54 protein-coding genes, 1 tRNA gene and 1 riboswitch (2 of these 56 cut by a window edge) are annotated in these 56,600 nt (G+C 63.8%); of the genes, 43 read left to right on the forward strand and 12 right to left on the reverse strand.

What is annotated here, in order from left to right; all coding sequences use genetic code 11:
• Positions 1 to 49, reverse strand: partial view of an aminotransferase class I/II-fold pyridoxal phosphate-dependent enzyme gene (locus ACSVHC_RS19095; protein WP_437770684.1) — the 5' end (the start) only. The gene continues 1,181 nt to the left of window position 1, outside the view; 49 of the gene's 1,230 nt are visible here — the first part of the coding sequence; it begins with the start codon at positions 47 to 49; its stop codon lies off the left edge, out of view.
• 105 nt (positions 50 to 154) lie between these two features.
• Here ACSVHC_RS19095 and coaD point away from each other — a divergent pair, with 105 nt between their 5' ends.
• The 7 genes from coaD (at position 155) to ftsY (ending at position 8,239) form a co-directional block, all read left to right on the forward strand.
• On the forward strand, positions 155 to 640 hold the full coding sequence (gene coaD / locus ACSVHC_RS19100; protein ID WP_284984588.1) for a pantetheine-phosphate adenylyltransferase: 486 nt from the start codon (positions 155 to 157) through the stop codon (positions 638 to 640).
• A 146-nt stretch (positions 641 to 786) separates the two neighbouring features.
• Positions 787 to 1,314 (forward strand): YceD family protein, encoded by a 528-nt coding sequence (locus tag ACSVHC_RS19105; RefSeq protein WP_059387665.1) that lies wholly within the window; start codon positions 787 to 789, stop codon positions 1,312 to 1,314.
• A gap of 32 nt (positions 1,315 to 1,346) precedes the next feature.
• Positions 1,347 to 1,550, forward strand: coding sequence for a 50S ribosomal protein L32 (gene rpmF, locus ACSVHC_RS19110; protein ID WP_028264646.1), 204 nt, complete (start codon positions 1,347 to 1,349; stop codon positions 1,548 to 1,550).
• 23 nt (positions 1,551 to 1,573) lie between these two features.
• Entirely contained in the window at positions 1,574 to 2,305 is a 732-nt protein-coding gene (gene rnc / locus ACSVHC_RS19115) for a ribonuclease III (protein WP_437770683.1), read from the forward strand.
• Between the two features lie 6 nt (positions 2,306 to 2,311).
• Positions 2,312 to 3,304, forward strand: coding sequence for a bifunctional DNA-formamidopyrimidine glycosylase/DNA-(apurinic or apyrimidinic site) lyase (gene mutM, locus ACSVHC_RS19120; RefSeq protein ID WP_437770682.1), 993 nt, complete (start codon positions 2,312 to 2,314; stop codon positions 3,302 to 3,304).
• Between the two features lie 97 nt (positions 3,305 to 3,401).
• On the forward strand, positions 3,402 to 6,995 hold the full coding sequence (gene smc, locus ACSVHC_RS19125; RefSeq protein ID WP_439181214.1) for a chromosome segregation protein SMC: 3,594 nt from the start codon (positions 3,402 to 3,404) through the stop codon (positions 6,993 to 6,995).
• A gap of 20 nt (positions 6,996 to 7,015) precedes the next feature.
• Complete coding sequence (gene ftsY / locus ACSVHC_RS19130) at positions 7,016 to 8,239, forward strand: signal recognition particle-docking protein FtsY (RefSeq protein WP_437770680.1); 1,224 nt, start codon at positions 7,016 to 7,018, stop codon at positions 8,237 to 8,239.
• A gap of 76 nt (positions 8,240 to 8,315) precedes the next feature.
• On the opposite strand, the gene ACSVHC_RS19135 is transcribed toward ftsY, so the two are convergent.
• Positions 8,316 to 9,551: an MFS transporter gene (locus ACSVHC_RS19135; protein ID WP_437770679.1), complete on the reverse strand. Its 1,236-nt coding sequence runs from the start codon at positions 9,549 to 9,551 to the stop codon at positions 8,316 to 8,318.
• Positions 9,552 to 9,776: 225 nt separating this feature from the next.
• Between ACSVHC_RS19135 and ACSVHC_RS19140 the strand changes: the two genes are divergently transcribed.
• Both ACSVHC_RS19140 and ACSVHC_RS19145 read left to right on the forward strand, forming a co-directional pair.
• Positions 9,777 to 11,111 (forward strand): ammonium transporter, encoded by a 1,335-nt coding sequence (locus tag ACSVHC_RS19140; RefSeq protein ID WP_345449953.1) that lies wholly within the window; start codon positions 9,777 to 9,779, stop codon positions 11,109 to 11,111.
• On the forward strand, positions 11,108 to 11,446 hold the full coding sequence (locus ACSVHC_RS19145; RefSeq protein ID WP_028264639.1) for a P-II family nitrogen regulator: 339 nt from the start codon (positions 11,108 to 11,110) through the stop codon (positions 11,444 to 11,446). Before ACSVHC_RS19140 ends, ACSVHC_RS19145 begins: the two co-directional genes overlap by 4 nt.
• A gap of 87 nt (positions 11,447 to 11,533) precedes the next feature.
• Here ACSVHC_RS19145 and ACSVHC_RS19150 read toward each other — a convergent pair whose 3' ends face one another.
• Positions 11,534 to 12,934 (reverse strand): glucose-6-phosphate dehydrogenase, encoded by a 1,401-nt coding sequence (locus ACSVHC_RS19150; RefSeq protein WP_437770678.1) that lies wholly within the window; start codon positions 12,932 to 12,934, stop codon positions 11,534 to 11,536.
• 151 nt (positions 12,935 to 13,085) lie between these two features.
• Between ACSVHC_RS19150 and ffh the strand changes: the two genes are divergently transcribed.
• A complete protein-coding gene (gene ffh / locus ACSVHC_RS19155) occupies positions 13,086 to 14,651 on the forward strand; it encodes a signal recognition particle protein (RefSeq protein WP_437770677.1) in 1,566 nt (521 codons plus the stop codon).
• 103 nt (positions 14,652 to 14,754) lie between these two features.
• Positions 14,755 to 15,504 (forward strand): alpha/beta fold hydrolase, encoded by a 750-nt coding sequence (locus ACSVHC_RS19160; RefSeq protein ID WP_345449956.1) that lies wholly within the window; start codon positions 14,755 to 14,757, stop codon positions 15,502 to 15,504.
• A 24-nt stretch (positions 15,505 to 15,528) separates the two neighbouring features.
• Here the strand turns inward: ACSVHC_RS19160 and thiC are convergent, their stop codons facing one another.
• Entirely contained in the window at positions 15,529 to 17,334 is a 1,806-nt protein-coding gene (thiC, locus tag ACSVHC_RS19165; protein ID WP_437770676.1) for a phosphomethylpyrimidine synthase ThiC, read from the reverse strand.
• A riboswitch (TPP riboswitch) is annotated at positions 17,330 to 17,437 on the reverse strand. It overlaps the preceding gene by 5 nt.
• 92 nt (positions 17,438 to 17,529) lie before the next feature.
• On the opposite strand from thiC, the gene ACSVHC_RS19170 reads away from it, so the two are divergent.
• The 18 genes from ACSVHC_RS19170 (at position 17,530) to ACSVHC_RS19255 (ending at position 31,260) form a co-directional block, all read left to right on the forward strand.
• The gene (locus tag ACSVHC_RS19170) at positions 17,530 to 18,624 is read left to right on the forward strand and encodes an amidohydrolase family protein (protein WP_439181216.1); all 1,095 of its coding nucleotides are present in this window, start codon (positions 17,530 to 17,532) and stop codon (positions 18,622 to 18,624) included.
• Positions 18,625 to 18,702: 78 nt separating this feature from the next.
• Positions 18,703 to 19,581 carry a VOC family protein gene (locus tag ACSVHC_RS19175; RefSeq protein WP_437770674.1) on the forward strand — a complete coding sequence of 293 codons (879 nt, stop codon included), beginning with the start codon at positions 18,703 to 18,705 and terminating at the stop codon, positions 19,579 to 19,581.
• A gap of 70 nt (positions 19,582 to 19,651) precedes the next feature.
• Positions 19,652 to 20,095, forward strand: a complete 444-nt coding sequence (locus ACSVHC_RS19180) for a hypothetical protein (protein WP_437770673.1) — start codon at positions 19,652 to 19,654, stop codon at positions 20,093 to 20,095.
• 195 nt (positions 20,096 to 20,290) lie between these two features.
• Entirely contained in the window at positions 20,291 to 20,713 is a 423-nt protein-coding gene (rpsP, locus tag ACSVHC_RS19185) for a 30S ribosomal protein S16 (protein ID WP_059387673.1), read from the forward strand.
• Position 20,714: 1 nt separating this feature from the next.
• Positions 20,715 to 20,957, forward strand: coding sequence for an RNA-binding protein (locus tag ACSVHC_RS19190; RefSeq protein WP_028267532.1), 243 nt, complete (start codon positions 20,715 to 20,717; stop codon positions 20,955 to 20,957).
• A 129-nt stretch (positions 20,958 to 21,086) separates the two neighbouring features.
• The gene (rimM, locus tag ACSVHC_RS19195) at positions 21,087 to 21,650 is read left to right on the forward strand and encodes a ribosome maturation factor RimM (protein ID WP_437770672.1); all 564 of its coding nucleotides are present in this window, start codon (positions 21,087 to 21,089) and stop codon (positions 21,648 to 21,650) included.
• A gap of 1 nt (position 21,651) precedes the next feature.
• Positions 21,652 to 22,497 carry a tRNA (guanosine(37)-N1)-methyltransferase TrmD gene (gene trmD / locus ACSVHC_RS19200; protein WP_437770671.1) on the forward strand — a complete coding sequence of 282 codons (846 nt, stop codon included), beginning with the start codon at positions 21,652 to 21,654 and terminating at the stop codon, positions 22,495 to 22,497.
• A gap of 287 nt (positions 22,498 to 22,784) precedes the next feature.
• The gene (gene rplS, locus ACSVHC_RS19205; protein ID WP_234752061.1) at positions 22,785 to 23,144 is read left to right on the forward strand and encodes a 50S ribosomal protein L19; all 360 of its coding nucleotides are present in this window, start codon (positions 22,785 to 22,787) and stop codon (positions 23,142 to 23,144) included.
• Positions 23,145 to 23,222: 78 nt separating this feature from the next.
• Positions 23,223 to 23,900: a signal peptidase I gene (gene lepB / locus ACSVHC_RS19210; protein WP_437770670.1), complete on the forward strand. Its 678-nt coding sequence runs from the start codon at positions 23,223 to 23,225 to the stop codon at positions 23,898 to 23,900.
• Entirely contained in the window at positions 23,901 to 24,848 is a 948-nt protein-coding gene (lepB, locus tag ACSVHC_RS19215) for a signal peptidase I (protein ID WP_437770669.1), read from the forward strand.
• Positions 24,848 to 25,585, forward strand: a complete 738-nt coding sequence (locus ACSVHC_RS19220) for a ribonuclease HII (RefSeq protein ID WP_437770668.1) — start codon at positions 24,848 to 24,850, stop codon at positions 25,583 to 25,585. Before lepB (ACSVHC_RS19215) ends, ACSVHC_RS19220 begins: the two co-directional genes overlap by 1 nt.
• 78 nt (positions 25,586 to 25,663) lie before the next feature.
• Entirely contained in the window at positions 25,664 to 26,008 is a 345-nt protein-coding gene (locus tag ACSVHC_RS19225; protein ID WP_028267525.1) for a DUF2469 domain-containing protein, read from the forward strand.
• A gap of 113 nt (positions 26,009 to 26,121) precedes the next feature.
• On the forward strand, positions 26,122 to 26,478 hold the full coding sequence (locus tag ACSVHC_RS19230) for a YraN family protein (RefSeq protein WP_437770667.1): 357 nt from the start codon (positions 26,122 to 26,124) through the stop codon (positions 26,476 to 26,478).
• Complete coding sequence (locus ACSVHC_RS19235) at positions 26,479 to 28,020, forward strand: YifB family Mg chelatase-like AAA ATPase (RefSeq protein WP_439181217.1); 1,542 nt, start codon at positions 26,479 to 26,481, stop codon at positions 28,018 to 28,020.
• 11 nt (positions 28,021 to 28,031) lie between these two features.
• Positions 28,032 to 29,258 carry a DNA-processing protein DprA gene (gene dprA, locus ACSVHC_RS19240; protein ID WP_437770590.1) on the forward strand — a complete coding sequence of 409 codons (1,227 nt, stop codon included), beginning with the start codon at positions 28,032 to 28,034 and terminating at the stop codon, positions 29,256 to 29,258.
• Between the two features lie 63 nt (positions 29,259 to 29,321).
• Complete coding sequence (locus tag ACSVHC_RS19245) at positions 29,322 to 29,513, forward strand: hypothetical protein (protein ID WP_437770589.1); 192 nt, start codon at positions 29,322 to 29,324, stop codon at positions 29,511 to 29,513.
• 56 nt (positions 29,514 to 29,569) lie between these two features.
• Positions 29,570 to 30,496: a tyrosine recombinase XerC gene (locus ACSVHC_RS19250; RefSeq protein ID WP_437770588.1), complete on the forward strand. Its 927-nt coding sequence runs from the start codon at positions 29,570 to 29,572 to the stop codon at positions 30,494 to 30,496.
• Between the two features lie 260 nt (positions 30,497 to 30,756).
• Complete coding sequence (locus ACSVHC_RS19255) at positions 30,757 to 31,260, forward strand: DUF3145 domain-containing protein (protein WP_078108617.1); 504 nt, start codon at positions 30,757 to 30,759, stop codon at positions 31,258 to 31,260.
• A 110-nt stretch (positions 31,261 to 31,370) separates the two neighbouring features.
• Here the strand turns inward: ACSVHC_RS19255 and fabF are convergent, their stop codons facing one another.
• The 6 genes from fabF to aceE form a co-directional block, all read right to left on the reverse strand.
• A complete protein-coding gene (gene fabF, locus ACSVHC_RS19260) occupies positions 31,371 to 32,606 on the reverse strand; it encodes a beta-ketoacyl-ACP synthase II (protein ID WP_241710849.1) in 1,236 nt (411 codons plus the stop codon).
• 140 nt (positions 32,607 to 32,746) lie between these two features.
• Positions 32,747 to 32,992 (reverse strand): acyl carrier protein, encoded by a 246-nt coding sequence (locus tag ACSVHC_RS19265; RefSeq protein WP_028267518.1) that lies wholly within the window; start codon positions 32,990 to 32,992, stop codon positions 32,747 to 32,749.
• Between the two features lie 110 nt (positions 32,993 to 33,102).
• Positions 33,103 to 34,164 (reverse strand): beta-ketoacyl-ACP synthase III, encoded by a 1,062-nt coding sequence (locus ACSVHC_RS19270; protein WP_437770587.1) that lies wholly within the window; start codon positions 34,162 to 34,164, stop codon positions 33,103 to 33,105.
• The gene (locus ACSVHC_RS19275) at positions 34,161 to 35,090 is read right to left on the reverse strand and encodes an ACP S-malonyltransferase (RefSeq protein WP_437770586.1); all 930 of its coding nucleotides are present in this window, start codon (positions 35,088 to 35,090) and stop codon (positions 34,161 to 34,163) included. Before ACSVHC_RS19275 ends, ACSVHC_RS19270 begins: the two co-directional genes overlap by 4 nt.
• Positions 35,091 to 35,178: 88 nt before the next feature.
• Positions 35,179 to 36,423, reverse strand: coding sequence for a PucR family transcriptional regulator (locus tag ACSVHC_RS19280; RefSeq protein WP_345449981.1), 1,245 nt, complete (start codon positions 36,421 to 36,423; stop codon positions 35,179 to 35,181).
• A 204-nt stretch (positions 36,424 to 36,627) separates the two neighbouring features.
• Positions 36,628 to 39,396, reverse strand: a complete 2,769-nt coding sequence (aceE, locus tag ACSVHC_RS19285; RefSeq protein ID WP_439181219.1) for a pyruvate dehydrogenase (acetyl-transferring), homodimeric type — start codon at positions 39,394 to 39,396, stop codon at positions 36,628 to 36,630.
• A gap of 399 nt (positions 39,397 to 39,795) precedes the next feature.
• Here aceE and ACSVHC_RS19290 point away from each other — a divergent pair, with 399 nt between their 5' ends.
• The 9 genes from ACSVHC_RS19290 (at position 39,796) to ACSVHC_RS19330 (ending at position 49,448) form a co-directional block, all read left to right on the forward strand.
• Positions 39,796 to 40,218, forward strand: a complete 423-nt coding sequence (locus ACSVHC_RS19290) for a DUF3052 domain-containing protein (protein WP_059387755.1) — start codon at positions 39,796 to 39,798, stop codon at positions 40,216 to 40,218.
• Positions 40,215 to 40,718 (forward strand): peroxiredoxin, encoded by a 504-nt coding sequence (locus ACSVHC_RS19295; protein WP_437770585.1) that lies wholly within the window; start codon positions 40,215 to 40,217, stop codon positions 40,716 to 40,718. Before ACSVHC_RS19290 ends, ACSVHC_RS19295 begins: the two co-directional genes overlap by 4 nt.
• A gap of 5 nt (positions 40,719 to 40,723) precedes the next feature.
• Positions 40,724 to 41,680: an NAD-dependent protein deacetylase gene (locus ACSVHC_RS19300; RefSeq protein WP_437770584.1), complete on the forward strand. Its 957-nt coding sequence runs from the start codon at positions 40,724 to 40,726 to the stop codon at positions 41,678 to 41,680.
• A gap of 56 nt (positions 41,681 to 41,736) precedes the next feature.
• A tRNA-Val gene (locus tag ACSVHC_RS19305) sits at positions 41,737 to 41,812 on the forward strand.
• A 132-nt stretch (positions 41,813 to 41,944) separates the two neighbouring features.
• Complete coding sequence (locus ACSVHC_RS19310) at positions 41,945 to 43,006, forward strand: LacI family DNA-binding transcriptional regulator (RefSeq protein ID WP_437770583.1); 1,062 nt, start codon at positions 41,945 to 41,947, stop codon at positions 43,004 to 43,006.
• Between the two features lie 216 nt (positions 43,007 to 43,222).
• Positions 43,223 to 46,219, forward strand: a complete 2,997-nt coding sequence (locus ACSVHC_RS19315) for a GH92 family glycosyl hydrolase (RefSeq protein ID WP_439181222.1) — start codon at positions 43,223 to 43,225, stop codon at positions 46,217 to 46,219.
• Positions 46,220 to 46,328: 109 nt separating this feature from the next.
• Entirely contained in the window at positions 46,329 to 46,865 is a 537-nt protein-coding gene (locus ACSVHC_RS19320; protein ID WP_437770581.1) for a methyltransferase family protein, read from the forward strand.
• A 276-nt stretch (positions 46,866 to 47,141) separates the two neighbouring features.
• On the forward strand, positions 47,142 to 47,939 hold the full coding sequence (locus ACSVHC_RS19325; protein WP_437770580.1) for an IclR family transcriptional regulator: 798 nt from the start codon (positions 47,142 to 47,144) through the stop codon (positions 47,937 to 47,939).
• 153 nt (positions 47,940 to 48,092) lie between these two features.
• Entirely contained in the window at positions 48,093 to 49,448 is a 1,356-nt protein-coding gene (locus ACSVHC_RS19330; protein WP_437770579.1) for an MFS transporter, read from the forward strand.
• A gap of 169 nt (positions 49,449 to 49,617) precedes the next feature.
• Here the strand turns inward: ACSVHC_RS19330 and ACSVHC_RS19335 are convergent, their stop codons facing one another.
• On the reverse strand, positions 49,618 to 50,685 hold the full coding sequence (locus ACSVHC_RS19335) for a D-2-hydroxyacid dehydrogenase (RefSeq protein WP_437770578.1): 1,068 nt from the start codon (positions 50,683 to 50,685) through the stop codon (positions 49,618 to 49,620).
• A 71-nt stretch (positions 50,686 to 50,756) separates the two neighbouring features.
• Here ACSVHC_RS19335 and ACSVHC_RS19340 point away from each other — a divergent pair, with 71 nt between their 5' ends.
• Genes ACSVHC_RS19340 through ACSVHC_RS19350 form a run of 3 tightly spaced genes read left to right on the forward strand, consistent with a single transcriptional unit; the run spans position 50,757 to position 53,511 of the window.
• Positions 50,757 to 51,668, forward strand: coding sequence for an NAD(P)-dependent oxidoreductase (locus ACSVHC_RS19340; protein WP_437774046.1), 912 nt, complete (start codon positions 50,757 to 50,759; stop codon positions 51,666 to 51,668).
• 14 nt (positions 51,669 to 51,682) lie between these two features.
• Positions 51,683 to 52,453, forward strand: a complete 771-nt coding sequence (locus ACSVHC_RS19345) for an SDR family oxidoreductase (protein WP_437770577.1) — start codon at positions 51,683 to 51,685, stop codon at positions 52,451 to 52,453.
• Positions 52,453 to 53,511, forward strand: a complete 1,059-nt coding sequence (locus ACSVHC_RS19350; protein WP_437770576.1) for an L-idonate 5-dehydrogenase — start codon at positions 52,453 to 52,455, stop codon at positions 53,509 to 53,511. The genes ACSVHC_RS19345 and ACSVHC_RS19350 overlap by 1 nt, the downstream gene beginning before the upstream one ends.
• A 57-nt stretch (positions 53,512 to 53,568) precedes the next feature.
• Here ACSVHC_RS19350 and ACSVHC_RS19355 read toward each other — a convergent pair whose 3' ends face one another.
• Positions 53,569 to 54,297 carry a FadR/GntR family transcriptional regulator gene (locus tag ACSVHC_RS19355; protein WP_437770575.1) on the reverse strand — a complete coding sequence of 243 codons (729 nt, stop codon included), beginning with the start codon at positions 54,295 to 54,297 and terminating at the stop codon, positions 53,569 to 53,571.
• 234 nt (positions 54,298 to 54,531) lie between these two features.
• Between ACSVHC_RS19355 and gndA the strand changes: the two genes are divergently transcribed.
• Both gndA and ACSVHC_RS19365 read left to right on the forward strand, forming a co-directional pair.
• The gene (gndA, locus tag ACSVHC_RS19360; protein ID WP_437770574.1) at positions 54,532 to 55,968 is read left to right on the forward strand and encodes an NADP-dependent phosphogluconate dehydrogenase; all 1,437 of its coding nucleotides are present in this window, start codon (positions 54,532 to 54,534) and stop codon (positions 55,966 to 55,968) included.
• Positions 55,969 to 56,215: 247 nt separating this feature from the next.
• Positions 56,216 to 56,600, forward strand: the start of a protein-coding gene (locus ACSVHC_RS19365) for an oxidoreductase (protein WP_437770573.1). Its footprint extends 449 nt past the window's final position; only the first 385 of its 834 coding nucleotides appear in the window; it begins with the start codon at positions 56,216 to 56,218; the stop codon falls past the right edge of the window.

The following is a 56,600-nucleotide window of genomic DNA, read 5'->3' on the forward strand; positions in this document are numbered from 1 at the left end:
GCCAAGGTGCGGCGGACGTGTTCTGGCTGGGAGAGGCCGGGCTCGTCACTGTGGGGATGCCTTCCTGGGTGCTGGCTTCCGGCTCGTCCGGCCCGCCGTTTCAGCCATGGTATCGCCATAGTGCCTGCGGCCCCGGATGCGGTAGGTTCGAACCATGAGACGCGCTGTGTGCCCTGGCTCCTTCGACCCCATCCACAACGGACATCTGGAAGTCATTGCGAGGGCCGCCGGCCTGTTCGATGAAGTCGTCGTCGCCGTGTCCACCAACTATGCGAAGAAGTACCGCTTCAGCCTGGAAGAACGCATGGACATGGCTAGGCAGACACTTGCTTCCTTGCGGGGCATCATCGTGGAGCCCATGGGCGAGGGATTGCTGGCCGAATACTGCAGGCACCGGGGAATTTCAGCGATCGTCAAGGGCCTGCGCTCGTCCTCGGATTTCGACTACGAACTTCCCATGGCCACCATGAACCGCCAATTGTCCGGCGTCGAGACTGTCTTTCTGCCGGCTGAGGCCCACTACCTCCATTTATCCTCCACGCTCATCAAGGAAATCTCCCTCTTGGGCGGCGATGTGTCCGATTTCGTGCCTAAATCGGTGCTCAAGCGGCTCCTCGCTGGCGGGTCGGCAGCGGAGTAGCTCCGCAACGGGTAAGCTGGATCGGTACCTCGGGCAGAACGCGTTGTAATTGACCCGGTTTGAGTCCGCTCACGCGTTCAGGCTAAGATGGTACGTCGGTCATATGTTCTACAGGAGTTCTCATTAAGCGAGATGCAAGTTCGCCCTTGACGCTGGACGTCAAGGACCTCGGACGTAGTCCAGGAAGCATGCGGACGCTCACGGAACATGTACCCGCGCCAAGTGACCTTGGCGTGGCACTCATTGGCGTTCAGGAAGGCTCGGATATCGAGCTCGACCTGAGGCTTGAGGCCGTACACGAAGGAATTCTGGTATCTGGAACCGTATTCGCTGAAGTCAAGGGCGAATGCGGACGATGCCTGGATCCCCTTGCGTATGACCTTGAGGTCAATGTGCAAGAACTTTTCTTCTATGAGGGCGTCGAGCTTTCGGACGAAGAAGACGATGAAGAGCAACGTCGAGTCGAGCACGATCTAATCGATCTTGAACCGGTGTTGCGGGACGCGGTTGTAACCATGCTGCCGTTCCAGCCGGTGTGCCGGGAAGACTGCCAGGGCCTCTGCTCAATATGCGGAGTGCGTCTGGAAGACGAGCCGGGGCACCACCACGAGGACCTGGATCCTCGCTGGGCTGCCCTAGCTGAACTGGCTAAGACCGACCGGCAAACTGATTAGTAAGTGCTGACTAAAAGAGAAATGAGATAGCCGTGGCTGTTCCCAAGCGGAAAATGTCTCGCGCAAATACACGCGCCCGCCGTGCCCAGTGGAAGGCAACTGCCCCCAACTTGGTCAAGACCATCGAAAACGGCCAGGTTGTTTACAGCCTGCCGCACCAGGCAAAGGTCGTAACCGACTCTGCCGGGACCGCGCTGTTCCTTGAATACAAGGGCCGCAAGGTCGCTGACGTCTAAATCCGCCAAAAGGCTGACAAAGGATGTCTTCAACTGAAGAGCTTCTGAAGCGTCTCGGTGTCTCCATTGACGCCGAGACGCTTCGTCTTGCTCTGACACATCGTTCATACGCGTATGAAAATGGCGGGATTCCCACCAATGAGCGCCTCGAGTTCCTGGGCGACTCCATCCTGGGCTTCTCCGTGACCGATTCGCTGTACCGCGACAACCCGGCGCTGCCGGAAGGCGACCTAGCGAAGCGACGCTCCGCCGTCGTGAGCACCCGCGCGTTGGCGGGTATCGGCCGGGACCTTGGCATCGGCGAATTCATCTACCTCGGGCAGGGCGAAAGGCTCACCGACGGTAAGAACAAGTCTTCTATCCTTGCGGACACCATGGAAGCGCTCATCGGCGCAACCTATCTTTCCAACGACATTGAGACTGCCCGGCAGCTCGTCATGCGGCTCGTTGGGCCCTTGCTCAAGGACGCCGCAGCCCTCGGTGCCGGCACCGACTGGAAGACCAGCATGCAGGAGCTTGCCGCCAGCCGTCAGCTCGGGTCCATCTACTATGCAGTCGAAGGCTCCGGCCCGGACCACGCGCGCAGCTTTGAGGCAGTGCTCCAGATCGGCGGCACCGCCTACGGCAAAGGCACGGGACACTCCAAAAAGGAAGCCGAACAGGAAGCAGCCGCAGATGCGTGGCGCACCCTCAACAGCAAGGTCACGCTGAACAGCAAAGCCGACTCTCCGGCTGATCCTGCGCACAGCGACTGACTCCACATGCCGGAACTGCCCGAAGTCGAAGTGGTCCGCCGCGGCCTGGCACGTTGGGTGCGCGGCCGGACCATCACGGCCGTGGAGGTCCTGGATCCCCGTTCCATCCGCCGCCACGCTTTGGGCACGGAGGACTTTATCGGCAACCTTGAGAACACCACGGTTTTGGATGTCGTCCGCCGCGGTAAGTTCCTGTGGATGCCCCTGCGAACCGAGGAACCCCGCAGTGCGGGCAACGCCGCCGAACTGCCAGGCGGGGCCGCGTCCGTCGAAACAATGCCCGGCGTCGCGCTGATGGCGCACCTTGGTATGAGCGGGCAGCTCCTCATGCAGGACCCTGCGGTCCCCGATGAGAAGCACCTCAAAGTACGTCTCCGTCTTAGCAGCTCCGACGGCATGCCCGAGGAGTTGCGGTTTGTGGACCAGCGGATCTTCGGCGGACTGTTTATCACTTCCCTTGTACCGACGTCCGACGGCGGCCCCGGCGGCCAGGGTGAGACCCCCCTTCCTGAAATTGCCGAAGAAGCCTCGCACATCGCCCGCGATCCGCTGGACCCGCACTTTTCCTTTGACGCGTTCTACCGCAAGGTCAAAGCCCGCAAGACCGGTCTCAAGCGTGCCCTGTTGGATCAGGGTGTCATCTCCGGGATAGGCAACATCTACGCCGATGAAGCCCTCTGGCGGGCCAGGCTCCACTATGCCAAGCCGACAGACACCCTCAAGCGGGCCGATGCCGTGAGGCTCGTCGACGCGGCGAAGGAAGTCATGAGCGACGCCCTCGCCGCCGGTGGGACGAGCTTTGATTCGCTCTATGTCAATGTCAACGGAGCTTCGGGATACTTCGCGCGGTCCTTGGATGCCTACGGCCGGGAGGGCGAGCCGTGCAGGCGTTGTTCCGCCGTTGGACTTCCCGGTGTGATTAAACGGGAGCAATTCATGAACCGCTCCTCGTACACTTGCCCGATCTGCCAGCCGAAGCCGCGCAACGGCCGCTGGTAGCACGGATTCGCCGGTTTGCCCCGCAAATCCGGGCATTTCCGCCGTCGGGCAGTAGATTGAGAACGGGAATTCAGCCACTCAGGAGATCCGAAACACCTTGCATCTGAAAAGTTTGACTGTCCGGGGATTCAAGTCGTTCGCGTCGGCCACGACGTTCGACTTCGAGCCGGGCGTCACCGCCGTTGTCGGCCCCAACGGTTCGGGCAAGTCCAATGTGGTTGACGCGTTGGCCTGGGTCATGGGCGAACAAGGTGCCAAGACCCTGCGCGGCGGCAAAATGGAAGACGTCATCTTCGCCGGCACATCGGGGCGGCCGCCCCTGGGCCGAGCGCACGTTGCCCTGACGATCGACAATTCCGATGGCGCCCTGCCGATCGAATACAGCGAAGTCACCATTTCCCGCACATTGTTCCGGACGGGAGGATCCGAGTACGCCATCAACGGCTCGCCATGCCGTCTCCTGGACATCCAGGAGCTGCTCTCGGATTCAGGTCTTGGTCGGGAGATGCACGTGATCGTGGGGCAGGGGCAGTTGGACCGGGTCCTGCACGCCACCCCCGAGGACCGCAGGGGATTCATTGAAGAAGCCGCAGGCATCCTCAAGCACCGGCGTCGCAAGGAAAAGACCGTCCGCAAGCTGGAAGCCATGCAGGCGAACCTGCAACGCCTTGGTGACCTCACGGCGGAAATCCGCCGTCAACTTACGCCGCTCGGCAAACAGGCCGAAGTCGCCCGCCGTGCCCAAACCGTGCAGTTCGACGTCCGCGACGCCAAGTCCAGGCTCCTGGCCGATGATCTCGTCCAGCTCACCCGGACGTTGGAGAAGGACGTCGCCGACGAGGCCGCGTTGAAGGAGCGCCGTGAGGTAGTCGAAGCGGAGCTTGGGGCAGGCCGTCAACGCCAGATCCGCCTTGAGCAACTCGCGGCTGAGGCCACGCCCAGACTCAATGCGGCCAGGGACAACTGGTACCAGTTGTCGGCAACCAGGGACCGGCTCCGCGCCCTGGGATCGCTTGCAACCGAGCGCCGCCGCCTCCTCGGTGCCTCCGATGCTGCCCCGGATTCGGGCCGCGACCCGGACCACCTGGACCGCCAGGCCGCCCGGGTCCGGCAGGAACAGTCGGAGCTGGAGCACGACATCTTGGCGAAGCAAGCAGGCCTTCTCGAGGCCACGGCGGCCAAACAGGAAGCCGAGAACCTGGCCGCGGCCGAGGACAAACGCCTGACGGCCGTGTTGCGGGCAGCAGCTGATCGCCGTGAAGGCCTCGCGAAGCTCGTAGGCCAATTGGCTGCCGCACGCTCCCGGGCCGAGGCGGCCGAGGCTGAGCGGGGCAGGCTCAGGGACTCGCTGGCAGCCGGTGAGGAACGGCGTCGGCACGCGCAAAGCGAGTTCACGGCCCTCGAGTCGCAGGTGGCCGGTGTCGAAGACGGCGAAGAAAGCCTCGACGCCGAATACGAGGACGCCAGCGCCCTTCTTGACGAGATCAACGCCGAGATCGAAGCGTTGAAAACTGCCGAACGCGAAGAAGTCCGCGAACGCGATGCCCTCACCGCCCGCCGCGATGCTTTGCAGCTTGGACTCAACCGCAAGGATGGTTCTTCACGGCTTCTGTCCTCGGACCACCCTGGAGTCCTGGGTTCGCTTGCTTCCCTCCTGACGGTGGAGCCCGGGTATGAGACGGCCGTGGCCGCAGCACTTGGCACTGCTTCCGACGCCGTCGTGGTGGCAGACAGCGCGGGGGCCGTCGCCGCGCTGCAACTATTGAAGGACGCCGACGCCGGACGCGCCTCGCTTTTGGTGGCAGGCGCTGCACCCTCAGCGGATCCCGAGCCTGGCCTGCGGGAATTGCCGGTACTGCCTGACGGTGCGCGCTGGGCCGCCGGGTTGGTGGCGACTGACGCCCCCGAAGCGAGTGGCGCAAGGACCATTCTCGCGTCCACCGCCGTCGTCGACGACTTGCACGCGGCGGCAAGCCTCATTGCCGGCAACCCGGAGCTTACCGCGGTGACCCTCGAAGGCGACTTCTTCAGTGCCTTGACGGTGGACGGCGGCTCGGCGACGGCGCCGTCGCTTCTTGAGGTCCAAGCCGCAGTGGACGACGCCGACGCCCGGCTCCTGGAGCTCACCACGCGTCTCGAGCGGGGAAAGTTCGCCCTTGCTGGAGCCGAAGCGCGCCGGGCCGATGCCCGGGAACGTGCGAACGCCGCGCTGGACAATCTCCACGACTCGGATGCCCGCCTGGCCGCCGTCGCGGAACGGCTTGGCCACCTGAATTCCCAGTTGCGCAGCGCGGTCGCGGAACGCGATCGAATGGCGGAGTCCCTGGCCAAAGCCGAACTGAACATCGCCGTGGCAGAGGAATCCCTTGAGCTTGCGGCGGAACGGCTGGCCGCGGCAGAAGAAGCCCCCCAGGAGGAAGAGCCTTCCACGGAGCACCGCGATGCCTTGGCCAGGGCTGCCAGCGACGCCCGGTCCCGTGAGATGGAGGTCAGGCTGGGCTTGCGAAGTGCCGAGGAACAGCTCGCCGCGACCAGCAACCGGGCCGCTTCCCTGGAACGGGCCGCCGCGAGCGAACGGCGGGCACGTGAGGAAGCCGCGCGCCGGGCTTTGCGACGCAAAGCCCAAGCCGAGCGGGCCTCGGCCGTTGCTTCCGCCGTCGAACAGACTGTACGTTTCGTTGACGTATCAGTGGACCTCGCCGCCCGCGACCGCGATGTCGCCGAGGCAGTCCGGGAGCAGCGCGAAAAGGAACTCGCTGATGTCCGGAGCAGCAACGAGAAGTTGGCGCAGGAGCTGGCGGGACTGACGGATTCCGTGCACCGCGACGAACTCGCCCGGGCCCAGCAAAGGCTCAGGATCGAAGCGTTGGAAACCCGCGCCATCGAGGAGCTGGGCCTGTCGGCGGAGCAACTCGTGGCCGACTTCGGTCCGGAGCAGCTCGTTCCCGTGCCCGCCGCGACCGTGGACAAATGGGCCGAACTCCGCGCACCCGTGGACGAAGACGGAAACGCCATCGTCGAGGGTGTTCCCTTCGTCCGCGCCGAGCAGGAGAAACGGCTCCGCAAGGCTGAGCGGGACCTCGCCGCCCTTGGCAAAGTGAACCCCTTGGCGCTTGAGGAATTTGCCGCACTTGAGGAACGCCACCAATTCCTGAGCACGCAGTTGGAAGACCTCAAGTCCAGTCGCAAAGACCTTTTGGACATCATCAAGGAAGTGGACAACCGCGTCCAGCAGGTCTTTGCTGAAGCCTTCGCCGATACTTCCAAGCAGTTCGACCACGTCTTCGCGCGGCTCTTCCCGGGCGGGGAAGGCAAATTGGTGCTGACGGATCCCGATGACATGCTGACCACCGGCATCGAGGTGGAGGCAAGGCCTGCCGGCAAGAAGATCAAGCGGTTGTCCTTGCTTTCCGGTGGCGAACGATCGCTGACGGCTGTCGCGTTGCTCGTGGCGATTTTCAAGGCGCGGCCTTCGCCGTTCTATGTCATGGACGAAGTGGAAGCCGCGCTGGACGATACGAACCTTGGCAGGCTCATCACGATTTTCGAAGAGCTGCGCGAGTCCAGCCAGTTGATTGTCATTACGCACCAGAAGCGGACCATGGAAGTCGCGGACGCCCTCTACGGAGTGACAATGCGGGGCGATGGCGTGTCCACCGTCATCAGCCAGAGGCTCGGTGCCGAGGTCTAGCTTTGTGAGAAGCTAGGGGAGTGAACGATCTCCTCCCCATTATTTTGTCCATTGTCGCTGCCATCGTGGTGGTCGGAGGGCTGATTCCTGTCCTGCTCAAGGCGCGGAAGTCCTCCTCGACTTACGCTGGAACGCGCGACGCCAACGACCCCGCTGACAAGGCGCGGGCAGGCGGCGGAACGATCGTCGACGACGCCCCCGGGAACGCGCCGGATCGCACGGCGCCGGGACCCGTCGTCGAACCCGCCGACCTCGCTGTGCCGGAGACCGACGTTCCGGATGACGCCGCGGGCCTGGAACTCATCCAGGTGGAGACCCCTGCGCCTGTCGAGGGCCGCCTCAACCGGCTTCGGGCGCGACTGGTCAAATCCAACAGCATCCTCGGCAAGGGGCTCCTGGCCCTGCTTTCGAGCGACAAGATCGACGAAAACGTCTGGGACGAAGTCGAAGAAACGCTGCTCCTTGCCGACCTCGGCACCGAGCCCACCATGCAGCTGGTCGATGCCCTGCGTGCACGGGTAAAAGTGCAAGGCACCCGCAGTCCAGAGGACGTCAAGGCACTCCTGCGCGAGGAACTCATCAAGCTCGTGGACCCGACGATGGACCGCAGCCTGAACGTGGAACGCAAGGGAGCCCACCCGGCCATCATGATCGTCGTCGGCGTCAACGGGGTCGGTAAGACCACCACCGTCGGCAAGCTCGCGCGCGTTCTCGTCGCCGAAGACAAGGACGTCCTGCTGGGCGCGGCCGACACCTTCCGTGCGGCGGCTGCGGAGCAGCTCGCCACGTGGGGCCAGCGTGTCGGCGTCGCAACCGTCAGGTCGCACGTCGTCGGCGCGGACCCCGCCTCTGTCGCCTATGAAGCAGTCAAGGCCGGCATTGAGCAGGAAGTGGATGTCGTCATGATCGACACTGCCGGTCGCCTGCAAAACAAGGTGGGCCTCATGGACGAGCTCAGCAAGGTCAAGCGCGTGATCGAGAAGCTGGCCGAAGTGGACGAAGTCCTTCTGGTACTGGACGCGACCACAGGCCAAAACGGCCTGAACCAGGCAAAGGTCTTCTCCGAAGTAGTCAACATCACGGGAATCGTCCTCACGAAGCTGGACGGCACCGCGAAGGGCGGGATCGTCGTCGCCATCCAAAAGGCCCTTGGCGTGCCGGTCAAGCTCGTCGGCCTCGGCGAAGGACCCGACGACCTCGCGCCATTCGAGGCCGAAGCCTTCGTCGACGCCCTGCTCAACTAGCCGCGTCCAGCCCAACTAGCTCGCAGTTGTTGTCGTTATGAGCCTTCAAAACGACAACAACTGCGAGCTAGTTGGGCTAGTCGACGCTTTCGGGGACGCGCTGCATCGGCTCGCGTGCCGCGGACCAGCCGACGGCGGCGAGCAGGAGGATTCCGCCCGTTGCGCCGAAGGCCCAACCGTAGCCAAGCCCATCGGCCAGGAGGCCGACCAGGACCGGACCCACGATGGCTCCGGCATCGGAGGCCATCTGGAAGACCGCCAGCACCTTGCCGCCGGAGCGGCCACGACCGATGATGTCCCCGACGGCGGCCTGCTGGGCCGGGTTCAGCAAGCCGGAGCCGAAGCCGGCCGCGGCAGACGCCGCGAAAAACGCCGGTAGATTGCCGGTCAACCCGATGGTGGCGGTGGCCAGGCCAGTGACGACCAAGCCCAGCAGCATCATGGGCTTGCGGCCGAAACTGTCAGCCATGCGGCCGGAGAAGGTCAGCGCCAGCGCGTTTCCCCCTGCAAACACCGCCAGCGCCCACCCCGCCGAGGCCGATCCTCCGGCCAGCACGACCACCGCGAAAAGTGGCACAGTGGCCATGCGCACGCCGAAGGTCGCCCAGCCGTTGCTGAAACTGGAGAACAGGGCGGCCCGGTAGGCAGAATCGCCCAGGGCCTCCTTCATGCGCATCGCCGGCCCCGCCGCGCCGCCTTGCTTCGCTGCACCTGAACTGCCCGTCAGCTGCGTGCGTACCACCAGGGCCGCAAGGACCAGGGCCGCCGCGTAGGCGAGGAACGGGACGCGCAGGCCGAAGCCGGCCAGCAAACCGCCAACCACGGGCCCCAGGACGCTGCCGATCAGGAAGGCGGAGGCGTACGCGCCGGAGACCCGTCCACGGCTTTCCGGAGGGGCGAGCCTGATCAACAGGCCCATCGCCGCAACGGTGAACATCACGGACCCGGCTCCGCCAAGGCCCCGGAAGACCAGCAGCTGCCAATAGTTCTGGGCGAAGGCGCAGGCCGCCGTCGAAGCCGCCACAATCAGCAGCCCTGCAATGTACACCGGACGTTCGCCGAAGCGGCCCATCAGGGCACCCCCGGCCGGAGCAAACACCAAGCGCATGAAGGCAAAAATACTCACGATCACCGCGGCTGCCGTCGCCCCGACGTCGAAAGTCGTGGCGAACTGGGGGAGCACGGGCGCCACGAGGCCAAAACCCAGTGCGATCAGGAACGCTGCCGCCAACATCACCTTGATGTCCCGCGGCATTGCAGCCTTTGGGGCCCTCGCTCCTTGATTGGCGGGGGACTTCGGGCTTGCGGTCATGGTGTCGGAGTCCTCTGGGTAGTGGGAACGCGGGGGAAGTGGAACTGACGAAACATATCGGTAACACGAGTGATATGCACCATTTACGTTCGAGAAGTTCTTGTAACAGCCCCGCAATCTAAAACCTTCGCAGGTGAAACACGGCCCCGCAAAACTCTTACATAGAACGCAAATGCGTTGGGACAGGCGGCTCAGCCCGCATCTAAAAGCAGAGAGGACGCAGACATGGACTTCACCGCCGGTCTCGTTTGGCTCCTGGTCGCATCAGCCTTCGTGCTGTTCATGACCCCGGGCCTGGCATTCTTCTATGGCGGCATGACCCGTGCCAAGGCCGCCTTGAACATGATGATGATGAGCTTCATCGCCATCGGCACAGTGACCCTTGTATGGGTTCTATGGGGCGCCTCGATGTCCACGAGCAACACGGACAACTTCTTCGAGCTCTTTGCGAACCCGTTCAGCCACTTCGGCTTGCACAACTTCACGGATCCGGCAGACCTCCTCCACGTCGGATACGCCGCTACCTTCGCGATCATCACCGTCGCCCTCATCTCCGGTGCCATCGCGGACCGCGCCAAGTTCTCGGCATGGACGCTGTTCACCCCGATCTGGGCCACCCTCGTCTACGCGCCCTTGGCCTACATGGTCTGGGGCGGCGGCCTCTTCTCGGCAACCGGCTGGTTCGGCCAGACCTTCGCTCCCGTCATCGACTTCGCCGGCGGCACCGTGGTGCACATCAACGCCGGTGTGGCAGGCCTGATCCTCGTCCTGATCATCGGCAACCGCAAAGGCTTCGGCAAGGACCCGAACCACCGCCCGCACAACGTGCCCTTGGTCATGCTCGGTGCAGCCATCCTCTGGTTCGGTTGGTTCGGGTTCAACGCCGGTGCTGCGGCAAACGTGCAGCAGGCCGGCCTGATCTGGATCAACACTCTCGTCGCCCCGGCAGCCGCCATGCTCGGCTGGCTTATCGTGGAACGCATCCGTGACGGCCACCCCACCTCGCTCGGTGCGGCATCGGGCGTCGTCGCCGGCCTGGTTGCCATCACCCCGGCTTGTGCCAACGTTTCCCCGCTCGGCGCCATCGCCCTCGGTGTTGCCGCCGGCGTTGCCTCGGCCCTCGCGGTCGGCCTCAAGTTCAAGCTCGGCTACGACGATTCGCTCGATGTCGTCGGCGTCCACCTCGTGTCCGGCATCATCGGCACCGTGGCTATCGGCTTCCTCGCCACTCCGACCCAGGGTCCCGCAGGCCTGTTCTACGGCGGAGGTACCACACAGCTGGTCGCACAGTCGCTGGCGGCACTCTGCTCGATCGTCTTCACCGGCGTCATGACCTTCATCATCGCCTACCCGATCCACAAGCTCATGGGCTTCCGCATCTCCGAACGCCAGGAGATCGCCGGTGCAGACCTCAGCCTGCACGCCGAAACGGCATACGAGTTCGGCGTCGGAGGCCATGGCGGAAGCTTCCAGCCCCTTCACGACCTCATCACCGGCAAGGTATCGTCCGAAGCAACCGACGAAGCATCCGTATCAGGCAAGGAGAGTGTCCAGGCATGAAACTCATCACGGCGATCGTCCGCCCGGAGAAGCTCGACGCCATCCGCGAGGGGCTCGAAGCCTACGGGGTACAGGGACTGACGGTCAGCGCGGCCAGCGGCTACGGCCGGCAGCGGGGTTACACCGAGGTGTACCGCGGGGCTGAGTACAACGTGGATCTGCTTCCCAAGATACGCGTGGAGGTCCTGGCCACGGATGAGCAGGCAGACGACATCCTCGATGTCCTGATTGCTTCCTCCAACACCGGCCGTGCCGGTGACGGCAAAGTCTGGACCGTAGACGTCTACGAAGCTGTCCGTGTCCGCACGGGCGAGCGAGGCGCAGCAGCCATCTAAGGCACCAACGCAAAGAGGGGCCGGATACCTGGAAAGGTACCCGGCCCCTCTTTGCGTGTGCGCTTTCGAAGGAGCGTGGCCGCCTGGTTAGTCCCCGACGGCGGTTGGCCAGTCCACGGGACCGGGCCCGCCGGCGTCGTATTTTTCGAGCGGGACGGAATCCTTGGCCCAGGCCTTGATCACGGGCTCGATGATCCGCCAGCAGTCAACGGCGGTGTCGCCGCGGACTGAAAGCAGGGGATCTCCGGTGATGACGCCCTCCAGCACTTCTCCGTAGGGCAGCAGATCGGACGCATTCAATTCCGCGTTGAGAGTCACGCGATCCAGCGTGAAGATGTTTCCGGGACCATTGACTTCGACATCGAGCTCCAGGGTGTCGGGGCCGAAGCCGATGCGCAGCCGGTTAGGAGAGCCCACGCCCTCGAATCCGGTCGGCAGGTGCGGGACAGGACGGAAGGTGACGATCGCCTCCTTCCGCGCGGCACCCAACGCCTTTCCAGACCGCAGGATGAAGGGGACACCTTTCCAGCGCCACGTGTCTATTCCCACTTCGACTTCTGCGAGCGTCTCGGTTTCCCGGGCCGGATCCACGCCCGCTTCCGCGGCATAGTCCGGCACGTCCCGGTCGCCGATCCGGCCGGCGGTGTAGCGCGCCCGACGGGTGGACTTCTTGTACGGTGCGGTGATGCTGCTCGCACGCAGCACCGTTGAAATCGCGTCGCGGAGATCGCGCTCGCCGATGCTTGAAGGGGCATCGATGGCAAGCAATGCCATGATGTGGAGCAAATGGCTCTGGATCATGTCCTTGAGGGCGCCGGCTCCGTCGTAATAGCGGGCCCGTCCTTCGAGTGCGAGGTCTTCGTCGAAGATGATCTCCACCTTCTCGATGTGGTCCCGGTTCCACACAGGCTCCAAGAACCTGTTGGCGAAGCGCAAGCCCAGGATGTTGAACACGGTGGCCTTGCCAAGGAAGTGGTCCACGCGGTGAATGTGGTCCTCCGGGACCAAAGCGGCCAGCGTCTTGTTGAGGTCCCGGGCGGATTCGGAGCTGGATCCGAAGGGTTTCTCCAGCACCAAGCTTGTCTCGGGAGGAAGTTCCTTGGCGGTGAGGACCTCGCAGGCCTTCTGGCTGATGTGCGGGGGCAAAGCGAAATAGACGGCGATTGGTGCTTCAAGCCCGGCCAGGAGTGTCGCGAGCTGGCCGTCGGCCGTGACATCCAGTTGATGGTAATCAGTGCTTTTCTCCAGGGCCGCGATTGCTTTCTTGCCCGCGGCGCCTGCGCCGCTGGCGGCCTCCTCGAACGCAGCACTGACGCGTTGGCTCCATTGCTGGGGCGTCCACGGATCGGAGCCGGCTCCGACAAGCTTCAGCCCGTCTGCGAGGCCGCCGGCCACGAGCCTGGCCAGGCCCGGCAACAGCAATCGGCCCGTCAGATCTCCGGAGGCACCTAGGATGAGCAACGTATTTACTCTTGTTTTGCTGGTCACTGTGCCAGCATGCCATCTTGCAGGCGCGTCTTGGTACCCTAGATAGTCGAGTCCCTCAGTTGAGTCAGATTTGTTTGGGGCAGGAATCGTCAAGATATTGGTGCGTCGGAACGGCCGCCATTCGTAGACCATTGAAAGAAGTGCACGGCGCGTGTTCAATTCACTCTCTGACCGGTTGACAGCAACCTTCAAGAATCTCCGTGGCAAGGGCCGCCTCACCGAGGCCGACGTCGACGCCACCGTCCGGGAGATCCGGCGTGCCCTGTTGGACGCCGACGTTGCCGTTCCCGTGGTCCGCGAGTTCACAGCCCGCATCCGTGAACGCGCCCTGGGCGCCGAGGTTTCCGCGGCCCTGAACCCGAGCCAGCAGATCGTCAAGATCGTCAACGAGGAGCTCCAGGAGATCCTGGGCGGCGAGACCCGCCGTATCCGAATGGCGAAGACCGGCCCCACAATCATCATGCTCGCCGGTTTGCAGGGTGCGGGTAAGACCACCCTCGCGGGCAAGCTTGCCAAGTGGCTCAAGGCCCAAGGCCACAGCCCCGTGCTGGTTGCCGCCGACCTCCAGCGTCCCAACGCCGTGACCCAGCTCCAGATTGTCGGTGAACGCGCCGGAGTTCCCGTCTTCGCGCCGCACCCGGGGACCACCTCGGATCTGGATGTTCCCACCGGCGACCCGGTCGCCGTCGCGCGCTCCGGCGTCGACGAGGCCCGCCAGAAGCTGCACGATGTCGTGATTGTCGACACCGCGGGACGCCTCGGCGTCGACGCCGAAATGATGGACCAGGCGCGCCGCATCCGCCAGGCGATCATCCCGAACGAAGTGCTGTTCGTGATCGACTCCATGATCGGCCAGGACGCCGTCAACACGGCGGTTGCCTTCGATGAAGGCGTCAACTTCACGGGTGTCGTGCTGTCAAAGCTCGACGGCGACGCGCGCGGTGGTGCCGCCCTCTCGGTTGCGTCGGTCACCGGAAAGCCGGTCATGTTCGCGTCCACCGGCGAAGGCCTCGACGACTTCGAACTGTTCCACCCGGACCGCATGGCTTCCCGCATCCTCGATATGGGTGACGTTCTCACCCTGATCGAGCAGGCCGAGAAGAACTGGGACAAGGATGAAGCGGCCCGGATGGCGAAGAAGTTCGCCGACCAGGAAGACTTCACCCTGGACGACTTCCTCGCCCAGATGCAGCAGATCCGCAACATGGGTTCCATGAAGAAGATGCTCATGATGATGCCGGGTGCGCAAAACATCCGCCAGCAGCTGGAGCAGTTCGACGAGCGTGAAATCGATCGCGTGGAGGCAATTGTCCGCTCCATGACCCCGCATGAGCGTTTGGCTCCGAAGATCATCAACGGTTCCCGTCGTGCCCGCATCGCCCGTGGTTCCGGTGTCCACGTCTCCGAGGTCAACGGCCTCCTGGAGCGTTTCGCGCAAGCCCAGAAGATGATGAAGAAGCTGGCCCAAGGCGGCGGAATGCCCGGGATGCCTGGCATGCCCGGACTCGGTGGTGGTTCCCGCAAGGCGAGCAAGAACGCACCCAAGAAGAAGGCCCGTTCCGGAAACCCCGCCAAGGCGGCCCAGGAATTGCGCGACGCCGAGAACAAGCGGGCGAACGCCGTTCGCACCGGCGCGGCTTTCGGCCAGGGTACCGGCGACTTCGACCCCTCCCAGCTGAACCTGCCCAAGGGCTTCGACAAGTTCCTCGGTAAGTAGCTATCCCACCCAACTAGCTAGCAGTAGGTGTCGTTTTGACGGCTCAGAACGGCATCAACTGCTAGTGAGTTGGGTTGTCAGCCCCGTGCCATAGGCTGGGGGAATGCAAAAGCAGCGCGTTGTGTTCGTCCATGGAGCAGGCACATTCGGCGCTGCCGCGTGGCCGAAACAGCACGGCATGGCGTTGGCGTACGATGCACTGTTCCTGAAACGCCACGGCTTTGATGCGCAGGCCGAGCCTCTGGAATCCGATGTTGCCGCCGACGTGGACATTATCCTGGAGTGCCTCGGAGGGCGGGAGGCCGCGTCAGGTTCCGGCCCCGCACGTGGAGGCCATATCGTAGCGCACTCCCAAGGCGCGATTTCAGCCATGTTGGCCGCGGTGGAGCGGCCCGACCTAGTCCGGTCCCTCGTGCTGGTGGAACCGGCTTGTCTTTCATTGACGGCTGAGTTGCCCGCTACCGCGGCTTACCGGGCACTCATGGAGCCGTTGTTCCGGATCCGGCACGAACTCAGCGATGACGATTACCAACGCGAATTCGTCCGGAGGGCGTTTTCCTCCGAGGCGGCCGTTCTCAGTACCCCGGAGGCCCGTCGTACCGCCCGACGCCTGCGGCTCCAGGCCCCGCCTTGGGAAGCGCCCCTGCATATCGTGCCCGGTGTCCCCACACTTGTCCTGACCGGTGGTTGGGAACCCCTTTACGAAGAGATCGCCGGCTACTTGCAGGAAACCGGTGCCCTCCACCGCGTTGCGGCTGGAGGACACCGGCCTCATGATTCAGTTGAAGGAGACCGGATGATCCGGTCCTTCATCGCGGATGTCAGCCGCGCCGGATCAGTGCAAGCTTCCTGATTAGTTCAGGCTTTCCGACGTCGCTCAACGTTTTCCTGCGGGAACCTCGAGCTCGGGCAAGTAGACCTTGCCGCCGGATGCCAGGAATTCCTCGCTCTTTTCGCGCATCCCGCTGTACATTTCCGCGATGGCCGCCTGGGAATCCGCCGAGCCGTATTCGTCGCGGATGTCCTGGCTGATGCGCATGGAGCAGAATTTCGGTCCGCACATGGAGCAGAAATGCGCCGTCTTGGCCGGTTCCGCCGGGAGCGTCTCGTCGTGGAACGCTTCGGCCGTGACCGGATCCAACGACAGCGCAAACTGGTCACGCCAGCGGAACTCGAAGCGGGCCTTGGACAGGGCATCGTCGCGTTCGTGGGCGCCGGGGTGTCCCTTCGCAAGGTCGGCTGCGTGGGCGGCGATTTTGTAGGTGATCACGCCCGTCTTGACGTCGTCCTTGTTGGGCAGGCCCAAGTGTTCCTTCGGGGTGACGTAGCAGAGCATCGCGGTTCCGTAGCGCGCGATCTCCGTGGCGCCGATAGCCGAAGTGATGTGGTCGTAGCCCGGTGCAACGTCGGTCACGAGCGGGCCGAGGGTGTAGAACGGTGCGCCGTCGCACAACTCCTGCTGCCGCTCGACGTTCTCGCGGACGAGGTGGAACGGGATGTGCCCGGGGCCCTCCACCATGACCTGCACGTCGTACTTCCACGCCCGCTTCGTGAGCTCCCCGAGCGTGTCGAGCTCGGCGAACTGCGCGGCGTCGTTGGCGTCCGCCGTCGCTCCCGGACGCAAGCCGTCACCCAGCGAGAACGCGACGTCGTACTTGGCGAATATTTCGCAGAGTTCGTCGAAGTGCGTGTAGAGGAAGTTTTCCTCGTGGTGGGCCAGGCACCAGCCGGCCATGATGGAGCCGCCGCGGGAAACGATGCCCGTCACGCGGTTGGCTGTCAGCGGAACGTAGCGCAGCAACACGCCGGCGTGGATGGTCATGTAGTCCACGCCCTGCTCGCACTGTTCAATGACGGTGTCGCGGAAGATCTCCCACGTGAGCTTGTTGGCTTCGCCGTTGACCTTCTCGAGGGCCTGGTAGATGGGCACGGTGCCGATCGGCACGGGGGAGTTGCGGATGATCCATTCGCGGGTGGTGTGGATGTCGTCGCCCGTGGACAGGTCCATCACTGTGTCGGCGCCCCATTGCGTGGCCCACTGCAACTTGTCCACTTCTTCGGCGATGGAGCTGGTGACAGCCGAGTTGCCGATATTGGCATTGATCTTCACCAAGAAGGCCTTGCCGATGATCATCGGTTCGGATTCGGGGTGGTTGATGTTGTTGGGGATGATGGCCCGGCCGGCGGCGACTTCGCTGCGGACGAGTTCCACATCGCAGTTTTCGCGAAGTGCAACGAACTGCATTTCGGGCGTCACGATGCCCTGCTTGGCGTAGTGCATCTGTGTCACGGTCTTGCCGTCGACGGCGCGGCGGGGCACCGGTTGTGCGCCCTTCCACTCTGCGGAGGCGGCGCCGCGGCGCACGGCCGACTTGCCGTCGTCGAGCAGGTTCCGTTCGCGGCCGCTGTAGGCCTCGGTGTCACCGCGGGCTTCGATCCACTCGCTCCGGAACGGCTCGAGGCCGACCACAGGATCACTCCCGGGCCCTGCAGTCCGGTACACCTGGAAAGGCGTGTTGGCCTCGCCGTTGGGGGACGGCTCCAGGGCGATTTCAGTCACCGGAACCCGGATTCCCGTCTCGGCATCCTCCAGGAACGCGAGGGAATGCGACTTGAGGGATTGTGTCACCTCTTGCGGCGATCCGTTTTGGATAGGGCTCAGCTGTGATTCTTTGGTGCTCAAAGGATTACTCACTTCCTTCGCCGGCATTACCCGGACAGGTTCAACGGTCGCAGGCTGCGTCAGCCTGATCTCAGCCCTTGCAAGGGCCCCCGTGTGGTCGTAGACGAAGCTACCACAGCAGAGAGCTCCTGAGACAGATGTGACCAGGACAGCTGTGACGGGGCCGGCGACGGCGTCGGAGTCTAGGGTGGAATCATGGCGGAAATCATCGAATTCAGCGGCACCGTCCTCACCGGGCCGGAGGAGGAACGTCGCGGCCTCTGGTCGGTCAACGGACGGTTGACCTTTCTGCGGCCTGCTGCCGCACCGGACGTCGTCCTGGCCGGATGGGTGCTGCCCGGCCTTGTCGATGCGCACTGCCATGTTGGCTTGGGCAAGGGCGGGGCCGTCGACGACGAGACTGCGCGCCTGCAGGCGACGGCGGACCGGGACGCCGGGACGCTCTTGATCCGCGACGCCGGATCCGCAAGCGACACGCGGTGGCTGCAGCGCCGCACGGACATGCCGAGAATCATCCGCGCGGGCAGGCATATCGCGAGGCAACGCCGTTATATCCCCGGGCTGGCCGAAGAAGTCGAGCCGGAGGATCTGGCGGAGGCGGTGCGCAAGCAGGCGCAGTCCGGAGACGGCTGGGTCAAGATCGTCGGGGACTGGATCGACCGCTCCGCCGGGGATCTCGGCCCGTCCTTTCCGGCCGCCATCGTCAAGGACGCCGTCGCCGCGGCACACGACGAGGGAGCCAGGGTAACTGCCCATTGCTTCGCCGAAGGGACTATCGACGACATGCTCGACGCCGGCATCGACTGCATCGAGCACGCCACCGGCCTCCTGCCGCACCATATTCCCCGGCTGTTGGACCAGGATGTGCCGATTGTCCCCACCCTCATCAACATTGCGACCTTTCCGGACATCTCGAAGCAGGCGGAAGCGAAGTTCCCGCGATACGCCGCCCACATGACCATGCTGTGGGAGCGCAGGCATGAACGCGTCGCCGAGGCATTCGACGCCGGAGTGCGGGTGTACGCCGGGACAGATGCCGGCAGCGTCATCAAGCACGGCCGGATCGGTGAGGAAATCCTGGAATTGCATCGCGCGGGCCTTCCGGCGGCCGCCGCCCTCGATGCCGCCTGCTGGTCCGCACGCGAGTGGCTGGGGGCCGACGCCATCAGCGAAGGTGCCAGTGCCGACGTCGTGCTCTACGCAAACGATCCCCGCGCGTCCCTTGAGGTGGTGCTGAATCCGCGATGCACCGTGCTGAGGGGACATATTTCAGGGAACGCCGGGCATTAGGAATAAATTGAAGCTTCAAGTAATTTAGATAGATAGAGGTAGCCGAAGGGCGGCGCCACAAAAAGCCGGGAGTTTAACATGACCATCGCATCCAGCCAGGATCTCCTTCCTGCCGAACTCACCATGGGTACTGTCATGCTCAAAGTGGGGGACATGAAGCTCATGGGCGACTACTACCAGCGGGCGCTGGGGCTGGACGTGGTCGCCGAACAGGATGGCGGGCTCTATTTCGGCAGGCTCGGCAAGCCGTTGGTGCACCTCGCGCCGGCGTCCGGGCTCCAGATTCCGGGTCGCGGGGAGGCCGGACTGTTCCACACGGCTCTGCTGTTCGAAGACCAATCCTCGCTCGCCGCGACTGTTGCCTCCGCCGCGCAATACGAGCCCCACGCTTTCGTCGGCAGTGCGGACCACCTGGTCAGCGAGGCCTTCTACTTCACCGACCCTGAGGGCAACGGCATTGAGCTCTACTACGACAAACCCCGCGAAGGCTGGGAGTGGAACGGCAGTTCGGTCGTCATGGACAGCCTGCCGCTCCCGCCGCAGCGCTACCTCCAGCAATACCTGAGCGAAGCCGCGGTCGCGGGCCAGCACGAGGCCGGCGCCGGCGTCGGGCATGTCCACCTCCAGGTGGGCGACGTGCGGACCGCCCATGATTTCTACGTCGACACCCTGGGCTTCGAGCAGACCGCCGGCTGGCACGGTCAGGCCTTGTTTGTCTCCGCGGGCGGCTACCACCACCACATGGCCATGAATGTCTGGAACAGCCGCGGTGCAGGTCCGCGCAAGGACACACTCGGCCTCGGCGAGGTGGTCATCGAGGTTCCGTCAGGAGACGACGTCGGCGCGCTCGCCGACCGCCTCAAGGTTGCCGGTATCGCGTCCCACCACACGGGCCAGGAGTTGCGCTTCGAGGACCCGTGGCGCAACCGGCTGCGGGTCGCCGTCCGCTACGCTTGATCCGACGACGTGGCGCATTTCGGCCGCCGCGCCGCAGCTCCGTTGGCACGAACGAATGAGAGTACTTTCCATGGGCTTTGCTGAAATCTTTGTTGCCACCCACGATGAAGCACTCAAGAGGGCCGCTGCCCTGGAGAAGGGCAGCGACGTATCCGGCGCCGCAGTACGGATCCCGGGAATCAGCGATTTCGAAGTAGAACAGCTCGGCGACCTCGCCGGGACCGCCGTGCATGCAAGCGGGGCCGACTATGAGCTTTCTTTGGTGGACGTCACCAGCGACGCCTTGCTGGGCGTCCCCGAAGCCATGGTGCGCGCCCTGTCCGAGCTCCTCAGCTACGAGACCGAAGGGGAGGGAAACGTCCTCGACGACGTCGCCGAAAGCTGGGCGGCCCAAGAGGACATGCCCTTTGATGCCCAACAGTCCCGTCTGTACGTCCAGCAGTTGGCGGCCCTCGCGAGCGACGTCGAAAAGGCGGAGCGGGCCGGTCTTTACGTCTGGTCCGCAGGCGAGTAACCCCGCAGTAAACCGGCCGCACGGACTGCGCGTTCGAAATACTGTCCGCCATCTGGCACAATGGACAGGTACTCGATCCGCACGGCCCCTCTCTCCGTGTGTGCATCTTGTCCTTGGAACCCTCAAGTATGGCCCGCCCCACGGGTGCAGAACGACGGGCTCAACCCCGTTTCAGAAACAGGAGTGACCACAAAAGTGGCCGTAAAGATTCGCCTTAAGCGCTTCGGTAAGATGCGCGCACCGTACTACCGCATCGTCGTCATGGACTCCCGCGCCAAGCGCGATGGCCGTGCGATTGAAGAAATCGGCAAGTACCACCCCACCGAAGAGCCCTCGTACATCGAGGTCGTCTCCGAGCGTGCACAGTACTGGCTGTCCGTCGGCGCCCAGCCGACCGAGCAGGTTGCCGCGATCCTCAAGATCACCGGTGACTGGCAGAAGTTCAAGGGTCTCCCGGGCCAGGAAGGCACGCTGAAGACCAAGGTCGCCAAGCCTGCTTTCGTTGCACCGGAGAAGGGTTCCGTCATCATCCCGGAAGCCATCACCAAGAAGGCCAAGCAGTCGGAAGCAACTGAAGCTCCCGCTGACGCTGAAGCAGAGACCACCGAGGCTGAGTAAATTGCTGGCAGAAGCGCTCGAGCACTTGGTCCGTGGGATCGTTGACAGCCCTGAGGACGTCAAGGTCAGTGCCAAGAACAACCGCCGCGGGGAATCCCTCGAGGTGCGTGTTCACCAGGACGACCTCGGACGGGTGATCGGCCGCCAAGGTCGCACCGCACGCGCTTTGCGCACTGTGATTGCGGCATTGGCGGGTGGCGAGCAGGTCCGGGTCGACGTCGTCGACACCGACCGTCGCCGGTAACGCGCTCAGCAATACTTGTCTTAAATCCGGCCCCTTCACCAGATTATGGTGGAGGGGCCGGATTGTTTTACGAGCAAACCCCCAGCCTTGGTCCCTAAGCCGGCCCAGCGAAGAAATCAGAGGAACCCCATGCAGCTCCAGGTTGCCCGAATCGGCAAGCCCCACGGAATCCGCGGCGAAGTCACCGTCCAGGTGCTCACCGATGCCCCCGGCGATCGTTTCGTCCCGGGAACCGAATTTGTGGTGGAGCCCGCAAAGGCCGGTCCCTTGACCATCACCAGCGCGCGGTGGAACAAGGACATCCTGTTGCTCGGTTTCGAAGAGATCTCCACGCGCAACCAGGCGGAGGAAATCCGCGGCGCGAAGCTGTTCATCGAGACCGAAGAGCTGGAAGAGAACGACGACGAAGGCTGGTACGAGCACGAGCTTGTCGGTCTTGAGGTCCGTGTCGGCTCGCAGGTCGTAGGTAAAGTGACTGCACTCAACACTATGCCCGTCCAGGATCTGCTGGTCATTGAAGACGCTGACGGCAAGGAAGTCCTGGTGCCTTTCGTCGAAGAGATCGTGCCCGAGGTCAACGTCGAGGACGGCTACGTTCTGCTCACCCCTCCGCCGGGCCTCTTCGAACTGAACACCGATGCTTCCGGCTCTGACTCTGAAGAGGACGACGCTGAAACCAAGGATGACGCCTAAAATGCGCATCGACGTCGTCAGCATCTTTCCGGAGTACCTGGCGCCACTCGAGCTTTCCCTCATAGGCAAGGCCCGTCAGGATGGGCTCCTGGAGCTGAATGTCCATGACTTGAGGACCTTCACCATGGACAAGCACCGCACCGTGGACGATACTCCGTATGGCGGCGGTGCTGGCATGGTCATGAAACCCGAGCCCTGGGCCCAGGCCCTGGAATCAATTGCCTCCGAAGCAAGTGCCGAAGCCGGACGTCCCGAAGCCGAGGGCTCATCGGAGGGCCCGACGACGAAGCCGGTCCTGATCGTCCCGTCGCCTGCGGGGGAGCGCTTCAACCAGGCCCTTGCGTATGAGCTCGCCGAGGAAGATCGGCTCGTTTTCGCCTGCGGCCGCTATGAAGGCATCGACGAGCGCGTCATGGAATGGGCGGCAGGCCACTTCACCGTCCGCCCGGTCAGTCTGGGCGACTACGTCCTCAACGGCGGCGAGGTTGCAGTCCTGGCCATGGTCGAAGCCATTGGGCGATTGCTTCCAGGCGTCGTCGGCAATCCGGAATCGTTGGTGGAGGAATCCCATTCGGACGGCTTGCTGGAGTACCCGGTCTACACGAAGCCGTCGTCATGGCGCGATCGTGACGTGCCCGCCGTCCTTTTAAGCGGCAACCACGGCAAGATCGCCCAGTGGCGCCGCCACGAACAGTTCCGACGCACGGCCGAACGCCGCCCGGACCTTCTCGCAGAGTTCGACGCCGGCCGCCTGACACGTGCGGACCGCACCGTTTTCGGGGACCTCGGGTACGACGTCGTCGACGGCCGGTTGCGGCGCCGCCCGGACGCCGACCTCCCGGACTGAGCCCGTCGTCGTCGGGCGGTTTGTCCACCGCCCGAGCGCAACAACCGGCCCGCATCCGCGGGATTGGCCGGAACTCCCGGGGTGTGGCAGAATTAACCCTTGTGTCTACTGGGTTCGCGCCTGCCACAGGGGGAGCGTCACCAACAGCCTGACAACCCGGAACCGCCAATCAGTGGCGGTACCGGACTTGAAAATCTTCGGCGGTGATTTCCGGACGGCCTTGCGCCCCGGGCTTGCCCGCCGTGACCCAAAGTGGATGACCTGTGGCGTTCACCAGGAGTGGATTAATGCATATCCTCGATAACGTAGATGCAGCTTCGCTGCGTAACGATGTTCCCGAGTTCCGCGCGGGTGACACCATCAAGGTTCACGTGAACATCATCGAAGGCAAGAACTCCCGTGTCCAGGTTTTCCAGGGCTTCGTCCTGGGCCGCCAGGGTGACGGCGTTCGCGAAACCTTCACGGTCCGCAAGGTCTCCTTCGGTGTCGGCGTAGAGCGTACCTTCCCGGTGCACTCCCCGATCATCGACAAGATCGAGGTCGTCACCAAGGGTGACGTCCGCCGCGCCAAGCTCTACTACATGCGCGCACTGCGCGGCAAGGCTGCGAAGATCAAGGAAAAGCGCGACTTCGCCACCGGCAAGTAGGTCTTTCGACCAACAGCGGGTCCTGGATTCGTGTCCGGCCTGCGCCGGAGAAATCCGCAACGCAACAGGAAACGAATCATGGACCACGCAAAACGCCAGCCCCGGAAACAGGGCTGGCGTTTTGTTTTGCTCGCACTTGTCCTGGCCGTGGCTATCAGTGGGCTTGTCCGGTCGTTGTGGCTCGACGTCTACTTCATCCCCTCTGAGTCCATGGAACCGATCCTGGGCACCGGAGACCGCATCCTTGTGTCCCGGACTGATTTCGCCGCAGGACCTATTCGCCGTGGAGACATCGTGGTCTTCGACGGCAGGGGAACCTTTGCTCCGCTGAACAGCGGCAAAGGGCCGTTTGCCGACGCAGTGGCCGCCGCCGGCCACTGGCTGGGCCTGACTGGAAGTGACACGACATACGTCAAACGCGTCATCGGGCTTCCCGGCGACCACGTCGTTTGTTGTGGCACCGATGGCAAACTCACAGTCAACGGTCAGCCGCTTGAGGAACCCTATCTGTATCCCGGCGACACGCCGAGCGAGCAGAGGTTCGACGTCATCGTTCCGAGCGACCGATTGTGGCTCATGGGGGACCACCGTTCACGATCGGCCGATTCGCGCAGCCTTCTGGGTGCACCCGGCGGAGGAATGGTGCCGCTGGAGCGTGTCATCGGGCGTCCGGTCCGGATTATCTGGCCGCTTGATAGATTTGCAGAACTGCCTCGCCCTGCGCAGGCCGGTACAACCTCGAAGAACGGACAATAGATGCCCGAGACAACTCCCGGGAAGCCGGAACGGCACGACGGTGACGCCAGGCCCCTGGACGGACCGTCTGCTCCCGCCACGGAACTTTCAGCGGACGAGGCCGATCCGGCACCGGGGAGCGCGACCGGCTCGACGGCGGTCCAGCCCGCGGAACAGGAGTCTCCGCGCCGCGCTGCACGGCGGAATTCGAGGCTGGAACCGGGCGAAAGCGATCGGTCCGAAACTGCTGCCAAAACCCACGGCAGTCCGTTCCTCGGCTGGCTCAGGGAGATCGGCACCGTGGTGGTCATCGCGATCGTCTTGTCCTTCCTGATCAAGACCTTCCTGTTCCGTGCTTTCTTCATTCCCTCGGAGTCCATGGTCAACACCCTTGACGTCGACGACAGGATCTTCGTCAATCTGCTGGTGCCGCAACCCTTCGCGTTGGAGCGCGGTGACGTCGTGGTCTTCAAGGACGCACAAGGATGGCTGCCGCCCACGCAGAAGGCGACGCCCGGGCCCTTCAAATGGTTCCAGGACGGTCTCGTCTTCGTCGGACTGCTTCCGGACGAGACCAATCAGCACCTCGTCAAGCGCGTGATCGGCCTGCCGGGGGACAGGGTTTCCTGCTGCGACAGCTCAGCGCGGGTCAGCGTCAATGGAACGGTCCTCAACGAGAGCTATATCAATCCTGCCCAAGTTCCCATGGCCAAGTCTTTCGATGTGGTGGTCCCTGCGGGCAAAATTTGGGTTATGGGCGACAACCGTAACAACTCCGCCGACTCCCGTGAACACCAGTCCGTCAATGGTGGTTTTATCGACATCTCCGACGTCGAGGGCAAAGCCACGGTTATTGCCTGGCCGATCAACCGTTGGCAGATCCTTGACAACCACTCCGAGGTCTTCCGCAACGTTCCTTCGCCGTCGCCCCAGAACACGGCTTCACCTACGGCCCCAGCGAGCAAGTGATGGTTCCGGGCGGGACAGGAGCGGAAACTCCGGTTCGGACGCAGCGGAAACCCGCCGCGAGGACCAAGCACGCTCCTGATTTTCCGACCCTGGAGGTCGAACGGGGGTTCCTGTCTCCGGGGGTCACGCTTCTGGCCGGTGTCGACGAAGTGGGCCGCGGAGCCCTCGCCGGACCGGTGTCGGTGGGGATCGCCGTTGTCGATCTCCGTGACCACGGCCTGCTCGCCGATGTCCGCGACAGCAAGCTTCTCAAGCCCGAGGACCGCGAGCGGTTGGAACCGCTGGTACGCGAATGGGCGGTTGGCTCCGCAGTGGGCCACGCAAGTTCAGCGGAGATCGATGCGCTGGGCATTGTGGGGGCCCTGCGCCTTGCCGGAACACGCGCCTGGTTCGAGATTCTCGCCTCGGGCGTGCATCCGGACCTCGTCTTGCTGGATGGGAGCCACAACTGGCTCTCGCCCCAGACCCAGGGTTCCTTGTTCGACGTCGAGCCATCTGGTCCTGCTTGTGAGGCGCCGGTGCACACCCGGGTGAAGGCGGACATGAGCTGCCTCAGCGTGGCGGCCGCCAGCGTGTTGGCCAAGGTTGCCAGGGATCGCATCATGATTGAGCTGCACGAGGAATATCCAGCTTTCGGCTGGAACGAGAACAAGGGATACGCGACCTCTTTCCACCGCGATGCCATCAGGTCGTTGGGTCCCACGCCGTACCACCGGACCAGCTGGAACCTGGTCTAGCCTCTGCTTTTCCTTGACTTGGCTGCCGTCCGCCCAGCCGTGGCGGCGTGCGCGGCCTCTATGGTGCAAGATGGATCTATGAGTGCCGAGGATCTTGAGAACTACGAAACCGACATGGAGCTCCAGCTCTACCGCGAATACCGCGACGTCGTTGGTTTGTTCAGCTACGTTGTCGAGACCGAACGCCGGTTCTATCTTGCAAACCACGTTGACCTGCAGGCGCGCAGTGCCGACGGCGAGGTCTATTTCGACCTCACCCTCCAGGATGCCTGGGTTTGGGACGTCTACCGTTCGGCGCGTTTCGTGAAGAATGTCCGGGTCATTACCTTCAAGGACGTCAACGTCGAAGAACTGCCTCGTAACGAGGAACTTTCCCTGCCCAAGGACGGCGACCTAGGCGATCTGGGCAACCTGGGCAACTAGGAAAGCCCGCCAACTTCTCCTCCACACCGTCTGGCTGACGGAGTTTCCCACATAGCCAAACTGCCCCCTGTCTTCGGATTCTCCGCTCCTCCAGGCTGGAAGCGGAGGTGGTCATGAAAGCCAAAGACTTGCTGGGCCGGCACGGTGAAACGTTGGCCGTAGCCTTCCTTGAAACGCAGGGAATGCGGATTGTGGACCGCAATTGGAGATGTTCCGAGGGCGAGATCGACATCGTTGCGCTCGACGGCGACACCTTGGTGATTGCCGAGGTCAAGACCCGGAAGAACCTGGCCTACGGGCACCCATTCGAAGCGGTCGGCGCCGCGAAACTTGCCCGGCTCCATCGGCTGGCCCTTTCCTGGTGCCGCGATCACGAGCTTCGCGCGCTGCGCCGCCGGGTGGACGTGGTGGGAATCATCGACGACGGGGTGGGGGAGCCGCAGCTCGAACACCTCAGGGGTGTGGGCTAGATGGGAGTCGGCCGGAGCTACTCGGTGGCGCTGTTGGGCCTGAACGGCTACATCGTGGAGGTCGAGGCGGATATCGGCCAAACCCTCCCAAGTTTCGTGATCCTTGGGCTGCCGGATGCTTCCCTGAACGAAGCCAAGGAGCGCATCCGCTCCGCCGCACAGAATTCCGGCATCCCGCTGAGTCGTCGGAAGATCACCGCAAACCTGATTCCGGCCTCGCTGCCGAAGCGTGGCTCGGGTTTCGACCTCGCGATCACCATGGCTGTGTTGCGCGCTGCTGGTGATATCCGTTCCACCGAAGGCACGGTCTTCATCTCCGAGTTGGGACTGGATGGCCGGTTGAGGCCGGTGCGCGGCATCTTGCCGGCGGTCATGGCGGCTGTTCAGGCAGGCCACCCCGAGATTGTTGTGGCCCAGGCCAACGTCGCCGAGGCAGAGTTGGTTCCCGGGGCGGTGGTTCGTGGCTACAAGACCCTGGCCCGACTTGCGTTTGATTTCGGGGCCGATCCGCAGGACCTGGCCCTGGATTATGACCCGGCCGACGGTGACGTTCCGGGGGATCAGGACGTCGGAGCCGCGGTTGTTCCGGATCTTTGTGATGTCTCGGGGCAGGGGGATGCCCGGCGCGCCTTGGAGGTTGCGGCGGCCGGGGCGCATCATGTGCTGCTTTGCGGTCCGCCCGGTGCGGGCAAGACGATGCTTGCCGAGCGGCTCCCGGGGCTCTTGCCGGATTTAGGGGACCGGGAAGCCATGGAGGTCACCGCGATCCATTCGCTTTCGGCTGTCCATGTCGACTCGGTACAGCTCTTGCGCCGGCCGCCTTTTGAGAATCCCCATCACAGCGCGACCGCCGCGGCAATCATCGGCGGTGGATCCGGCCTGCCGCGGCCCGGGGCGGCATCACGGGCGCACCGTGGCGTTTTGTTCCTGGACGAGGCACCCGAGTACGAACGCCGGGTCCTGGACGCCCTGCGGCAACCTCTGGAAAGCGGAGAACTCGTCATCCATCGCTCCGCAGGCACGGCCGCATATCCGGCCCGTTTCCAGCTGGTCCTCGCGGCGAATCCTTGCCCGTGCGGGAAGGCCACCGGCAAGGGAGTCGATTGCACCTGCACCCCGGTGATGCGTCGCCGCTACTTCGGGCGCATGTCCGGGCCGTTGCTGGACAGGGTAGACATCCAGCTCCAGGTGGAACGTGTTTCCCTCGCGGACTTTGGGCAATCCGGTGCGGAGGAGGACACAGCTACTGTCGCCGGGAGGGTCCATGCCGCCCGGTCGCGGCAACGCGAACGCTTGGGGAGTTTAGGGATGGAGACCAACTCGCAGGTTCCCGGGCGTGTACTGCGCGGCGAACTGCGACTCCCTTCCGCGACCACGAAGATTCTGGATACTTCCCTGGAACGTGGAATCCTCACGGCCAGAGGCTATGACCGCGTCTTGCGTCTCGCCTGGACCCTTGCTGATCTGGGCCACAGGGACCAACCTCACAGCGACGACATAGGACAGGCCCTCGGCTTGCGGCAGGCGGTTGCGGCCGCATGAAAGGACACGCCATGACTGAACTCGGCCAGCAGCTCACCTCTGATGTTCCAGACCGGAGCAGGGAGCGATTTGCCCGGGCAGCGCTATCGCGGCTGATGGAACCGCAGGATGCCGCCGGACTCGCGCTGGTGCAGGCCGCCGGGGCCGTTGATGGCCTCAGAATCGCGATCGGCGAGCTCGCTCCCGGACCCGGGCTTGAGCAGGAAGTGGCTTCCTTGTTGGTGGACAGCGGGGTTTCTTCCGCCGGGGCCGGATTGGCCGCTGCGTTGCTCCGGTGGGCGCCCCGGATCCCGGACCTTGCCCCGGAACGCGATCTTGCCACGATGCAACGCCTCGGTGGCCGCATGATCATCCCTGGGGACCCGCTGTGGCCCGCGCAGTTGGCAGACCTGGGCCTTCATGAACCGCTGTGCTTGTGGTGGCGGGGACACGAATTGGAGTTCCCACCCGTACGTCGGGTCGTGGCGCTTGTCGGCTCGCGGGACAGTACGAGCTACGGGGCCTCCGTCACGGGTGATTTCGCCTATGGGCTGGGTCAGCGTGGCTGCACGGTCGTGTCCGGAGGGGCCTACGGGATCGACGCCCACGCACACCGCGGGGCCTTGGCCGGGGGCACAAACGACATGCCGACCATCGCGGTGATGGCCGGGGGAGTGGACCGATACTATCCATCCGGAAATGAGGATCTGTTGCGTGCCGTGGCAAACCAAGGTGCGGTCATCGCCGAGGTTCCTCCGGGCTCGGCACCCACCCGTTACAGGTTCCTCCAGCGGAACAGGATTATCGCGGCCTTGGCATCCGTGACAGTGGTAGTGGAAGCGCGATGGCGTTCGGGTGCACTGAATACGGCCCATCATGCTGAATCCATCGGCAGGTCGGTCGCCGCGGTCCCGGGGTCCATCCACAGCGCCAACTCTGCCGGCTGCCATCGGCTCCTCCGGGATGGCGGGGCTGTTTGCGTCACGGACGTCGGGGAGATCGCTGAACTGGCGGGGTCGAGCGGTGAGGGGCTCGTCGGGGACAAGGAAACGGCAGCCTCGGACCACGACGGGCTCACCCTCGAGGACCTGATCCTGCTCGACGCGTTGCCCGTCCGCTCGACGAGCTCGGTGGAGAAGCTCGCGATCGTTGCGGGACTCAGCCCCGAGTCTGTCAGGGCAGGTCTTGGGCGCCTCAGTTTGTTGGGCTTGGCGGTATCAGTGAGCGGCGCCTGGAAGAGGGCGGGGAAACAGGAATAAACTATAGATAGTCGACTATCAGTTAGCGCAGGTTGACGTAGCTTCGATGAGGATGATGTGGACATGATGAAGTCAATGGCGCAACCCGCGAAGTTCGTGATTGGACAGCAAATCGGGCTCTTGCTGATCGTGGGAGCAGTCTTGTTCGTCCAAGGCGGCCGTGGTCCGGTGTGGCTTTGGGTTCTTTTCGCCGTCTGGCAGGGGTTGCTCCTGTGGCAGTACTACAGGATGTACAGGTCCATCGCTCATAGGTGAACGTGGCCGACGTGGCAATGCCAGCCACCGGGCCCCGCGGCTGGCACAGTGGAAGTGTGCAAGAGAATCCGCTCCCCGAAGCACTCGCCGGGTCCGTTCGGGACTTCCGGCGTTACCTCGAAAGTGAACGGGCCAGGTCCGCCCACACGGTGCGGGCGTACATCGCAGACGTCGAGAGCCTGCTGCGCTTCGCTGTGGCGGAGGGCGTAGGGCAGCTCGCAGAACTGGAACTCGGCACCCTCCGGCGCTGGCTGGGGGCGCAAAGCGAATCCGGCAAGTCCAGGGCAACACTCGCCCGGCATGCCGCGACGGCCCGCGCATTCACCTCCTGGGCCCTGCGCGAAGAACTCATCGCCTCAGACCCTGCTCTTCGCCTTCAGGCCCCCAAGCGGGACCACACGCTCCCTGGAGTCCTTCACCAGCAGCAGGTCGCCAGGATCTTCGAAAACCTGTCAGAGTCAGCCGCGGACGGCTTTCCGATGCCGTTGAGAAACCGCGCCCTCGTCGAACTGCTCTACGCCACGGGGATCCGCGTCGGCGAGCTCGCCGGCCTGGACATCGACGATCTCGATGCGGACCGCCGGACTCTCCGCGTCCTCGGCAAGGGCAACAAGGAACGGACGGTGCCCTATGGGGTCCCGGCCGCCCTCGCCGTCGACGACTGGCTCCGTCGCGGCCGTCCACGGCTCGCAACAGAGCGTAGCGGACCGGCACTCTTCCTCAGTTCCAGGGGTAACCGCATCGATCAGCGCCAGGCCCGCAGCGTCGTCAACGACCTCCTGGCGGCCCTCGGGGATACCGCGGCAACCGGACCCCACGCCCTTCGTCACACTGCCGCAACCCATTTGCTCGACGGCGGGGCGGACCTGCGTGCCGTGCAGGAAATTCTGGGACACAGCAGCCTCGCAACAACCCAGATCTACACCCATGTGTCAGTGGACCGGCTTCGCAAGAGCTATCAGCAGGCCCATCCCCGCGCTTAGAGACCTGGAAACCGTGCAACACTTCGAGGAGTCCCAAGGAAGGAAATCCGTCTGTCCGGGAATCGCACTGGCGTAATTCCGGTCTGTACGGCAAAATGAAAGCACTGTGGGGAAACTTTCAACCAAAACTTGAATGTTCTTCCGTTGCGGAAAAAATCATAGATAGGTAGGGAAACCAGAACAGCGCGGCACCCGCGCAGCAAAATTTCATCCAGGCAGAGGTCGTTGGGGAAGACGTACCTACAGCTATGGAGGATGGAATGTCTGTTGCAATAACCCGCGGTGTCTTGTTTGTGCATTCGGCCCCTACCGCGTTGTGCCCTCACGTTGAGTGGGCCATCGGATCGGTCGTTGACAAGCGGACCGATCTTGAGTGGACCCCTCAACCTGCCGCGCCCGGAATGTTCCGCGCTGAGCTCTCCTGGGCGGGAGTCCCTGGAACGGGCGCGCAGCTGGCTTCGGCTCTGCGTGGGTGGGCGCACCTTCGTTACGAAGTGACCGAGGAGCCGAGCCAGGGCGTGGACGGCGCGCGTTGGTCGCACACACCGGAGCTGGGAATTTTCCATGCCGTCACGGATGTCCATGGCAACATCATGGTGACAGAGGACCGAATCCGCTACGCCTACGAGTCGGGTGCTGGAGATCCTGCCGCCGTCTACCACGAACTATCCTTGGCGCTCGGTGAAGCCTGGGACGAAGAGCTCGAGCCGTTCCGCCACGCCGCTGAAGGCGCCCCTGTGCGCTGGCTCCACCAGGTCGGTTAGGCAACACCATCTCGGACAGGGAACAAAGTACCGAGACTGTTTTCCATAGCAAAGAGGAGGGCCCCACCACGGTGGGGCCCTCCTCTTGTGCCTCGAACCTGCAGCGACTGTCAGACGTTGCGGATGGCGATGACGGCGTTGTGGCCGCCGAAACCGAAGGAGTTGCTCAAAGCGACGATGTCGCCGGCAGGCAAAGTGCGTGCCGAAGTGACGACGTCGAGCGGGATCTCCGGATCCTGGTTCTCAAGGTTGATGGTCAACGGAGCCTGGCGTTCGTAGACGGCAAGAACAGTCAGCACTGCTTCTACGGCCCCTGAAGCGCCCAACAGGTGGCCCATCTGCGACTTCGTGGCGGAGACCGCCACATTGTCGACGTGGGCACCCAGTGCGGCACGGAGCGCCGTGTACTCGGGCTTGTCACCGACAGGCGTCGAGGTGGCGTGGGCATTGACGTGCACAACGTCCTCGGCCTGGATGCGGCCATCGAACATGGCAGCCTTCAAAGCGCGGGTAGCGCCCAGGCCTTCCGGGTCCGGTGCCGTGATGTGGTAGGCGTCGGCTGTGACCGAAGTACCGGCGAGCTCAGCATAGATGCGCGCACCGCGGGCGATCGCGTGCTCTTCGGCTTCCAGGACCAGGGCGCCGGCGCCTTCACCCATGACGAAGCCGTCTCGGTCGCGGTCATACGGCCGCGAAGCGTGCTCGGGATCGTCATTGCGGCGGGAGAGGGCCTGCATCGAGGAAAACGCGGCGAGGGGCATCGGGTGGATGGCGGCTTCGGCACCACCGCACACGACGACGTCGGCCTTGCCCGAGCGGATGAGATCCAGGCCGAGGTGCATCGCTTCGGTGCCGGAAGCGCAAGCAGAAACCGGAGTGTGTGCACCGGCGCGGGCGCCGAGGTCAAGGCTGACCGCGGCGGCGACGCCGTTCGGCATGAGCATCGGGACCGTCATGGGAAGAACCCGACGGGGGCCCTTTTCCCTCAGCGTGTCCCAAGCGTCCAAGAGCGTCCAGACGCCACCTATGCCCGTGGCGAAAGCCACCGCAAGGCGGTCGTGGTCGATTTCGGTGATACCGGAATCCGCCCAGGCCTCGCGGGCGGCGATGACACCGAACTGCGTGGACGGGTCCATGCGCTTGGCTTCAACGCGGCTCAGAACCTCGAGGGCCGGCGTCGAGCACCGGGCGGCAAAGTGGACCGGAAGGTCATACTTGGCAACCCACTCGTCCTCGAGTGTGTGGGCACCGGAGACCCCTTTGAGCGCGTTCTTCCACATCGTGGGGACGTCGCCGCCGATGGGCGTTGTGGCGCCCAGACCGGTTATGACTACTTTGCGTGCCATGAGATCACTCTCTGTCGGATCAGCCAACCCACGTGCTGTTCTCACTGGGGAGGCAGGAAAAAACTCTGGGAGATATAGCAGCTGTGCCGGGCTTCGGATGCAACAGGGCGCACCCGAAGTCCGGCACAGTTGAGGCCAGGCTAGGCCTGTGCGTTCGAGATGAAGTTGACGGCGTCGCCGACGGTCTTGAGGTTCTTGACCTCTTCGTCCGGGATGCGCACGCCGAACTTCTCTTCAGCGTTGACGACGATGGTCATCATGGAGATGGAGTCGATGTCCAGGTCCTCGGTGAAGGACTTGTCCAGCTCCACGGCTTCGGTGGCGAGGCCGGTCTCTTCGTTCACGATTTCAGCCAGGCCGGCCAGGATTTCTTCGTTGCTAGCCATTGTTGGCTCCTTTTCTTGTTGTGCCGGCTATTGCCGGAAATGGGGGCAAACCGCGGTTACGGCTTGGGTTTCAAAGCACTATTCAATTGGAAGGTAGGCGCGGTCCGAAACTACGGAAGAACGATTACCTGGGCACCAAACACAAGACCGGCACCGAAGCCGATCTGCAAGGAGAGGCCACCGCTGAGCGCAGGGTTCTCCTTGAGGAGCCGGTGCGTGGCCAGCGGAATAGAGGCGGCAGAAGTGTTTCCCGCATCAGCGATGTCCCGGGCAACCACCACGGTTTCGGGAAGCTTGAGCTTCTTGACCATTTCATCGATGATCCGCATGTTTGCCTGGTGGGGGACAAATGCCGCCAGATCCGAGGCTTCGATCCCTGCGGCGTCGAGAGCTTGCTGGGCAACCTTCGCCATTTCCCAGACGGCCCAGCGGAACACCGTCTGGCCGTCCTGGCGGAGCGTCGGCCAGACATCCTGCGCTGCGGAAATAATGGCCTGATCGTCGGATTCGTCCGAATGGCGGGCAGACTCGCCCAGGTTGCGGACTTCGTCGAGGGAATGCGTCATGCCAATTGCGTTCCACTTGCTGCCATCGGATCCCCAGACGGACGGGGCAATGCCGGGAGTATCGGACGGGCCGATGACCACGGCGCCGGCACCGTCGCCGAGAAGGAAGGAGATGGTTCGCTCATGGTTGTCGATGACGTCCGAGAGCTTCTCGGCCCCGATCACCAGGACGTATTCAGCCGCGCCCGATCGGACCAAGGCATCGCCCTGGGCAATGCCGTAGCAGTAGCCCGCACAAGCCGCGGAGATGTCGAAGGCCGGTGCCGGGGTGGCGCCCAAACGGTCGGTGAGGGCGGCAGCCGCGGATGGCGTGGCATACGGGTGCGTAACGGTGGAGACGATGACGGCACCCAGCTGGGAAGCCTCAATGCCGGCCTGTTTGAGTGCCTCGCGGGCTGCTCCCTCGGCCATGTCGATGACGCTCACATCGGCCGCGGCGCGGTGGCGGGTCACGATGCCCGTGCGCTGGCGGATCCATTCGTCCGAGGAATCGATCCACTGGCAAACGTCGTCATTCGTGACGACGATGTCAGGGCGGTATGCTCCGATGCCGATAACGCGCGAGTATGCGTTCGTCGGTGCCTGCTTGAGTACGGGGGCGCTCATGCGTCTCCCTCCAATTCCGCGAAGAGTGCAAGTGCGGCGGACAAATCATCCGGGGTCTTGACGGCAACGGTCTTCACACCCGGCATGCCGCGTTTGGCGAGGCCTGCCAGGGTACCCGCCGGTGCCAGCTCGATGAGTCCAGTGACTCCGCGCTTTACCAGGTTCTCCATGCACAGGTCCCAGCGGACCGGGCGGGAGACCTGGGCGATCAGGCTTTCGACGGCGGCACCGCCGTCCGTGACCTCCTGGCCGTCAAAGTTCGAGAGCAAGGGAACCGTGGGAGCCTGCGGCTTGAGGGACGGCCGCAGCGCTTCAAGCGCGCTCACAGCCGGAGCCATGTGGGAAGTGTGGAACGCTCCGGCGACCTTCAGCGGAATGACCCTGGCTTTGGCCGGAGGGTTGTCAGCCAGTGCCTGGAGCTGTTCGAACGTTCCTGCGGCTACGGTCTGGCCCGCGCCGTTGACATTCGCGGGAGTTGCGCCGGCGGCCTCGATAGCGGACAGCACCTCGGCCGGATCGCCGCCGACGACGGCACTCATTCCGGTGGGGGTGACCGCCGCGGCGGCAGCCATGTTGTTGGCACGCTCACGGACAAACGTCATAGCTTCTTCTTCGCTCAGGACACCGGCAAGCGCCGAGGCCGTGATCTCGCCGACCGAGTGGCCGGCAAGGACGATCGGAAGGGTACTGAGTTCGACGTCGAACAGCGATTTCGCTGCCACGAGCCCTGCGGCAACAATCAAGGGCTGCGCGACGGCGGTGTCCTTGATGGTTTCTTCATCGGAGGTGGTGCCGTGGGCCTTGAGGTCGATGCCTGCGATTTCGCTCAGGGAGGCCAAATGGCCTTCTACGGAAGGGAGCTCCAGCCAAGGGGCCAAAAATCCAGGGGTCTGGGAGCCCTGTCCAGGGCAGACGATTGCAAGCACGTAACCAGCTTTCCAAATTGCCGCGTGAACTACTGGTGTTTGCGTACACCAAGCTCACTGGGTCAGTTTGTAGGAAGTCTACAACGGTTCAACCCGCGGATCGGGTACCGTGACGCTCCGACGTCGCCTTTGGCTGGGCCGAAAGCCTGCCCACAACCAACGCAGTTTGAAGCACGAAAGCCTCGCGAGGGAGGAGCGGGTCCCACCCTGTGACGTCGCAGACGCGCTTGAGACGATACCGTACGGTGTTCGCGTGGACGAACAGCTCGCGGGCAGTCGCTTCGAGGGAATGGCCGAGTTCCAGATAAGTGCCGAGGGTTTCGACAAGGCCGTTCGAAGCGGCTAGGAGCGGCCGGTAAATGTTCTTGATGAGGGAACGGCGGGCGGCGTCGTCACCTGAGACCACCCGTTCCGGGAGGAGGTCGTCCGCGGCTACCGGTCGCGGAGCCGAAGGCCAAGCCTTGGCAGCGGTGAGCCCTGCAAAGGCTGCCTGGGCAGAGCTGCTTGCCTCCAACAGGGAACTGGCCTCGGGCCCGTAGACCACCGCGCCCGGGGCGAAAAGTTCGCTGAGTTTCAGGTACGCGGTGTCGCGGTCTTGCACGCCACCCAGAATCAGGATCAGGCGGTCGCCCTGGATTCCCACCAGGGCGTCTTCCGAATAGCGTCCGGCGGTCCGGCGCAACTCGCTCACATAGCTTGCGCTTGGTTCCGACGGCGAGTTTCCCACCATCACCGTGAATCGCTCCTGGGCCTTCCAGCCGAGGGCCGCGATGCGGGAACGAAGGGCATCGGTATTCTCGCCACGGAGGATGGCGTCCACAATTAGGGCTTCGAGCCTCGTGTCCCAGGAACCGCGGGACTCGGCGGCGCGGGCATAGACATCCGCGGCGGCGAATGCCACTTCCCGCGAATACCGCAGGACTGCTTCGCGCAAGGAGGGTTGGTCGGCTTCCGGTGCGATCACAGGGACCTGGTCCTCCACCACCTCGACGACAATCCGGATCAGCTGGAGGGCCTTTTGCAGGCTGATGGAGCGGGTCAGCTCGGTGGGAGCGTTCCCGAAGACGTCCGTCAGGATCCAGGACGGAGAGCTCGGCCGTTCGTACCACGTCACGAAGGCCGCGATTCCGTTTTGGGCAACCAGGCCCAAGGCTGAGCGTTCGTCGGAGCTCAGCCGGCTGTACCAAGGCAGTGATTTCTCGAGCTTCCGCATGGTGGTGGTGGACAGTTGCCCCACATTGGCGCGGAGCCGCTTGAGAGTCTCCGCCTTTTCCGGTGTTACTGTCCGCGCGGCCGCTTTGCGTTTCGCGGGGGTTTGAATCGGCTCTGCCATTCCTTGAGCATACGGCGCATCATCCACAAGCTCCATTTGTGCGAAGGCTACAACTGCGTTTGGTGCGCGTCACGCGCTTGCTGCGCTAATTGATGCTGTGGGTCGATCGTTGAAGACCCGATCTTAAAGCCCGACGGCGGCCCGCACCTTTCGGTGTGGACCGCCGTCGAGATGTTGCTGGCTTCGTTTTGCTTCGCTGGAGGCTTAGCTTTCGCCGCCTGCCCCGCCGGTGGTGCCGGCGTTGACATCGAGGAGACTGTACTTCTCGATTGCCTGGGCAGCCGCTTGTGCGTCGACTTCGCCTCGGCGGGCGAGTAGTTGCAGGGTCTTCACGACGATGGAGTGGGTGTCGTTTTTGAAGAAGCGTCGTGCGGCTTGGCGGGTGTCGGAGAATCCGAATCCGTCGGCGCCGAGGGAGGCGAATTCGTTGGGGATGAATTGGCGGATCTGGTCCGGGACGGCCTTCATGTAGTCGGTGACGGCGATGACCGGTCCGGTGGCGCCGGCGAGTTGCTGGGCGACGAACGGGGTGCGGGGTTCTTCGCCGGGGTTCAGGAAGGCGTGTTCTTCGGCGGCGAGTCCGTCGCGTCGGAGCTCGTTCCAGGAGGTCACGGACCAGACGTCGGCGGAGACTCCCCAGTCCTGGGCGAGGACTTTCTGGGCTTCCAGGGCCCAGGGGACCGAGACGCCGGAGGCCAGGATCTGCGCGCGGGGCCCGTCGGTTTTCGCCGGGGCGAGCAGGTAGATGCCCTTCAGGAGGCCTTCGGTGTCGAGGTTTTCCGGTTCCGCGGGCTGGCTGATCGGTTCGTTGTACACGGTGAGGTAGTACATCAGGTTCCGGTCCGCGGAGTTCTCCCCGTACATGCGTTCGAGTCCGTCGCGGATGATGTGGCCGATTTCGTAGCCGTAGGCGGGGTCGTAGGTGAGGACGGCGGGGTTGGTGGAGGCCAGGATGGGGGAGTGTCCGTCGGCGTGTTGGAGTCCTTCGCCGGTGAGGGTGGTCCGTCCTGCGGTGGCGCCGATGATGAAGCCGCGGGTCATTTGGTCCGCGGCGGCCCAGAAGGCGTCGCCGGTGCGTTGGAAGCCGAACATGGAGTAGAACACGTAGATCGGCACGAGGGGTTCGCCGTGGGTGGCGTAGGCGGTGCCGGCGGCGGTGAAGGCCGCGACGGCGCCGGCTTCGTTGATGCCGGGGTGGATGAGCTGGCCCATGGGGGATTCCTTGTAGGCCAGGACGAGGTCCCGGTCCACGGAGAGGTAGTTCTGGCCCTTGGGGTTGTAGATCTTCGCGGTCGGGAAGAACGCGTCCATGCCGAAGGTCCGCGACTCGTCCGGGACGACCGGGACGAAGCGTTTGCCGAAGTTCTTGTCCCGCATGAGGTCCTTCAGGAGCCTCACGAAGGCCATGGTGGTGGCTGCCTGCTGCTTGCCGGAGCCGCGCTTGGCGACCTCGTAGGACTTCGCTTCCGGCAACACCACGGGGGTGTGGGTGGAGCGGCGTTCGGGCACGGACCCGCCCAGGGCTGCGCGACGGTCCATCATGTACTGGATTTCCGGGGCGTCCATGCCGGGGTGGTAGTACGGGGGACGGTACAGGTCGGTGTCGAGCTGCTCGTCGGTGATGGGGATGCGCAGGTGGTCGCGGAAGGCCTTGAGGTCTTCCATGGTGAGTTTCTTCATTTGGTGGGTCGCGTTGCGGCCCTCGAAGTGGGGTCCGAGTCCGTAGCCCTTGACGGTCTTGGCCAGGATCACGGTGGGTTTGCCCTTGAACTCGACCGCGGCCTTGTACGCGGCGTAGACCTTGCGGTAGTCGTGCCCGCCGCGTTTGAGGTTCCAGATCTGCTCGTCGTCCAGGTCCGCGACCATGTCCTTGGTGGCCGGGGTCTTCCCGAAGAAGTGTTCCCGGACGAACCCGCCGGATTCGGCCTTGTAGGTCTGGTAGTCCCCGTCGACGGTTTCGTTCATGATCTTCACCAGGGACCCGTCGGTGTCCTTGGCCAGGAGGTCATCCCATTCCCGGCCCCAGACGACCTTGATGACGTTCCAGCCCGCGCCGCGGAAGAACGCCTCCAGTTCCTGCATGATCTTCCCGTTGCCGCGGACGGGTCCGTCCAGGCGCTGGAGGTTGCAGTTGATCACGAAGTTCAGGTTGTCCAGGTTCTCGTTCGCGGCGAGCTGGAGCAGGCCGCGGGACTCGGGCTCGTCCATTTCCCCGTCGCCCAGGAACGCCCAGACCTGCTGGTCACTGGTGTCTTTGAGGCCGCGGTCGTGCAGGTAGCGGTTGGACTGGGCCTGGTAGATCGCGTTCATCGGGCCGATGCCCATGGACACGGTCGGGAATTCCCAGAACGAGGGCATCAGGCGCGGGTGCGGGTAGGAGGAGAGGGCGTGGCCTTGTTTGGACTTTTCCTGCCGGAACCCGTCCAGGTCCTCCTCCGAGAGCCGGCCTTCCATGAACGCCCTGGCGTACATGCCCGGGGACGCGTGTCCCTGGAAGAAGACCTGGTCCCCGCCCGAGGCGTGGTCCTTGCCGCGGAAGAAATGGTTGAAGCCGACCTCGTACAAGGTCGCGGCCCCGGCATAGGTGGAGATGTGCCCGCCCACCCCGATGTCGGACCGCTGGGCCCGGTGCACCATCACGGCCGCGTTCCAGCGCATGTACGCCCGGTACCGGCGCTCGAACTCCTCGTTGCCCGGGAACGGTGCTTCCTGGTCCGCCGGGATCGTGTTCACGTAATCGGTGGTCGTCACCATCGGCACCCCCACCGACTGGGACCCTGCCCGCTGAAGCAGGCTGCGCATGATGAACTGCGCCCGCTCCGTGCCCTGCTCCCTGATCAACGCATCCAAAGACTCAACCCACTCGGCAGTCTCTTCCGGATCACGATCAGGCAGCTGGGAAGTCAACCCGCTAAGGATGTGTGAGGTCTCTTCTCCTGCAGCCACGTCCAACCTCTCTTTTGGCGCATTCATCGTCGCCTCAGGTCCGGCAGGGTAACTGCCCGTCATGAACGCGGCGTGTGCGACATATCGGTTACAACAGCCCGGTCATGTGCGCCGGACAGGTTCTCTTGAGCTCAAGCTGCGCTATTCGCGGCGGGCGGTTGCCCTGCAGCCAAAGTCTTCACTGGCCACTGTAGCTTTGTACGAGCCGCGATGCGTAGCCGCGCGGTCGTGAAGGCGTTGTATGTCACACTCAAGCTGTTACATCGTAGGCAGTTGTAGCTGCAGTCCTGGCGATGGCCCCGAATGTAGCCATGCTTTAGCCGTGGCTGGGGCGCGGATTATGGTGGAACGCGGGACAATGGCTTGAAGCACACGCCCAAAGGGTGTTGGCTTGTAGTAATCGAAATCACTTCAAGAGGAGGAAACGTGAGCGAGGCCGACGCCGCCACATCGGTAAATGTGGCGGAAAGATTGGGTTTCAAAGATGGGGATCTAATTCAGGAACTCGGTTACGACGATGATGTCGATTTCGATTTGCGTGATGACATTGAGGAACTCACAGGTTCCGAGCTGCTTGACGAAGACGATCACGAGGTAGTGGATGCGGTCATTTTCTGGTGGCGCGATGGTGATGGAGACCTTGTCGACGCACTAGTTGATTCACTGACCACCTTGGGTGAAGGCGGCGTGGTCTGGGTGCTGACCCCCAAATCGGGTCGCGACAACTACGTCTCGCCGTCGGATATTCAGGACGCCGCTCCCACCGCTGGCCTGCATTGCACTACCTCCGCAGGCGTCTCCAAGGACTGGAGCGCCACGCGGCTTGTAGCGCGCAAGAAGAACAAGTGACACACACGAGGTTGACCCCTCCCGGGCTGCGTCCGGGAGTTCCCATTGTGGGCCAGGAAGCACCGGATTTTGAGCTCGTGAACCAGTTCGGGGAGCCAGTGCGCTTGTCCGAGCTTCGCGGCCGGAACGTGGTGGTGGTCTTCTATCCGTTCGCCTTCTCTGGAATCTGCACCGGGGAGCTGTGCGAGATCCGCGACAATCTGGGTATTTTCGAACATGCCAACGCCACAGTCCTCGGGGTGTCGGTAGACAGCAAGTTTGCTTTGCGGGCTTACGCGGAGAAGGAAGGCTACGAGTTCGATCTCCTGGCGGACTTCTGGCCGCACGGGGAAGTAGCCGAGAAGTATGGCGTGTTTGACGCAGCTACCGGCATGTCCTTGCGAGGCACTTTCATCATCGATGCGACGGGCATCATCCGCTATGTCGTCGTCAATCCGCGCGGCCAGGCCCGCGACCTGGCGGAATACCGCGAGGCGTTGTCCGCACTGGGCCAGGCCTAGCGCAGATGAGTGCCCAACGGCCCGGCGTGGGAATGACCGGCTTCGCCATACTTCCGCCGGCTCCCGCAGTTGAGTTGGATGCAGGCGAGTTGGACTTTCTGCGCCGCGCCGCCAGGATTCTCGGCGGCAAGCGGTTTGCTGTCTTGACGGGGGCCGGCCTCAGCACTGATTCCGGAATCCCTGACTACCGCGGCCCGGGAGCCGCGCCGCGGAATCCGATGACTTTCCAGGAGTTCATCGGAAGCGCCGCCAACCGGCGCCGGTACTGGGCGAGGAACCACCTTGGATGGTCGCACCTCCGGCATGCGGACCCCAATACGGGGCACGCCGCCGTCGCACTCCTCGAGAGCCGCGGGCTGATCACGGGGCTCATTACGCAGAACGTCGACCGGCTGCACGAGGACGCGGGCAGCAACAACGTGGTGGACCTGCACGGCCGCTACGATCGCGTGATCTGCCTTGACCAGGGACACGTCTTTACCCGGCGGCTCGTGGCGTCGATTCTTGAGGAGATCAATCCCGGCTTCCTCGAAGCCGCGCAGGCTTCCGGCGTCGTGGAAATGGCGCCTGACGCCGACGCCTCAGTGGAGGATCCGGAGCTCATCCGATCGTTCGTCGTCGCTGTTTGTCCCGTGTGCGGGGGAACGCTCAAGCCCGACTTCGTGTATTTCGGAGAAAACGTGCCCAGGGACCGGGTGCAGCGCGCCTATTCCATGGTGGACGAAGCGGGGGCGTTGCTGGTCGCAGGTTCTTCGTTGACGGTAATGAGCGGGCTGAGGTTCGTGCGGCACGCAGCCAAATTCGGCAAGCCGGTAGTGATCATCAACCGTGGGCCGACCCGCGGCGACGGGTTCGCTGACCTCAAAGTGGAAGCCGGGGTCAGCGGCGCGCTGGCCTGGCTTGCCGCCGAGCTTCCCGATTTGCCGCCTCCAGGTCGGTCGATTGGTGTTCCAGGCGAATGATCCGGTAGAGTACATGTTCGTTGGTTGAAGCGCCGAAGGCGCTGAAATCAGTGATTGGGTCTTTAGCTCAGCTGGTAGAGCGCCACGTTTACACCGTGGATGTCATCGGTTCGATCCCGGTAGGACCCACCAGGCTAAAAGAGCCCCTGAACTGCGAAAACGCAGCTCAGGGGCTCTTTTCTTTTTCGCGCAGACGTCCCGGACTCCCTGGGGGTCTTCTTCGCCGATCGCGATGCTAAGATGCGTCGCGGAATGGTTTCGGAAATGGACGCAGGTGACGGGTTGAGGGTGGCTGCCGAGCGTCCGAACGCCCGTGCCACAATGAAAGACGTCGCTCGGGTCGCCGGAGTCGGTGTCGGCACGGTCTCCCGTGTCGTCAACGGCAAGTCGAACGTGAGCGAGGAGAGCGTCGCTGCGGTCAACGCTGCGATCGACAGGCTCGGATTCCGCCGCAACGACAGTGCCAGGATGCTCAGAACCGGAGCGACGGCAAGCATTGGGCTGCTGGTCGAGGATGTCGCGGACCCGTTCTTCTCCCTGCTTAACCGCTCGGTGGAGGAGGAGGTCCTGCGCCGCGATTCAGTGCTCCTGACCGCCTCCTCGGACAAAGACCCGGAGCGCGCCCGCAAGATGATCCTCACGTTCTGCGCCCGCCGGGTCGACGGCCTGGTGATTACTCTCCCCGAAGGCGGCGAGGAGGAATACCTGCGTGCGGAGCTCGACGCCGGTACGAGCATGGTCTTCGTCGACCGCCCGCCGCGGGAGCTGGATGTCGACGCCGTGATCGTGGACAACCGCGGCGGCGCGCGCACCGGCGTCGCGCATCTCATCGGCTACGGGCATAGGCGGATCGCTTGCTTCACTGATCGGCCGGACCTTTATACCGCAAGCGAGCGCATCGCCGGCTACCGGGCCGCACTCGAGGAAGCGGGCATCCCTTTCGACCCCGAACTCGTCTACTCCAGCGCGACGACCCGCGACCCGGTGGACGAGCCCCTCGGGCGGATGCTGGCGTCGGATGACCCTCCAACCGCGGTTTTCGCCGGAAACAACCGAACGAGCATCAACGTGATCGGCGCCTTGCGCATTCACAACACCTCGCTGGCCATCGTGGGTTTCGACGATTTCGAACTTGCCGACGTCGTCGTGCCCGGGATCACAGTAGTGGCGCAGGACCCGAAGGCGATGGGACAGATCGCGATGAGGATGCTCTACAAGCGTCTGGATGGCGATGTCTCGCCCTCGCAGACCGTCACGCTGAACACCCGTCTCATCGTGCGGGGCTCGGGAGAGCTGAGCCGCGACGCGGTGCTCGCCGCCCGCTGACGCCAGTTCGGACGCCCCTATAAATCCCCTGGACCGGGCATTCTTCTCGGTCGCTATTTACTTCTCCGGCGTTGACTCGGTCGAGGTGTGCTGAGTAGACTCGGCCGCGTGGAAACGTTTCCACGAGCTGTTGCCCCGTCAGCTCTTGGCGGCGGACAGCAGCGACGAGCGCTGAAGCTCGATGCCCGTGAGTCAGGTCAAGGAGGACACCCCACGATGTCAAGCCCACACGACAGTCCGGCTGTACGCCCACGGATCCTGAGAAGGCCTCGGCGAACGCGGCTCGCGCCGGCCATGGCGGTTGCGGCCGCGCTCGCAATCGGAACTCCGGTCGAAGCATCCGCGGCTCCGACCGTCACCGACCTTTCCAACGAGGTCAACCCGTTCGTTGGAACCGAGAGCGAGGGCAACGCCTATCCGGGGGCGACGCTCCCGTTCGGAATGGTGCAGCTCAGCCCTGACAACACCAACAGCTACGATTCCACGTCGTACAGCAACAACGCCGGTCGCGTGTGGGGATTCAGCCACCGGCACGTCAACAGTGCGGGTTGTCCGGCCGCCGGTGAACTCCTGGTCTCGCCCAGCACCACCGCCACGCCCACCACCTCGAGACGGTTCACCAGCATCCAGTCCGGAAGTGAATCCGCCACAGCCGGTTACTACGGTGTGACTCTCGACAACGCCGTCAAGGTCGATCTCTCGGCCACCACCAGAGTGGGCGCACACCGGTACACCTTCCCGGCTGGCAAGACCTCCAATCTTTCGTTCAACACGGGTCAGACGCTGCGCACTGCCGGCGCGAGTTCGGTCTCCTGGGTCGATGGCACCACCCTCGAGGGCTGGATCGACAACGGTGGGTTCTGTAGCGGAAACGAGAAAAAGTCCCGCTACTACTTCAGTGCCACTTTTGACCGCGCTCCGCTGTCGACCGGCACCTGGGGCAACAACGCCCAGTTCGTCGTCGGCCGGAATTCCAGTGAGGTCACCGACGGCAACAACGGTTTCGTCGCCACTTTCGATACGACGACCGACCGCGATGTCGAGGTGAGCGTCGGGGTCTCGTACGTGAGCGTCGAAGGCGCCCGCGGCAACCGGATCGCCGAGGCGACCGCCGACGGCACGCGGTTGCCGTTTGATCAGATCCGCGCGAAAGCCCGCGACGCCTGGAACGCCGAACTTGGCCGGTTCGACATCACGGCATCCGCCGAGCAGCGCAAGATCTTCTACACCCAGCTATATAAGACCCTGCTGTCGCCGACCATCGGAAGCGACGTCGACGGCCGGTACACAGGAATGGACGCCAAGACGCACACCGCCAATGGCTGGAACTACTACCAGACGTTCTCGCTGTGGGACACATACCGCACGCAGTCGACTTTCCATGCGCTGTTCGCTAAGAACCGCGCCGCCGACATCGTGCGCTCGATGTACCAGGCCCGGGTCGAGGGCGGCTGGTTCCCGCGCTGGTCGCTCGGCTCAGTCGAGACGAACATTATGGCCGGCGACCCGGTCTCGCCCTGGATCGCCGAGAACTTCACGCTCGGGACCGTGCCAGCCGACATCGCCGGCCGGATGTGGGACTACCTCGTCGAGAACGCCACTACGGCGCCACCCGCCGGCGTCGCGTCCGTCGGCCGGCAGAGCGCCGCGTTCTACCTGGCCAACGGCCACATCCCCTATTACCCGGAGTGGGGCGGCGGCCTCGGCGGCCAGTACGAAGAGTACCGTCACGGCGGCTCGGCCACGATGGAGTTCGCCGCGGCGGACGCCAGCATCGGAGCCGCTGCGCAACGGCTTGGGAAGACAGGCCAAGCGGCAGAGTTCCTGGCCCGCGGCACCAACTGGACGAAGCTCTGGAACCCGGAAGTCACACTCAGCGGCGGTTTCAAGGGCATCGTCAACGCCGTCAACCCCGAGGGCCAGTTCGTCTCGGTTCCGGAACGCACGGATGTGACGAGGTCCGGTTTCCACGAGGGAACCCCGTGGCACTACCAGTGGATGGCGACGCAGGACGTGGTCGGTCTGCAGCAGAAGATGGGCGGTCGCGAGGAGTTCGTCAAGCGACTCGACTACTACTTCAACCAGCCGGCCCTCCAGTCCGCTCCGGGGGTCTCTCCGAGCAGCTGGGCTGCGGGTGGCAGCACGTACTACACGAGCATAGGGTACAACCCGGGCAACGAACCGATGATGATGAACCCCTGGCTGTACGGCTCCGTCGGTGAACCGGCCAAGACCAACGACGTGCTCGCGGCCAATCTCAACCGCTTCCCGAACACCCCCGGCGGCGGGGTCGGCAATGATGACCTCGGCACTCTCGCCGCTTGGTATGTGATGGCCTCGCTCGGGATCCAGCCGGTGATGCCCGGCTCGGGGATCATGGCTCTCAACGCCCCCAAGGTTCAGGCCGCCACGATTACCCTCGAGAGCGGTGAAAAACTGCTGATCACTGCTGCAGGCGCGAAAGAGAAGCTTCCGAGTTACATTGCTGGTGTGACCGTGAGCGACAAAGTGCACACGGCTGCCTGGGTCGATGTGGACGAGCTCCGGAACGGCGGCCGACTCGACTTCGCACTGTCCGGCACTAAGGCAGGCCTCGACTGGGCGACGGCCCAGAAGGACTGGATCCCGAGTGTTTCCGCGCCGCGCAAGGCCACTCCTGTGATAGTTCCGGGTGCGGACCTGACCGTGATCGCGGGCCGGGAGAAGACCATCGAAGTCGCGCGGGTCACCTTCGCCGGCCCTGCTGCTGAGCCCATCACGGCAACGGTCTCGTGGGCAGGGGGAGACCCGGTCGCGGCAACAGTTACGGAGAAGAACGGCGCGTGGGTGATCAGTTCCACATCGACGTTCGCAGCGGCCGGAACCGTGAGCGGCGTGGTGACTATCGCCAGCGCCACGAACACGCCGCGGTTCTCGCCTGCGCTGTTCGAGCCGAACTCGGCCAACCTCACGCTCGAGGTCACTGCGGCGCCGGTCGATCCACCGGTCGATCCGCCCGTCAATCCGCCCGTCAATCCGCCCGTCGACTCGGGCGTTACCGTGCTTCCGGTGGTCCCCCCGACCACCGGAAGCACCGGCACCACCGTTAAGGCGGCGAGCGGACTGGCCGACACTGGCATGGCCCCAACCGTTTTCTCACTGATGTTCGCGGCTCTCGCCGCCATTGCACTCGGCTCGGCCTTGGTGATTCGCCGCAAGCGAGCGAACGGCTAGGAGGAGCCCCTGAACTGCGGAAACGCAGCTCAGGGGCTCTTTTCCTTTATTCCGGGTTCGTTCGCCTCCAGTGGTTGTGGCCAATCGTTTGGCGGCTCAGAATGGCAGCATGAAAGCATCCGGAGATGCAGCACGTGAGAAGAGGTTGGCGGAAATCGGAACGGCGGTGTTCGCCGCAGCCCCGGCAACCGTCGCCGGTCTGTTGCCATGGGTGGTGACCCGCTGGAAAGTGAAACAGCCCGTGCCGGGCGGACTGGCGGCCCAGTGCGCAGGTGTTCTCCTGATCGGCGTCGGCACGGCGGTGATCACCAATTCTTTTGCGCGGTTCGCCCTTGAAGGATTAGGCACGCCGGCGCCCTTTGCTCCGCCGAAGAACCTTGTTGTCAGCGGTTTCTACAGGTTCGTAAGGAACCCCATCTACGTGGGCATTGGCGCCGCGATCACCGGACAGGGCCTCCTGCTGGGACAGCCGAAGCTGTTCGTCCTGGCGGCTTTGGGCGCAGTTCCCGTGGTGGCCTTCGTCAGGTTATATGAGGAGCCGACGCTGGCACGCAAGTTCGGCGCCGAGTATGAGGACTACCGTGTCAACGTCCCGCGCTGGCTGCCACGGCTCACTCCTTGGCAGCAGAGCTACCGTCGAGCCTGATCCGCTGCCGGAAATTGGAAGAGCTCTCCACCGCGACTATTGGGGGATGCCGCGGTGGAGAGCTCATAGATGAATATACAGAGAATTTTTGGATATGGAAAGGAAGCCGTTCTCCGTTCGGCGCGTCCCATCCCAGAACCAAGCCACTATGATGGTGGTTGTTCAGTGGATTGAACAAGCGTGATTGCCTCGGATCGAAGTTCCGCTGCCCCCGGGTAGCGTTTCTGCCTGGCACGCGCCCACTCTGCGCCAGACGCACGATTGCGAAGGAGAATCATGGCCGATTCCCGCACCCCCCGTTCCGCCGAAGGACTGGGGAGCTCCTCGCCGGCGCCTGCCGTGACCCGCGCGGCCGCGGTCCTGGATGCCTTGGCCGAGGCACCTTCGGGCCGCCTGACACTCAGCGATCTTGCGAGGGAGCTCGGGATTCCGAAGTCTTCCACGTCAAACCTGCTGATGGCTCTTGAAGAAGCCCGGCTTATTACCCGCGAAGGTGCCGACTTTTCACTTGGCCGGAAGCTGGTCGAACTTGGCGCCGCCTATCTCAGCCGGCTCGATGAAGTCCAGGAGTTCTACAAGTTCTGCGAGCAGGCACCAACGCTCTCAGGCGAAACAGTGCGGATTGCGATGATCGACGGCGATCACATCATTTACCTGGCGCGCTACGAAGGGCACCCGGCTGTCCGGCTTACGTCGAACATCGGCGACAAAATGCCGCTTTCCCTGAGCGCCGTCGGGAAGGTTCTCCTGGCCCAGCTTCACGACCATGACATTGAGGCGATGTTCCCGGACGACGTGGAGCTCCCTGTCATGACCCCGAAGTCCCTCCGGAGTGCTGCTGAGCTCAAGGCCCAGGTGGCCGCGATCCGCAAGCAGGGCTATGCCTTGGAGGACGAGGAATCCACGCTCGGCGTGGTGTGCCTTGCCGTGCCCGTCCCTACCCACGGAGCACATGGCCCCAGCCTCGGTCTCTCGGTGACTGCCCTGAAGGCCACTTTTTCCGAGGAACAGGCTGCCCTCATGGTGAAGGAACTCAAGGAGCTCGCCCACTCACTGGGCAACCCGATGGGCTAACTGATGTGCCGCCCGGGCGGGGTCATAATTAAATCTGATTACACCACTTGAAACTTGTACAACGTGCTGTACTCTGTTCACTATAGTGATTCACGCCATGGCGGCTGACACTATCTCGCCAGGCCAACGGGGGTCTGGAGTGTTCTTGAGGGAGTGCTTGTGACAACTCGTACTAAGACAAAGCTTGCTGATATGGACGGCGCGGTAGTTGAGCCGGAACAGCTGCGAAGGGCAACTCTTGCCAGCTCCGTAGGATCCGCCCTGGAGTACTACGACTTCTACATTTATGGCCTGGCTTCGGCTCTGATCTTCGGACCGCTGTTCTTCAAGCCTTTGGGTGAAAGCGGCGCATTGATCGCGTCGTTCGCCACCTATGGCGTTGGATTCGCGGCGCGGCCCTTCGGCGGTATCTTCTTTGGATTCATCGGAGACCGCTTCGGCCGCAAGATGGTCCTCCTGATGACCATCGGCATGATGGGCCTTGCCAGCTTCGCGATCGGCTTGCTGCCGACGTTCGACCAGGCGGGCATGCTCGGGGCTGTCCTGTTGGTGACGCTCCGTATTGTCCAGGGCCTGGGCGCTGGAGCAGAACAGGCAGGCGCAACGACGCTGATCTCCGAAGTCGCTCCGCCCAAGCGCCGCGGCTACTTCGCTTCGCTGCCGTTCGTAGGCATCCAGCTTGGAACCCTCCTCGGCGCCGGCACCTTTGCGCTCATCGGCATGGCCAACAAAAGCGTTCTCGAAGGCTGGCTGTGGCGTGTGCCTTTCCTCGCCAGCATCATTTTGATCGTCGTGGCAGTCTTCATCCGTCTGAAGCTGAAGGAAACCCCGGTGTTCCAGGAGCTTGAGAAGCACAAGAACGTGGTGAAGAACCCCGTCGGCGAGCTCTGGAAGCACTCCAAAAAGAACGTGCTCGTGGGCATCGGTCTCCGCATGGGTGAGAACGGCAACTCCTCGATCTACTCGGCATTGCTCATCTCCTTCATGTCCGTCAAGGAAGGGGTCTTTCCGGGCGACAAGTTCATCGGCCCGGTCGGTCTGCTGATCGCTGCCGGATTTGCCGCCGTCATGGTGGTCACCTTCGGCGCCTTGTCTGACCGTATTGGTCGAGTCAAGGTCTACCGCTACGGGGCCCTGTTCCAAGCGATCTTCGCGATTCCCGCCTTCTACCTGGTGACCCTCGGCAACGTGACCCTTGTCTGGGCCGTCATGGTTGTCGGCATCGCCCTTGGCGTACAGTCCATGCTTGGCCCGCAGTGCCCGCTGCTGCCCGAGCTCTTCGGCTCGCAGTACCGGTTCACCGGTGTGGCATTGAGCCGCGAACTGTCTGCCGTCCTGGCCGGCGGACTCGTGCCCCTGGTTGGCGTCGCACTCCTTGCTGCTACGGGCAACTCCTGGGTGGTCCTGGCGGTCTACTCGCTAGTGCTGGCGCTCATTTCATACATCACCACGTTCTTTACCCCGGAAACAGCCGGCCGCGACCTCCGTTCCTTGGAAGACGCGAAGTAGGCAGTCCCGTACCACGACGTACGCAAGCAGCGGCGGCCCCTTCCGAAATTCGGACGGGGCCGTCGCCTTTTCGTGCCCCCGCCCTGGCGCAACAAACCGGCCACGCACAGCAAAGCGGCCCCTCCGGAAACCGGAGGGGCCGCTTGGATGGCGCTGGGTTGTTGGCCGTTTAGTAGAAGTGCACCGTGTCCACGAGGTGGGGGAGTTCCCCGCCGTCGAGGAAGGTGCGCAGGTTGCTGGCGAAGCGCTCGGCGATGAGGCGGTTCTCGGCCGCGCTCAGTGCCGAGGTGTGCGGAGAGACCATGACCTTGGGATGGTTCCACAACGGGCTGCGCTGGGGGAGCGGCTCGACGGCGAAGACGTCCAGGCAGGCGTAGGAAACCTGGCCGTTGTCCAGGGCTTCGAGGAGCGCCTCCTCGTCAACAACGGTTCCGCGGCCGACGTTGACGAAAACCGTGCCGGGCTTCATTGCCGAGAAGACTTCATGGTTGAAGAGTCTCTCCGTGTACGGCGTGCCGGGGAGGGTGTTGACGACGGCGTCTGCCGTCGCCAGGAGTCCTGCCAGGCCATCGTTGTCCGCGACCTGGTCGATCCCTTCGATCGCTTCGACGTTCCGCTTGGTTCCGCTGACCTTCATGCCGAGTGCGCGGGCGATGCGGGCGGTCTCGAGGCCGATTTCGCCGAGACCCGTGACGACCAGCTTGGAGCCGTTCACCAGCTTGGTGGGGGTCCGCAGCTCGGGCCAGACCTTGGCTGCTTGGTCCTGTGCAAGTTCCGCGCTGCGCTTGAAGCCGTTGAGGATGCCCAGGGCAGCGAACTCTGCCAGGGGAAGAGCATGCACGCCTGCCGACGTGGTGACCTTGAACTTCTGCAAGGTCTCGTTGTCGAGGCCGGAGGCCTTCACGGCGCCACCGGCACCTGCGGCCATGGCGTGGATCCACTGCAGGTGCGGGTTGCTCTGGGCGATGCGGGCCAGGCCGGCCGGATTCTCGTTGGGGAAACCGTAAAGGATCTGGGCCTTGTTCAGCATGGACCAGTAGCGTTCCTCTTGTTCGGGAGTCCGCTTGAAGTCGGGATCCCCGGAGTGGTCGGCCGGGAAGCGTTCCGGAGGAAGAAGCTCGGGTTCGTAGAGCACCGTAATGCTCGGATCTACAGCGCGGATACGCTCCACATGCTCAGCTTCGAGCGGGACTGCGATCGCGATGGTGAGTTCATCAGTCGTCATGGTGTTCATCATACTGAATTGAGGCTAGGATATTGAACAGTTTTTGAAAGATGAACCACAAAGAAGTGAGGTGTATGCGAAAGATGACCGCCAAGACCGCAGGTTTCGTGGGACTCGGGCTTATGGGCTTCCCCATGGCAGCCAATCTGCTCGGCAAGGGCTGGGAGGTGACTGCATGGAACCGTTCCGCAGAAGCGCTCGCCGAGCTGGAGAAGCTCGGCGGAAAACGTTCGGAGTCGGTTGCCGGACTCCGGGACCAACCCGTCATCATTTTCATGCTTCCGGATCTCTCCTACATCAAGGATGCAGCCGCGCCGCTCTTCGACTCATGGCGCTCGGACGCGCCGCTTCAGGGAACCCTGGTCGTCATCATGAGCAGCGTGTCCCCGACCGCCGTCCAGGAATTCGGCCGGACGGTCCACAGCGCGAGTGGCGGGAACGCCGTCGTCGTCGATGCCCCGGTGAGCGGGGGCACCAAGGGTGCCCAGGACGGCACCCTGGCCATCATGGTGGGCGCCAGCGAAGAAGACTTCCAACGCTCGCTTCCCGTGCTCCAATCCATGGGCACCACAGTTCGCCGCATGGGCAACCTGGGTTCCGGTTCACTGGCCAAGGCCTGCAACCAGCTGATCGTCGGGACCACGACGGCGGCGCTCGCGGAGGCCGCCGAACTCGCCGAGCGCTCGGGCATGGACGTCGAAACCCTGTTCGAGGTGCTTTCCGGCGGGCTCGCCGGAAGCCGGGTCCTGGAGATTGTCGGCCCACGACTGGCAGCCAAGGATTACGCGCCCACAGGTCCCGCGAAGTTCATGCTCAAGGACCTCAAGTTCGTGCTCGAAAGCGCCGAAGTGGCCGGTGCCGCCGTCCCGATGGCGACTGCCGGCGCCGAACTCTACCGTGAACTGATTGATCAGGGCCTGGGCGACCGGGACCTCGCAGTTGTCCGCCAGGCCATCGCCAACCTCAGCGACTCGTCCCTAAGCCCTTTGAACTAAGTAAGGAACCAACCATGAGTGGACTCTTTGATCTCACCGGGCGCGTTGCGCTCGTGACCGGATCCAGCCGCGGCATCGGCAACGCGCTGGCCCGCGGATTGGCCGACGCCGGTGCCACCGTTGTCCTCAACGGCATCAATACGGAACGGCTCAAGGGTGCGGAAGCCGCCATGGCGGCGGACTTCGGGCCCGGCCGCATCCACAGCTGCGCGTTCGACGTCACGAGCGATGCAGAAGCGGCCCGCGGCGTTGCCTGGGTCGAGGAGAACGTTGGCCCCCTGGACATCCTCGTCAACAATGCGGGCATCCAGCACCGCGTCCCGATGCTGGACCTGGATGTGAAGGACTGGGAGCGGGTCATCACCACCGACCTGACGAGCGCCTTCCTCGTAGGACGTGAAGCCGCCCGCCACATGATTCCGCGGGGCCGCGGCAAGATCATCAACATCTGCTCCGTGCAGACGGACCTGGCACGCCCCACGATCGCCCCCTATGTCGCAGCCAAAGGTGGACTGCGCAACCTGACGCGCGCCATGACCGCCGAATGGGCGGCCTCCGGCCTTCAGATTAACGGCATCGCCCCGGGGTACATCCATACCGAGATGACCCAGAACCTCGTGGACGATCCCGACTTCAACTCCTGGATTCTAGGCCGGACGCCCGCCCACCGATGGGGCACCGTAGCGGATCTCGCCGGTCCGGCGGTCTGGCTTGCCTCCGAGGCTTCGAACTTCGTCAACGGCCAGACGATCTTCGTCGACGGCGGAATGACGGTGGTCGTCTAATGAGCGGCTTTCAGCTTCCCCAGTCTTCACCCGCGGTTGTGGCCCACGCCGCCGGCGACCTTCGCATCGAGGACATAGCCCTCGTGGTTCCCACCCCTGACCAGGCCGTCGTCGAGATCGCCTACGGTGGCATTTGTGGCTCGGACCTGCACTATTGGCTCCACGGCGCGGCGGGGGAATCGATCCTCAAGGCTCCCATGGTGCTCGGCCACGAAATCGTCGGCACCGTTGTCCAGCAGGCCGCCGATGGCAGCGGCCCGGCAGCCGGAACCGCCGTCGCGGTCCACCCGGCAACCCCGGCCCCGGGTGCCGCCAAGTATCCGGAAGACCGGCCCAACCTCTCCCCGGGCTGCACCTACCTCGGCAGTGCGGCAAGGTACCCGCACACCGACGGCGCCTTCAGCCGCTACGCGACCCTGCCGTCCCGCATGCTCCGGGCCCTTCCGGCCACGCTGGACTTGCGCACGGCGGCGCTTGTGGAGCCGGCCAGCGTTGCATGGCATGCCGTCGCGCGAGCAGGGGACGTGGCCGGAAAGACAGCGCTGGTAATCGGTAGCGGTCCGATCGGCGCACTGGCAATTGCTGTCCTCAAGCGCGCGGGGGCAACCCGGATCGTGGCCGTCGACATGCACGACAAGCCTCTCGAGATCGCGGGTGCAGTGGGCGCCGATGAGGTTCTCAAGGGCGATGACGCCGAGGCAATCGCCGCAGTGGAAGCCGACGTCGTCATCGAGTCCTCGGGCAGCCACTTCGGACTGGCATCGGCCATCAAAGGCGCGGTGCGCGGCGGGAAGGTGGTCATGGTCGGGCTGCTGCCCTCGGGACCGCAGCCGGTCTTCATTTCGCTGGCCATCACCCGCGAGCTCGAATTGCTCGGTTCCTTCCGTTTCAACAACGAGATCGACGAGGTCATTGCGGCGCTCGCGGACGGTTCGCTCTACGTGGACCCTGTAGTGACGCACGAATTCACGCTGGATCGCGGCCTGGAGGCCTTCGAGGTGGCAAGGAACTCTGCCGAATCGGGGAAGGTCCTGCTGAACTTCCAGCCTGTGGCGTAGCCTCCCAGCCCGATCAGCCGATCAGGCGATCAGTCGGGCGGCGCCGGCTCTCGGCCGTCAGCGCCGCTCGACTGGAACAAATACCCGTGGCTGGCCCTCCCAGCCCGGTGACAGGTCCGCGATGGTCTCCCGCATGATGTTGGAGGAGGCCTCGCGGGCCTTGTCGCCGTCTCCGTCCCTGATGCCCTGGGCTACATCCAAATGCCATTGCAGGGCCGCTTCCTTCGGATGTTCCGGCATGAGGCCATGAACTGTCCGGCCGGTGAGTGTCTCCGTGACCTGCCCGATCAGGTTCGCGAACATTTCATTGCCGGAACCGGAAAGCACCAGGGCGTGAAAGCGGATGTCGAGATCCAGGAAGGTGGGCATGTCGCCCGCACGGCCAGCTTCACGCATGGCGAGGGAGATCTCCACCAGTTCGCTGCGCAGGGACTCCGGGGCGTTTTCCGCGGCCAGTTCTGCCGCTACGGGCTCGACGGCGGAGCGGAGTTCGGCGAGGGACCGCAACTGAGCGCCGCGGCCTTCTCCGGCCAGCCGCCAGCGGATGACCAGCGGATCGAAGGGATTCCAGCGGTGCGCGGGAAGGACCCTGATGCCAACTCGCTTGATGGTTTCCACCAGTCCCAGGGACTGCAGTACCCTGACGGCCTCACGTACCACCGACCGGGACACTTTGAGTTCCTCCTCAAGGTGCTCAGCCAACATGACGTGACCGGTGGGGAGCTTACCGCCGACGATCCGGGTACCCAGGTGCTCGACAGCGCGGTAGTGGAGACTGGTTGACATAGTCGTAAGCATAGTGGCGTTGACCGCTCCGCCACCGGAAGCCCCGGGCGTCGGCGAACTCCCCACAGTACGGGCTCGCAACATAGACTCTTTTGTGACGCGGACGTTTCCAAAACGTGGGCGCAACTTTCCCAGACGTGGTCCGAATACGTATGGTTTATTCCAGCTACTGCTCTAGAAAGCGTTTCCTCGCTCCTAGCAGGACTCGATGCACAAGAATGAATTGGAGTTTTGATGTCAGCACACATCGGTGTCACCGGCCTCGCGGTGATGGGCGCCAATCTGGCCCGCAACCTGGCCCGCAACGGCTTCACCGTTGCCCTCCACAACCGCTCCGTCGAAAAGACCGACGCCCTGCTGGCCAAGCACGGCACGGACGGCGACTTCATCCGCACGGAAACCCTCCAGGAACTCGTGGACTCCCTCGAGAAGCCCCGCCGTGTCCTGATCATGGTGAAGGCCGGCAAGCCGGTTGACGCCGTCATCGACCAGCTCGTTCCCTTGCTGGAGCCCGGCGACATCGTGATCGACGCCGGTAACTCGCACTACGAGGACACCCGCCGTCGCGAATCGGCGCTGGCCGAGAAGGACCTGCACTTCGTGGGCGTCGGTGTTTCCGGCGGCGAAGAGGGCGCCCTCAACGGCCCTTCCATCATGCCCGGTGGTTCCAAGGAGTCCTACGACGCCTTGGGTCCGCTGCTCGAGAAGATCTCAGCCAAGGTTGACGGCAAGCCCTGCTGCGCCTGGATCGGCACCGACGGCGCCGGACACTTCGTCAAGATGGTCCACAACGGCATCGAATACGCCGACATGCAGGTCATCGGTGAAGCCTTCGATCTCCTGCGCTCCGGCGCCGGCATCGAGCCGGCCGAGCAGTCCAAGATCTTCGCCGAATGGAACAAGGGCGAACTCGCTTCCTTCCTGATCGAAATCTCCGCAGAGGTCCTTGGGCACGTTGACGCCAAGACGGGCAAGCCGTTCGTCGACGTCGTCGTCGACGCTGCCGGCCAGAAGGGCACCGGCCGCTGGACAGTCATCTCCGCCCTCGAGCTGGGCTCCCCGGTTTCGGGCATCGCAGAGTCCGTCTTCGCGCGGGCCCTGTCTTCCCAGGCAGAACAGCGCAAGCTTGGCCAGGAACTGCTCGCCGGCGAGGAAATCGCCGTCGAGGTCCCCGAGAACTTCGTCGAGGACGTCCGCCAGGCGCTTTACGCTTCCAAGCTGGTTTCGTACGCACAGGGCCTGGACATGCTGACTTCCGCCGCGAAGGAATACGGCTGGGACCTCAAGCTCGATGAAATCGCTTCGCTGTGGCGCGGCGGCTGCATCATCCGCGCCGAGCTGCTCAAGGAAATCACCAACGCCTACGCAGCCGAGGAGAAGCCGGCCAACCTGCTGTTCGCCCCGGCCTTCACCAAGGCGATCGCCGGTGCGCTGCCGGCATGGCGCCGCGTGGTGGCAACGGCTGTCCAGCTGGGCATCCCGGTTCCCGTGTTCTCCTCGTCGCTGGCCTACTACGACGGACTTCGCCGCAAGCGCCTCGCTGCGGCAGTCATCCAGGGCCAGCGTGACCTCTTCGGTGCGCACACCTACGGCCGCGTCGACGCCGAGGGCACTTTCCACACCCTGTGGGGCGAAGACAAGTCCGAGATCTCGGCAGTCGACACGCACTAAGATTGGGGCAGGCCCTTTCGTGTCGACTCCAAGCCACGTAGGTAAGGACTGACCCTGCTGCCCCACAGATTGGGGCAGGCCCTTTCGTGTCGACTCCGTCGCCACGTAGGGACCCTGCTGCCCCACTCTTGCCTGCTCCACTCTGTTCAAGTCAAAGGCCGGTGCTTCCGCGTTACTGTGGAGGCGCCGGCCTTTGCCGTAGGTACGGCCTGAAGGAAAACACCACCCGTCACACGAGGAGCAGTCCATGCCGCAACGCGTCGCATTTGTCACAGGTGCGTCAACCGGAATCGGTTTCGAAGCCGCCATCAAGCTCAGCAAGGCAGGAATGGTCGTGTACGCGGGGGCGCGGCGGGTCGAAAAGATGGAGCCGCTCAAAGCCCACGGAATCAAGGTGTGGTCACTGGACGTCACCGAGGACGACTCGATGAAGGCCGCCGTGGACCTTGTCCTGGCCGAGCAGGGGCGGATCGACATACTGGTCAACAACGCCGGATACGGGTCCTACGGTTCCTTGGAAGAGGTTCCGCTGGATGAGGGCCGGCGCCAGTTCGAGGTCAACGTCTTCGGTCTCGCCCGGATGGCCCAGCTGGTGATTCCCGTAATGCGTGCGGCGGCTTCCGGCAGGATCA

This window comes from Arthrobacter sp. KNU-44, assembly GCF_051843155.1.
Lineage (GTDB): Bacteria > Actinomycetota > Actinomycetes > Actinomycetales > Micrococcaceae > Arthrobacter.

Excerpts from the sequence above, each read along its gene's own strand:
- ACSVHC_RS19180 (WP_437770673.1), top strand. The coding sequence starts at position 19,652 with ATGGGCTTTGCTGAAATCTTTGTTGCCACCCACGATGAAGCACTCAAG.
- ACSVHC_RS19315 (WP_439181222.1), top strand. The coding sequence starts at position 43,223 with ATGTCAAGCCCACACGACAGTCCGGCTGTACGCCCACGGATCCTGAGA.
- ACSVHC_RS19220 (WP_437770668.1), top strand. The coding sequence starts at position 24,848 with ATGGTTCCGGGCGGGACAGGAGCGGAAACTCCGGTTCGGACGCAGCGG.
- rplS (WP_234752061.1), top strand. The coding sequence starts at position 22,785 with ATGCATATCCTCGATAACGTAGATGCAGCTTCGCTGCGTAACGATGTT.
- ACSVHC_RS19135 (WP_437770679.1), bottom strand. The coding sequence starts at position 9,551 with ATGACCGCAAGCCCGAAGTCCCCCGCCAATCAAGGAGCGAGGGCCCCA.
- coaD (WP_284984588.1), top strand. The coding sequence starts at position 155 with ATGAGACGCGCTGTGTGCCCTGGCTCCTTCGACCCCATCCACAACGGA.
- ACSVHC_RS19245 (WP_437770589.1), top strand. The coding sequence starts at position 29,322 with ATGATGAAGTCAATGGCGCAACCCGCGAAGTTCGTGATTGGACAGCAA.
- ACSVHC_RS19345 (WP_437770577.1), top strand. The coding sequence starts at position 51,683 with ATGAGTGGACTCTTTGATCTCACCGGGCGCGTTGCGCTCGTGACCGGA.
- ACSVHC_RS19280 (WP_345449981.1), bottom strand. The coding sequence starts at position 36,423 with ATGGCAGAGCCGATTCAAACCCCCGCGAAACGCAAAGCGGCCGCGCGG.
- ACSVHC_RS19340 (WP_437774046.1), top strand. The coding sequence starts at position 50,757 with ATGACCGCCAAGACCGCAGGTTTCGTGGGACTCGGGCTTATGGGCTTC.
- ACSVHC_RS19255 (WP_078108617.1), top strand. The coding sequence starts at position 30,757 with ATGTCTGTTGCAATAACCCGCGGTGTCTTGTTTGTGCATTCGGCCCCT.
- ACSVHC_RS19310 (WP_437770583.1), top strand. The coding sequence starts at position 41,945 with ATGGACGCAGGTGACGGGTTGAGGGTGGCTGCCGAGCGTCCGAACGCC.
- rnc (WP_437770683.1), top strand. The coding sequence starts at position 1,574 with ATGTCTTCAACTGAAGAGCTTCTGAAGCGTCTCGGTGTCTCCATTGAC.
- ACSVHC_RS19160 (WP_345449956.1), top strand. The coding sequence starts at position 14,755 with ATGCAAAAGCAGCGCGTTGTGTTCGTCCATGGAGCAGGCACATTCGGC.
- lepB (WP_437770669.1), top strand. The coding sequence starts at position 23,901 with ATGCCCGAGACAACTCCCGGGAAGCCGGAACGGCACGACGGTGACGCC.
- gndA (WP_437770574.1), top strand. The coding sequence starts at position 54,532 with ATGTCAGCACACATCGGTGTCACCGGCCTCGCGGTGATGGGCGCCAAT.
- ACSVHC_RS19335 (WP_437770578.1), bottom strand. The coding sequence starts at position 50,685 with ATGATGAACACCATGACGACTGATGAACTCACCATCGCGATCGCAGTC.
- mutM (WP_437770682.1), top strand. The coding sequence starts at position 2,312 with ATGCCGGAACTGCCCGAAGTCGAAGTGGTCCGCCGCGGCCTGGCACGT.
- ACSVHC_RS19175 (WP_437770674.1), top strand. The coding sequence starts at position 18,703 with ATGACCATCGCATCCAGCCAGGATCTCCTTCCTGCCGAACTCACCATG.
- lepB (WP_437770670.1), top strand. The coding sequence starts at position 23,223 with ATGGACCACGCAAAACGCCAGCCCCGGAAACAGGGCTGGCGTTTTGTT.
- trmD (WP_437770671.1), top strand. The coding sequence starts at position 21,652 with ATGCGCATCGACGTCGTCAGCATCTTTCCGGAGTACCTGGCGCCACTC.
- ACSVHC_RS19355 (WP_437770575.1), bottom strand. The coding sequence starts at position 54,297 with ATGTCAACCAGTCTCCACTACCGCGCTGTCGAGCACCTGGGTACCCGG.
- ACSVHC_RS19350 (WP_437770576.1), top strand. The coding sequence starts at position 52,453 with ATGAGCGGCTTTCAGCTTCCCCAGTCTTCACCCGCGGTTGTGGCCCAC.
- aceE (WP_439181219.1), bottom strand. The coding sequence starts at position 39,396 with ATGAATGCGCCAAAAGAGAGGTTGGACGTGGCTGCAGGAGAAGAGACC.
- ACSVHC_RS19320 (WP_437770581.1), top strand. The coding sequence starts at position 46,329 with ATGAAAGCATCCGGAGATGCAGCACGTGAGAAGAGGTTGGCGGAAATC.
- ACSVHC_RS19145 (WP_028264639.1), top strand. The coding sequence starts at position 11,108 with ATGAAACTCATCACGGCGATCGTCCGCCCGGAGAAGCTCGACGCCATC.
- ACSVHC_RS19235 (WP_439181217.1), top strand. The coding sequence starts at position 26,479 with ATGGGAGTCGGCCGGAGCTACTCGGTGGCGCTGTTGGGCCTGAACGGC.
- ACSVHC_RS19170 (WP_439181216.1), top strand. The coding sequence starts at position 17,530 with ATGGCGGAAATCATCGAATTCAGCGGCACCGTCCTCACCGGGCCGGAG.
- fabF (WP_241710849.1), bottom strand. The coding sequence starts at position 32,606 with ATGGCACGCAAAGTAGTCATAACCGGTCTGGGCGCCACAACGCCCATC.
- ACSVHC_RS19325 (WP_437770580.1), top strand. The coding sequence starts at position 47,142 with ATGGCCGATTCCCGCACCCCCCGTTCCGCCGAAGGACTGGGGAGCTCC.
- ACSVHC_RS19270 (WP_437770587.1), bottom strand. The coding sequence starts at position 34,164 with ATGAGCGCCCCCGTACTCAAGCAGGCACCGACGAACGCATACTCGCGC.
- ACSVHC_RS19300 (WP_437770584.1), top strand. The coding sequence starts at position 40,724 with ATGAGTGCCCAACGGCCCGGCGTGGGAATGACCGGCTTCGCCATACTT.
- dprA (WP_437770590.1), top strand. The coding sequence starts at position 28,032 with ATGACTGAACTCGGCCAGCAGCTCACCTCTGATGTTCCAGACCGGAGC.
- ACSVHC_RS19265 (WP_028267518.1), bottom strand. The coding sequence starts at position 32,992 with ATGGCTAGCAACGAAGAAATCCTGGCCGGCCTGGCTGAAATCGTGAAC.
- rimM (WP_437770672.1), top strand. The coding sequence starts at position 21,087 with ATGCAGCTCCAGGTTGCCCGAATCGGCAAGCCCCACGGAATCCGCGGC.
- ACSVHC_RS19140 (WP_345449953.1), top strand. The coding sequence starts at position 9,777 with ATGGACTTCACCGCCGGTCTCGTTTGGCTCCTGGTCGCATCAGCCTTC.
- ACSVHC_RS19225 (WP_028267525.1), top strand. The coding sequence starts at position 25,664 with ATGAGTGCCGAGGATCTTGAGAACTACGAAACCGACATGGAGCTCCAG.
- ACSVHC_RS19230 (WP_437770667.1), top strand. The coding sequence starts at position 26,122 with ATGAAAGCCAAAGACTTGCTGGGCCGGCACGGTGAAACGTTGGCCGTA.